This is a genomic window from Dysgonomonas sp. 521, assembly GCF_010501055.1.
GTDB lineage: Bacteria > Bacteroidota > Bacteroidia > Bacteroidales > Dysgonomonadaceae > Dysgonomonas.
The window spans coordinates 1-57,671 of sequence record NZ_QVMO01000003.1 but is presented as its reverse complement, the minus strand read 5'-3'; the positions used below and the strand labels follow the sequence as shown (position 1 = coordinate 57,671).

General features: G+C 41.5%; 56 protein-coding genes (1 of these 56 running past the window's edge). 21 read left to right on the top strand and 35 right to left on the bottom strand.

Annotated elements, in window-relative coordinates:
- The 3 genes in view from rimO to D0T84_RS02130 are tightly spaced (at most 16 nt apart) and all read left to right on the top strand, a layout consistent with a single transcriptional unit that may run on beyond the window.
- A protein-coding gene (gene rimO, locus D0T84_RS02140) for a 30S ribosomal protein S12 methylthiotransferase RimO (protein WP_163305445.1) crosses the window boundary here: on the top strand, nucleotides 1–500 show its 3' portion. The gene continues 796 nt to the left of window position 1, outside the view; the window shows 500 of its 1,296 coding nt (coding positions 797–1,296); its start codon lies beyond the left edge, outside the window; its stop codon occupies nucleotides 498–500.
- A gap of 16 nt (nucleotides 501–516) precedes the next feature.
- A complete protein-coding gene (locus tag D0T84_RS02135; protein ID WP_163305443.1) occupies nucleotides 517–807 on the top strand; it encodes an HU family DNA-binding protein in 291 nt (96 codons plus the stop codon).
- Nucleotides 800–2,143, top strand: coding sequence for an HU family DNA-binding protein (locus D0T84_RS02130; protein WP_163305440.1), 1,344 nt, complete (start codon nucleotides 800–802; stop codon nucleotides 2,141–2,143). Before D0T84_RS02135 ends, D0T84_RS02130 begins: the two co-directional genes overlap by 8 nt.
- Here the strand turns inward: D0T84_RS02130 and D0T84_RS02125 are convergent.
- The 15 genes from D0T84_RS02125 to trpB all read right to left on the bottom strand — a co-directional run bounded on the left by D0T84_RS02125 (nucleotide 2,138) and on the right by trpB (nucleotide 18,110).
- Nucleotides 2,138–2,944: a phosphorylcholine transferase LicD gene (locus D0T84_RS02125; RefSeq protein WP_163305438.1), complete on the bottom strand. Its 807-nt coding sequence runs from the start codon at nucleotides 2,942–2,944 to the stop codon at nucleotides 2,138–2,140. The genes D0T84_RS02130 and D0T84_RS02125 overlap by 6 nt on opposite strands.
- Nucleotides 2,941–3,945: a glycosyltransferase gene (locus D0T84_RS02120; RefSeq protein ID WP_163305436.1), complete on the bottom strand. Its 1,005-nt coding sequence runs from the start codon at nucleotides 3,943–3,945 to the stop codon at nucleotides 2,941–2,943. The genes D0T84_RS02125 and D0T84_RS02120 overlap by 4 nt, the downstream gene beginning before the upstream one ends.
- Before the next feature lie 314 nt (nucleotides 3,946–4,259).
- The gene (locus D0T84_RS02115) at nucleotides 4,260–5,138 is read right to left on the bottom strand and encodes an alpha-1,2-fucosyltransferase (protein WP_163305434.1); all 879 of its coding nucleotides are present in this window, start codon (nucleotides 5,136–5,138) and stop codon (nucleotides 4,260–4,262) included.
- Between the two features lie 312 nt (nucleotides 5,139–5,450).
- Nucleotides 5,451–7,094, bottom strand: a complete 1,644-nt coding sequence (locus D0T84_RS02110) for a phosphoethanolamine transferase (protein WP_163305432.1) — start codon at nucleotides 7,092–7,094, stop codon at nucleotides 5,451–5,453.
- Nucleotides 7,095–7,285: 191 nt separating this feature from the next.
- Entirely contained in the window at nucleotides 7,286–8,083 is a 798-nt protein-coding gene (gene trpA / locus D0T84_RS02105; protein WP_163305430.1) for a tryptophan synthase subunit alpha, read from the bottom strand.
- Nucleotides 8,076–8,699, bottom strand: a complete 624-nt coding sequence (locus D0T84_RS02100) for a phosphoribosylanthranilate isomerase (RefSeq protein ID WP_163305428.1) — start codon at nucleotides 8,697–8,699, stop codon at nucleotides 8,076–8,078. The genes trpA and D0T84_RS02100 overlap by 8 nt, the downstream gene beginning before the upstream one ends.
- Nucleotides 8,700–9,341: a hypothetical protein gene (locus D0T84_RS02095; RefSeq protein ID WP_163305427.1), complete on the bottom strand. Its 642-nt coding sequence runs from the start codon at nucleotides 9,339–9,341 to the stop codon at nucleotides 8,700–8,702.
- A complete protein-coding gene (gene trpC, locus D0T84_RS02090) occupies nucleotides 9,338–10,123 on the bottom strand; it encodes an indole-3-glycerol phosphate synthase TrpC (RefSeq protein WP_163305426.1) in 786 nt (261 codons plus the stop codon). Before trpC ends, D0T84_RS02095 begins: the two co-directional genes overlap by 4 nt.
- A 14-nt stretch (nucleotides 10,124–10,137) precedes the next feature.
- Complete coding sequence (locus D0T84_RS02085; RefSeq protein WP_163305425.1) at nucleotides 10,138–11,319, bottom strand: MFS transporter; 1,182 nt, start codon at nucleotides 11,317–11,319, stop codon at nucleotides 10,138–10,140.
- Between the two features lie 465 nt (nucleotides 11,320–11,784).
- The gene (gene trpD / locus D0T84_RS02080; RefSeq protein WP_163305424.1) at nucleotides 11,785–12,783 is read right to left on the bottom strand and encodes an anthranilate phosphoribosyltransferase; all 999 of its coding nucleotides are present in this window, start codon (nucleotides 12,781–12,783) and stop codon (nucleotides 11,785–11,787) included.
- A 106-nt stretch (nucleotides 12,784–12,889) separates the two neighbouring features.
- Nucleotides 12,890–14,254: a TrpB-like pyridoxal phosphate-dependent enzyme gene (locus D0T84_RS02075; RefSeq protein WP_370525399.1), complete on the bottom strand. Its 1,365-nt coding sequence runs from the start codon at nucleotides 14,252–14,254 to the stop codon at nucleotides 12,890–12,892.
- An 82-nt stretch (nucleotides 14,255–14,336) separates the two neighbouring features.
- On the bottom strand, nucleotides 14,337–15,011 hold the full coding sequence (locus D0T84_RS02070; RefSeq protein ID WP_163305422.1) for an aminodeoxychorismate/anthranilate synthase component II: 675 nt from the start codon (nucleotides 15,009–15,011) through the stop codon (nucleotides 14,337–14,339).
- Between the two features lie 40 nt (nucleotides 15,012–15,051).
- A complete protein-coding gene (locus D0T84_RS02065) occupies nucleotides 15,052–16,458 on the bottom strand; it encodes an anthranilate synthase component I family protein (RefSeq protein WP_163305421.1) in 1,407 nt (468 codons plus the stop codon).
- Nucleotides 16,459–16,506: 48 nt separating this feature from the next.
- Complete coding sequence (locus D0T84_RS02060) at nucleotides 16,507–16,857, bottom strand: four helix bundle protein (RefSeq protein ID WP_163305419.1); 351 nt, start codon at nucleotides 16,855–16,857, stop codon at nucleotides 16,507–16,509.
- Between the two features lie 68 nt (nucleotides 16,858–16,925).
- Nucleotides 16,926–18,110, bottom strand: coding sequence for a tryptophan synthase subunit beta (gene trpB / locus D0T84_RS02055; protein WP_163305417.1), 1,185 nt, complete (start codon nucleotides 18,108–18,110; stop codon nucleotides 16,926–16,928).
- 347 nt (nucleotides 18,111–18,457) lie between these two features.
- Between trpB and D0T84_RS02050 the strand changes: the two genes are divergently transcribed.
- Entirely contained in the window at nucleotides 18,458–19,450 is a 993-nt protein-coding gene (locus tag D0T84_RS02050; RefSeq protein WP_163305415.1) for a metallophosphoesterase family protein, read from the top strand.
- A 36-nt stretch (nucleotides 19,451–19,486) separates the two neighbouring features.
- Here the strand turns inward: D0T84_RS02050 and D0T84_RS02045 are convergent, their stop codons facing one another.
- From D0T84_RS02045 to D0T84_RS02035, 3 genes are read right to left on the bottom strand one after another with little or no spacing between them, the layout of a single operon-like run.
- Nucleotides 19,487–19,918: a thioesterase family protein gene (locus tag D0T84_RS02045; RefSeq protein WP_163305413.1), complete on the bottom strand. Its 432-nt coding sequence runs from the start codon at nucleotides 19,916–19,918 to the stop codon at nucleotides 19,487–19,489.
- A gap of 11 nt (nucleotides 19,919–19,929) precedes the next feature.
- Entirely contained in the window at nucleotides 19,930–20,223 is a 294-nt protein-coding gene (locus tag D0T84_RS02040; protein WP_163305411.1) for a DUF721 domain-containing protein, read from the bottom strand.
- Entirely contained in the window at nucleotides 20,220–21,326 is a 1,107-nt protein-coding gene (locus D0T84_RS02035) for a DNA replication/repair protein RecF (RefSeq protein ID WP_163305409.1), read from the bottom strand. Before D0T84_RS02035 ends, D0T84_RS02040 begins: the two co-directional genes overlap by 4 nt.
- 221 nt (nucleotides 21,327–21,547) lie before the next feature.
- On the opposite strand from D0T84_RS02035, the gene D0T84_RS22755 reads away from it, so the two are divergent.
- A complete protein-coding gene (locus D0T84_RS22755) occupies nucleotides 21,548–21,676 on the top strand; it encodes a hypothetical protein (RefSeq protein WP_255495130.1) in 129 nt (42 codons plus the stop codon).
- 551 nt (nucleotides 21,677–22,227) lie between these two features.
- On the opposite strand, the gene D0T84_RS02030 is transcribed toward D0T84_RS22755, so the two are convergent.
- Nucleotides 22,228–22,770 (bottom strand): phBC6A51 family helix-turn-helix protein, encoded by a 543-nt coding sequence (locus D0T84_RS02030; protein ID WP_163305407.1) that lies wholly within the window; start codon nucleotides 22,768–22,770, stop codon nucleotides 22,228–22,230.
- Nucleotides 22,771–22,855: 85 nt separating this feature from the next.
- On the opposite strand from D0T84_RS02030, the gene D0T84_RS02025 reads away from it, so the two are divergent.
- The 3 genes from D0T84_RS02025 (at nucleotide 22,856) to D0T84_RS02015 (ending at nucleotide 24,481) form a co-directional block, all read left to right on the top strand.
- Nucleotides 22,856–23,032, top strand: a complete 177-nt coding sequence (locus tag D0T84_RS02025) for a hypothetical protein (RefSeq protein ID WP_163305405.1) — start codon at nucleotides 22,856–22,858, stop codon at nucleotides 23,030–23,032.
- Between the two features lie 423 nt (nucleotides 23,033–23,455).
- On the top strand, nucleotides 23,456–23,782 hold the full coding sequence (locus D0T84_RS02020; RefSeq protein WP_163305403.1) for a hypothetical protein: 327 nt from the start codon (nucleotides 23,456–23,458) through the stop codon (nucleotides 23,780–23,782).
- Nucleotides 23,783–23,986: 204 nt separating this feature from the next.
- A complete protein-coding gene (locus D0T84_RS02015) occupies nucleotides 23,987–24,481 on the top strand; it encodes a hypothetical protein (RefSeq protein ID WP_163305401.1) in 495 nt (164 codons plus the stop codon).
- A 108-nt stretch (nucleotides 24,482–24,589) separates the two neighbouring features.
- Here the strand turns inward: D0T84_RS02015 and D0T84_RS02010 are convergent, their stop codons facing one another.
- Both D0T84_RS02010 and D0T84_RS02005 read right to left on the bottom strand, forming a co-directional pair.
- On the bottom strand, nucleotides 24,590–25,201 hold the full coding sequence (locus tag D0T84_RS02010; protein ID WP_163305400.1) for a polysaccharide deacetylase family protein: 612 nt from the start codon (nucleotides 25,199–25,201) through the stop codon (nucleotides 24,590–24,592).
- Between the two features lie 66 nt (nucleotides 25,202–25,267).
- Nucleotides 25,268–28,741: a DUF2723 domain-containing protein gene (locus D0T84_RS02005; protein ID WP_163305399.1), complete on the bottom strand. Its 3,474-nt coding sequence runs from the start codon at nucleotides 28,739–28,741 to the stop codon at nucleotides 25,268–25,270.
- Nucleotides 28,742–29,750: 1,009 nt separating this feature from the next.
- Here D0T84_RS02005 and D0T84_RS02000 point away from each other — a divergent pair.
- The 5 genes from D0T84_RS02000 (at nucleotide 29,751) to D0T84_RS01980 (ending at nucleotide 35,555) form a co-directional block, all read left to right on the top strand.
- On the top strand, nucleotides 29,751–30,314 hold the full coding sequence (locus tag D0T84_RS02000; RefSeq protein ID WP_163305398.1) for an RNA polymerase sigma factor: 564 nt from the start codon (nucleotides 29,751–29,753) through the stop codon (nucleotides 30,312–30,314).
- Nucleotides 30,289–31,626, top strand: coding sequence for a porin family protein (locus tag D0T84_RS01995; protein ID WP_255495129.1), 1,338 nt, complete (start codon nucleotides 30,289–30,291; stop codon nucleotides 31,624–31,626). The genes D0T84_RS02000 and D0T84_RS01995 overlap by 26 nt, the downstream gene beginning before the upstream one ends.
- Before the next feature lie 630 nt (nucleotides 31,627–32,256).
- Nucleotides 32,257–33,522, top strand: coding sequence for a carboxypeptidase-like regulatory domain-containing protein (locus D0T84_RS01990; RefSeq protein ID WP_163305396.1), 1,266 nt, complete (start codon nucleotides 32,257–32,259; stop codon nucleotides 33,520–33,522).
- A gap of 204 nt (nucleotides 33,523–33,726) precedes the next feature.
- Nucleotides 33,727–34,305: an ACP phosphodiesterase gene (locus D0T84_RS01985; RefSeq protein ID WP_163305395.1), complete on the top strand. Its 579-nt coding sequence runs from the start codon at nucleotides 33,727–33,729 to the stop codon at nucleotides 34,303–34,305.
- Between the two features lie 152 nt (nucleotides 34,306–34,457).
- Nucleotides 34,458–35,555 (top strand): glycosyltransferase, encoded by a 1,098-nt coding sequence (locus D0T84_RS01980; protein WP_163305394.1) that lies wholly within the window; start codon nucleotides 34,458–34,460, stop codon nucleotides 35,553–35,555.
- A gap of 100 nt (nucleotides 35,556–35,655) precedes the next feature.
- On the opposite strand, the gene D0T84_RS01975 is transcribed toward D0T84_RS01980, so the two are convergent.
- Both D0T84_RS01975 and D0T84_RS01970 read right to left on the bottom strand, forming a co-directional pair.
- Nucleotides 35,656–36,477, bottom strand: coding sequence for a hypothetical protein (locus tag D0T84_RS01975; RefSeq protein WP_163305392.1), 822 nt, complete (start codon nucleotides 36,475–36,477; stop codon nucleotides 35,656–35,658).
- 260 nt (nucleotides 36,478–36,737) lie between these two features.
- Entirely contained in the window at nucleotides 36,738–37,268 is a 531-nt protein-coding gene (locus tag D0T84_RS01970; protein WP_185155672.1) for a GNAT family N-acetyltransferase, read from the bottom strand.
- Between the two features lie 192 nt (nucleotides 37,269–37,460).
- On the opposite strand from D0T84_RS01970, the gene D0T84_RS01965 reads away from it, so the two are divergent.
- Nucleotides 37,461–37,994 carry a hypothetical protein gene (locus D0T84_RS01965; RefSeq protein ID WP_163305390.1) on the top strand — a complete coding sequence of 178 codons (534 nt, stop codon included), beginning with the start codon at nucleotides 37,461–37,463 and terminating at the stop codon, nucleotides 37,992–37,994.
- A gap of 180 nt (nucleotides 37,995–38,174) precedes the next feature.
- Here the strand turns inward: D0T84_RS01965 and D0T84_RS01960 are convergent, their stop codons facing one another.
- From D0T84_RS01960 to D0T84_RS01925, 8 genes are all read right to left on the bottom strand, one after another.
- Complete coding sequence (locus tag D0T84_RS01960; protein ID WP_163305388.1) at nucleotides 38,175–38,747, bottom strand: DUF4468 domain-containing protein; 573 nt, start codon at nucleotides 38,745–38,747, stop codon at nucleotides 38,175–38,177.
- 77 nt (nucleotides 38,748–38,824) lie between these two features.
- Nucleotides 38,825–39,973: a hypothetical protein gene (locus D0T84_RS01955; protein ID WP_163305386.1), complete on the bottom strand. Its 1,149-nt coding sequence runs from the start codon at nucleotides 39,971–39,973 to the stop codon at nucleotides 38,825–38,827.
- A gap of 4 nt (nucleotides 39,974–39,977) precedes the next feature.
- Nucleotides 39,978–40,961: a D-alanine--D-alanine ligase gene (locus D0T84_RS01950; RefSeq protein WP_163305384.1), complete on the bottom strand. Its 984-nt coding sequence runs from the start codon at nucleotides 40,959–40,961 to the stop codon at nucleotides 39,978–39,980.
- Between the two features lie 892 nt (nucleotides 40,962–41,853).
- Nucleotides 41,854–42,921: an RluA family pseudouridine synthase gene (locus tag D0T84_RS01945; protein WP_163305382.1), complete on the bottom strand. Its 1,068-nt coding sequence runs from the start codon at nucleotides 42,919–42,921 to the stop codon at nucleotides 41,854–41,856.
- On the bottom strand, nucleotides 42,921–43,553 hold the full coding sequence (locus tag D0T84_RS01940) for a PASTA domain-containing protein (RefSeq protein ID WP_163305380.1): 633 nt from the start codon (nucleotides 43,551–43,553) through the stop codon (nucleotides 42,921–42,923). Before D0T84_RS01940 ends, D0T84_RS01945 begins: the two co-directional genes overlap by 1 nt.
- 536 nt (nucleotides 43,554–44,089) lie before the next feature.
- On the bottom strand, nucleotides 44,090–44,554 hold the full coding sequence (locus tag D0T84_RS01935) for an Lrp/AsnC family transcriptional regulator (RefSeq protein WP_006799740.1): 465 nt from the start codon (nucleotides 44,552–44,554) through the stop codon (nucleotides 44,090–44,092).
- A gap of 121 nt (nucleotides 44,555–44,675) precedes the next feature.
- On the bottom strand, nucleotides 44,676–45,710 hold the full coding sequence (locus D0T84_RS22515; RefSeq protein WP_163305378.1) for an FKBP-type peptidyl-prolyl cis-trans isomerase: 1,035 nt from the start codon (nucleotides 45,708–45,710) through the stop codon (nucleotides 44,676–44,678).
- A gap of 15 nt (nucleotides 45,711–45,725) precedes the next feature.
- A complete protein-coding gene (locus D0T84_RS01925; protein WP_163305528.1) occupies nucleotides 45,726–46,313 on the bottom strand; it encodes an FKBP-type peptidyl-prolyl cis-trans isomerase in 588 nt (195 codons plus the stop codon).
- 175 nt (nucleotides 46,314–46,488) lie between these two features.
- On the opposite strand from D0T84_RS01925, the gene D0T84_RS01920 reads away from it, so the two are divergent.
- The 4 genes from D0T84_RS01920 to D0T84_RS22750 all read left to right on the top strand — a co-directional run bounded on the left by D0T84_RS01920 (nucleotide 46,489) and on the right by D0T84_RS22750 (nucleotide 50,201).
- Nucleotides 46,489–47,178: an NAD-dependent deacylase gene (locus tag D0T84_RS01920; RefSeq protein WP_163305376.1), complete on the top strand. Its 690-nt coding sequence runs from the start codon at nucleotides 46,489–46,491 to the stop codon at nucleotides 47,176–47,178.
- Nucleotides 47,179–47,190: 12 nt separating this feature from the next.
- A complete protein-coding gene (locus D0T84_RS01915) occupies nucleotides 47,191–48,264 on the top strand; it encodes a family 10 glycosylhydrolase (RefSeq protein WP_163305374.1) in 1,074 nt (357 codons plus the stop codon).
- Between the two features lie 871 nt (nucleotides 48,265–49,135).
- On the top strand, nucleotides 49,136–50,038 hold the full coding sequence (locus tag D0T84_RS01910) for a hypothetical protein (RefSeq protein WP_163305372.1): 903 nt from the start codon (nucleotides 49,136–49,138) through the stop codon (nucleotides 50,036–50,038).
- Between the two features lie 28 nt (nucleotides 50,039–50,066).
- On the top strand, nucleotides 50,067–50,201 hold the full coding sequence (locus D0T84_RS22750; protein ID WP_255495128.1) for a hypothetical protein: 135 nt from the start codon (nucleotides 50,067–50,069) through the stop codon (nucleotides 50,199–50,201).
- Nucleotides 50,202–50,246: 45 nt separating this feature from the next.
- On the opposite strand, the gene D0T84_RS01905 is transcribed toward D0T84_RS22750, so the two are convergent.
- The 3 genes from D0T84_RS01905 to D0T84_RS01895 all read right to left on the bottom strand — a co-directional run bounded on the left by D0T84_RS01905 (nucleotide 50,247) and on the right by D0T84_RS01895 (nucleotide 53,738).
- A complete protein-coding gene (locus tag D0T84_RS01905; RefSeq protein ID WP_163305370.1) occupies nucleotides 50,247–51,701 on the bottom strand; it encodes an aminoacyl-histidine dipeptidase in 1,455 nt (484 codons plus the stop codon).
- A 176-nt stretch (nucleotides 51,702–51,877) separates the two neighbouring features.
- On the bottom strand, nucleotides 51,878–52,633 hold the full coding sequence (locus D0T84_RS01900) for a porin family protein (RefSeq protein ID WP_163305368.1): 756 nt from the start codon (nucleotides 52,631–52,633) through the stop codon (nucleotides 51,878–51,880).
- 91 nt (nucleotides 52,634–52,724) lie between these two features.
- Nucleotides 52,725–53,738: a lysylphosphatidylglycerol synthase transmembrane domain-containing protein gene (locus D0T84_RS01895; RefSeq protein WP_163305366.1), complete on the bottom strand. Its 1,014-nt coding sequence runs from the start codon at nucleotides 53,736–53,738 to the stop codon at nucleotides 52,725–52,727.
- A gap of 107 nt (nucleotides 53,739–53,845) precedes the next feature.
- Between D0T84_RS01895 and rsmA the strand changes: the two genes are divergently transcribed.
- Together rsmA and corA are read left to right on the top strand one after the other, a co-directional pair.
- The gene (gene rsmA / locus D0T84_RS01890; protein WP_163305364.1) at nucleotides 53,846–54,643 is read left to right on the top strand and encodes a 16S rRNA (adenine(1518)-N(6)/adenine(1519)-N(6))-dimethyltransferase RsmA; all 798 of its coding nucleotides are present in this window, start codon (nucleotides 53,846–53,848) and stop codon (nucleotides 54,641–54,643) included.
- A 29-nt stretch (nucleotides 54,644–54,672) separates the two neighbouring features.
- Complete coding sequence (gene corA / locus D0T84_RS01885; protein ID WP_163305362.1) at nucleotides 54,673–55,617, top strand: magnesium/cobalt transporter CorA; 945 nt, start codon at nucleotides 54,673–54,675, stop codon at nucleotides 55,615–55,617.
- An 80-nt stretch (nucleotides 55,618–55,697) separates the two neighbouring features.
- Here the strand turns inward: corA and D0T84_RS01880 are convergent, their stop codons facing one another.
- Nucleotides 55,698–56,663, bottom strand: a complete 966-nt coding sequence (locus tag D0T84_RS01880; RefSeq protein ID WP_163305360.1) for a polyphosphate kinase 2 family protein — start codon at nucleotides 56,661–56,663, stop codon at nucleotides 55,698–55,700.
- Nucleotides 56,664–56,814: 151 nt separating this feature from the next.
- Here D0T84_RS01880 and D0T84_RS01875 point away from each other — a divergent pair.
- Nucleotides 56,815–57,671: IS5 family transposase (locus D0T84_RS01875; protein WP_221413108.1), on the top strand; the 857-nt coding region annotated here is incomplete at its 3' end.

Sequence of the window (57,671 nt, the reverse complement as noted above, 5' to 3'; positions counted from 1 at the left end):
GCAATATATCCAAAGATGAAACATATAACCTGATAAAGCGTATCAGGGAAGAAGTTCCCGGAATACATCTGCGTACTACGTTAATGGTCGGGCATCCCGGAGAGGCTAAAAAAGATTTTGAGGAACTGTTGCAGTTTGTCAGCGATATGCGTTTCGAAAGGATGGGGGCGTTCCCATATTCACACGAAGATGGCACTTACGCATACGAACATTACAAAGATAGTATCTCTGACGCCGTAAAACAGGAGCGTATGGACCAGCTGATGTCGGTGCAGGAAAAGATAGCTTTTGAAACAAATGCGGAGAAAGTGGACAGAACCCTAAAGGTTATTGTGGATAAAGAGGAAAGTGATTATTATATAGGGCGTACAGAGTACGATTCGCCCGAAGTAGACCCGGAAGTCTTGATAAAGAAAAATAAAATGCTTAATATTGGGGAGTTTTACAATGTTAAGATAACAGATACACAGTCTTTTGACCTGTATGGGGAAGTAATTTAACCTTAAAGTAAAAGCCATGACGAATCAGGAATTAATAGCAGCTTTAGCAAAACGTTTGGGTTGGACACAACGCCAGACTTCCGAAATGTTGGAGGCTACGATATCTATCATCAATTCGAATCTGGAAGAGAGTAACTCTGTTAATATCCAGGGGTTTGGACTCTTTGAAACAAAGAAGAAAGCCGAGCGTGTTTCAGTTAATCCTGTTTCGAAGCAGCGCTTTCTGGTCCCTCCTAAAATCTCATTGGCATTTCGTCCGGGTCAGACAATAAAAGAAAACCTCAAAAAACTTGAAATAAATGAATGAACGTCTTAGTCTACAGGATTTGATTGATCTTCTGGCTAAGAAGCAGGAGATTACAAAGAAAGATGCAGAAACTTTCCTCAGGGAACTAATTACTGTAATATCCGAGAATATTGAGAGTAATGAGCCTGTGAAAATAAAGGACTTCGGAACTTTCAAACTGGTAAAGGTCAATGCGCGCAGAAGCGTGGATGTCAATACCGGAGAGGCTATTGAAATAGCCGCGCATTATAAGCTTAGCTTCGTTCCGGACAAATCGCTAAAGGAAGCCATAAACCGTCCATTTGCCCATTTCGAGAGCGTGGTTCTGGAAGAAGGCGTTTCATTCGAAAATATTGCGAAAGCAGAAGAGGTGATTGTCGAAGCAGATGAGGAAGATGTATCTGTAGATGATGAATCGAATGAGGATGCAGCCGTCATTACCCCAGTAGTTTCTCTGGATATGCCAGAAGGCGCCGAATCTGTGTCTCGGGAAGAGATAACAGAGGATAGCAATATCGCAGCTGTTGAAGATACACCTGCTGTGCAAGAGGAGATACATGAGATTGAGGCTTCGGAAGAGGAGGTAGTAGAGGAAGAGATTACAGAATATATATCGGTTCCTGAATCTTCTACAGTGATTGACTACCAAGAGGATATACAACCAGAAGAAGATATCGTTGGTGCGGAAGAGGACGTTGTAACTACTCCGCAGCCATTAGCTGATATACCTGATGAGGGAGACCTTGAGTATGAGAGGAAAGTGGCGGAACGGAAAGAGGCGTTGAAAAGGAGAAGGCGGCTTATTTCGCTTGGCTTCTTTATTTTCCTTATACTGGCAGGCTTTTTGATTGGAGGACTCTATTTTCAGGAGATAGCCAAGTACTTGACAAATGGGCCTGATAACAATAGACCGGTTGCCGTTGTTGAAGGTAAGCAGGACATAAAGCCGAGTACGGATGTTATACCCGCAGATTCCTTGTCAGCAGTACAGGCTCAGGATTCTATTCCGGCATCCACTTCTCTGGGATCTCCGGTTCAGGAAAAGGATAAGCTCCCTGAACAGCCGAAAGCAGATGCAACGCCAACCCCTAATGTCAATACACCGTTGGCAACTGTAAAGATCGAGTCTGGCAGTACCCTGCGCAATATAGCATTGAAATACTATGGCCATAAGTCGTTCTGTATCTATATTTATGAAGAAAATAAGGCTAAGATAAAGAATATCAATAACATACCTCTGGGTACTAAACTTGTTGTCCCTGCACCTGCCAAATATGGCATAAATGCGCAGGATAGGAGTTCCATAGAAAAAGCCAAGGAAAAAGAGAGTAAACTTTACAGGGAAATGGGTCTATAAGTATTCCACTTTGAGGAAGTGGCTTGCCCTTTTCTCTTTTGGCGGGATAAGCGTATAGTCCCCATATTGCTTTTTCAGGTAAGTATCCGGTTCCTTAGGGGCGGAGAACTCTTTCCCTTCAAAAAACACTTTGCTTACAGGAAACATATAGGCTGCATTATGGTTCGTGGAGTTTCCTATACCATAGCTATGCAATATGTTATCCGGTTTTGTGATGGCGCAGAGGCCTCTGGCTGTATATTTTAGTACCCCTCCTATAGGGTATAGCAGCAACGATACCGTATATTCATAGAAATACTTTAGAGAGTGGAACGGCCGTCCTCTCTTTAGCCGTCTGAAAGCCCTTCCATAAAAGAAATCCACGATGTTTTTCATCCACCTGTAACTCCTTTCTTCGGGGAAGATGTCGATAAATACGCCCTTCTCCTTATATCCGGCCATATCTTCTTCCTCAGAGTGCACTATTGAGTGCCTGTCCCTTACCTTAGAGAATAATAGCCTGTAACTTTTCTCTTTGGGAGTTTGCAGGTAGAGGTCGTCAGGCAATTCTCCGGGAAGTATTTTGAGCAGTCTCTTATAATCCGGCAGAAGCAGTTCGATATCGATGTCATCATCCCAGGGAATAAAGCCGCCATGACGCATGGCCCCGAGTAACGTCCCCCCGCTTATCCAGTATGGGATATTGTGCCTGTCGCAAATGGCGGCCACAGTAGACAATATGTCCAGCATTTTCAACTGTAAAGTCCTTAATTCGGAACCATCGGGGTTATATATTTCTCTTAATTCTTCGGTGTCGGTCATTGTTTCTTTCTTAAAAAGAGGATTAGTTTTACCAGCCTCGTTAGTATATCGGGACTGTATTTGGCAAAAGCCGGGGACATGATTTTAGTATACTTCTTCTGAGAGATACAGAGTACGATCCAGCGAGCCCAGAGGAAAGCGATCAGCGCGGGTTGATTATAAACCTGCTTTATGCTGTTTTGTTTTACCAGCTTTGCAAACCAGGCGGATACTTCCTTAAACAAGTCAACAGACATATCCTGTTTATTCCCCAGGTTATACAATTGGAATGTTATTCTGTGATAATACAGTTCATCTTCTGTAGGTGTTATATCCAGCCTGCTCAGTTCATCCTTTATTATCTTATTTTTCAGTTCCTCCTGAGCATCGTTATGTATCACGGAAACATTGCTTTCGTGCCAACGGTACTGGAGCAACTCGGAACCGATATTGGCTATTTTCCCTTGTTTGGCTATTCTGCACCACAATTCATAATCTTCGGCATGCTTATATGCCTCATCGTACCTGTTTTGTTGCAGCACTTCGCGCCGGATCATCACAGAGGGATGGATAAACGGAGGGGAGAACATCAGGTTGATTTGCAAATAGTCATTATCCGCCAAATTGTGTATTTTCCCCGTCTTTTTCCCATTACCATCTATCACCGTAGCGCTTGTCCCACACATAAGGCATTCGGGGTGTGAGTCCATAAAAGCCACCTGATGCCCCAGCCTGTCTGCATAGCAGATGTCATCAGCGTCCATGCGCGCGATATACTGGCCTCCACAGTAGTCAATACCTTTGTTGAGGGTCTTTATCAGTTTCAGATTAACAGGATTCTTTATGTAATATATCCTTTCGTCTTCATGCTGGCGGATAATGGATTCGCTGTCGTCTGTCGAACCATCATTGATAAGTATAAGTTCCCAATCCCTGAAACGCTGGGATATAATACTGTCCAACGCCTGAGACAGGTATTGTCCCGCGTTATAGACTGGCATTAATATGGAAACTTTAGGCATAGAATATGTGCTTTTATATTAGAAACTGTTTAAATTTTATACGAATATTTTATAATACCTTTTTCTTCGTTCATTTTTAGTCTGTTTTCGGCTGTTTTTTCCTTTTTCTCAACTCAAATAGCCCGCTATTATCGTTTCGAGAAAGAAAAAAAGCATCTCTAAAACATCTCTAAAAATTTGAACGAATAAAATTTAAACAGTTTTTTAATCTATAAAAAGTGACAAAAGTGACACTTTTTTATTTGTTTTTGGTTGTTACTTTCTTTTCATTGCTCATATACAATAAGACAAATTTTCTTCAAAAAAACGCAGGCTCACAGCTTATATATCCACCCTTCGGGATAAAAATTATCAAGCAGCCTGTTTTTTTGATCATCGCTGAACCACCGTTCAGGAGCAACAACTATTTTAGCCGTATTATTGTTTAGCCATGCCGCCCACCAGCTAAAACTGCTGTTTGCAATGATATTGTGTTTGCACAGGCTCATCAGCTGCATATCTATATAGCTGTCTTGTCCTTTATTCCAGTCAATAAAGTTAACGGGATAATTCCCAAAATTAAGATTTTCTTTGATCCATTCGAAATCTTCGGAGAAAATAAAAAATTCGGGGTTTTCTATTCGTTCGCTTATATGGCTGATCGCATTCTCATAATAAGCCTTATCCAGAATAATGAAATTAGATTGGGTACTTTTATTCAGATAGTCGCCCCTGCGTATATGTACGGCTACAGACTGCCTGTCACTTATTTGATTTGCCGTTTCCAGATTTTTGTCCGACAAAGGGTTTTTAAATGAGAAATCTTTTCGCAGCTCTTCCTTTATATTTTTAAAATACTTTTCATTCTGAAAATATCCGGACATTATAATGTTTCCGTTCATTTTCTCAAAAGCTGATTGGTACAGAATTGCATAAGTATCTGTAAAAACGCCGCATTTCTGAAAAAATGCCCTGTGCTTTTGGATAAAAGGCCTGCCTTTTGTTACCAGTTTTGCTTTTATGGAAGATGATTGAGTCGTATTTTCGATGTTGAAAATGTTCAGTTCGTAAGGGCGGATAGTTGCTTGCGTTTTTTTACTGAAAGCGTATAAGTCGATGGAAACAGAGGTGTTTAGGCGCATTGCCAAAGATTTAGCGGCCGCATACTGAAACATCTGGTTTCCTAATCCTCCCGATAATAGCACTATAACCATTTACTACTGATTTGTTTTTTGCAAAGATATTGAGAAACTGTTTAAATTTTATACGAATTTTTTATTATACCTATTTCTTCGTTCATTTTTAGGCTGTTTTAGGTTGTTTTTTCCTTTCACTCAACTCAATTGTTAAATCGGCGGAGCCAAATAGCCCGCTATTATCGTTTCGAGGAAGAACCAACGGTCACAGGAGCGAAGCGTATGTAAAAAAAGCATCTCTAAAACATCTCTAAAAATTTGAACGAATAAAATTTAAACAGTTTCTGAAAAATTACTGTTAACTTCCTGCTAATAGCTATCTGCTAAGGACTAATACTTAAACTTAATATATTCCGGTTCTTCCTTTATACCGGAATATGGCGAGTAAGTCTGGTCGGCATGGCGTACATAGCGTCCGTCTGATATCGATTTGTCTATATGCTTTTGCGGGATAATGTAGCCCATCATTTCGGCTAGTATATATATTGTACTTGAGTTATTGATAAGCCTTGTACCCGGTTCAAGATATTTCCCCATCACTGTATCTATCTTGCTTTCATTCTTATTGATAGTGATAAACGGAATGTCGTATTGCGCAATGCCATTTTTCCACGGGCCGTGTCCTTTTCCCAATATTTCCCCATGATCGGAAAAGTGGAGGAATACGGCGGTTGAGTCTTGCTGCATTACATTATATATTTTGTGCAGTACCCTGTCGGTGTGGTGTATCGACCTGTCATAATCTGTTTGTAAAGACGACCCCAAACTCGGTATTGCTTCTGCGTCAGCTTTGTCATACCTGTCCGAATAGTTATTATGACTGCCGACAAGATGTATGACGAAGAATTGCTTTTGTCGCGGTTTATGTTCCTTTGTTAATATAGGTATCAGGTCGAAATCATCATTTGCCAGATAGCCCCCCTGTGTGAATACAGCTTTGTCAGTCCCCGCGGCCAGATACCCCAGATACGAATCCTGAATACCCGATGCGCCCTGATTAGATAACCAAAATGTCTCATATCCGGCATCGTGTGCAAGATTTACAAGGGTTTTCTCTTCATAGAACGGCTGCATATCTGTAGGAGAGGCAAATGATAAGGCCATGCGCAGCGCGTTGCGCGTGAAAGGAGCAGACGCTATACCGTCATAAAAACTCATCCGGGGAGGTACAACTTTAGCAAGGCTATCCAGAAAAGGCGTTGTCTGTACCGGATAGCCATACAGTGACAGATGCTTGCGGTAAGCGCTTTCGCCTATAACGAGATAAATTTTTTCAGGGGTCTGTATTGTATCGTCGTGCACAATTCCTTCGGGAAGCATCTTTTCGCTCTCCGAGAATTTACGTAGTTGCGACATTTCCTCCTGATAAGCCATAATGGTAGCTGTATTACCATAGAGGATGGGTGCGTACATATTCACTTTGTCTTGTCCTACGCGGATGGGGAACTCGATAAACAGGTTTTCTTCATATTCGTACACAATACGTTTGTAGCAAACGAACGGTAAAAACAGCAGCAGATAAACCAATAATCCGAAGACGGGCCATTTCAGGGAGAGTTTAACCTTTTTCAATTCTCTTTCGGAGAGATACAACAGCAGGATTGTGAATGCCAACCCGGCGATACTTCCTGCCAATGTGCTGCCTTTCAGCATACTCACGGCTTCGGCCATGTGCGTCTCAAATATGGATGCCATAATGTCCAGCGACACATCACTACCCAGCACAAATGCGAAATAAGCATTGAAGGTAAGTACAAATGCAAGGATGAAGGTAAATATAAATGTGTACCGGGTTTTGGCGAGAATAATCAGCAGGAAAAGGAACGACAGAACATGCAGAGCCATTGGTATGCTCGGCGCCATCTTGATAGGCAGGAAGGCGATCAGCCCGATGTATATCAGCGTCAATAAGGTAAATTTATACTGGTAGATAAACCGGCCAAACTGTTTTATATATCCTTTAAACTTTGACATTCTTGTAAATAAAGAGTTGTGTTGTAAGTCAGTGGGCAAAGATACAATCTTTGCATGCAATATTTATTCCCCTTTACTTTATTTTTCAAGCCATCGGATGAATTTTCCCAAACCCTGGAAGGGTGGGAAAAGAAAACCCCTGTTTTTAAACAGGCATCAACGCAAAAGGATTTATCCTTTTACCTTTCAACCTACGGAACTTGTTCCGTAGTATTTGAGTTACTCAATACTTCTTTTAGTGCCGTTACCGCATCTTTTGCGTTTCCTTTTTCCTTGAGCAGGGTAATAAACTTGCTGCCGATAATAGCTCCACTCGCATTCTCCTGTGCTGCGTCCAATGTCGCTTTATTGGATATGCCGAATCCTATCAGACGGGGATTGCGCAGGTTCATACCGTTTATTTTGCGGAAGTAGTCCTGTTTTTTGTCGTCAAAGCTGCTCTGTGCTCCGGTGGTGGCAGCCGAAGAAACCATATAGATAAAGCCATCGGTATGTTCGTCAATCAGTCGGATACGTTCGTCCGATGTTTCGGGAGTTATCAGCATAACTACTTTTATGCCATACTTATCAGCTATGGGTTTATATTCATTTATATAATCATCAAAAGGCAAATCAGGGATAATGGCACCATCTAGCCCAATCTCGACACATTTTTTGCAGAAGTTGTCAAACCCGTATTGCATGATTGGATTCAGATAACCCATCATAATCAGAGGGATGGTTACGTCTTTGCGTATATCTTTCAGCTGTTCGAGCAAAATCCTGAGAGTCATACCGTTGCGCAGGGCAATCGTTCCGCTGTCCTGAATAGTGGGGCCGTCTGCCATTGGGTCCGAAAAAGGAATGCCGATCTCTATCAGGTCGATGCCGTTTGCTTCCAGTTCGCGGATAACGTTGCAGGTATCATTCAGATTGGGGAATCCGGCAGTAAAATAAATGGAAAGTATATTCTTTTGCTTTTTTTCAAACAGTTGTTTTATTCTATTCATCTTTCAATCGTTTTATAAATTGTTGTAATAGTATTATATCCTTTCGTCCCGGTTCTGTTTCAAACCTGCTGTTTAGGTCTATCCCGAAGAACTGAGGATGTTTTATATTCTTTATCGTTTCCGCATCATCGACAGATATTCCTCCGCTTAATATAAATGGAGTATTGCCTTTATATTCATCCAATATATTCCAATCGAACTTCCTTCCTGAACCTCCATATTGAGGTGTCTTAGTGTCGAATAAAAAATAGCCGCATAAACCATCGTATGCTTTTGTCTTTTCAAAATCCGAACTTTCTGAAATACTGAAAGCCTTGATGACAGGCATTCTTTTATTCAGCTCTTTACAAAAATCAGGTGATTCATCTCCATGTAGCTGAATTAGGTCAAGACTGAACTTATCAGCCATCTGTATGATATAATCCATATCGGCATTCACAAACACGCCAACCCTTTTCCTTCCTCCTCGAAATAAATCGCGGATATCCTCAGGATTCAGTTTAGCCGCATAGCGGGGAGATTTTTCATAAAAAATCATCCCAGCAAAATCGACAGGAAGCTTATTTAATTCTTTTATATTATCGGGATATTTCATCCCACAGACTTTGATTTTCATCTATTTATTAAAATATAAGTCCTTCATTCTGTCATAATCCTTCAATTCTTCCAATACCCACTCATGCAGACGGGATTCTTCTATATTTTCATCAATGCTGCGAAATCCTGTCCGATAATGCAGACTTCTCCTGTCACCTTTTTTTTCAATATAATATCCTTTGGTAAGAAAAATGTAATCCTGCGACAAGCATTCTTTTACTTCCTCATCAGTGGCATTTTCCATTTCGGTTTTTATCAGATCTGCCAACTCATAGAAATTCAGTTTGTCAGCAACCTGTGCTCCGAATATTTTAACCCTTTTGCTTTTATCTATAATGGCTAGTTCCAATATTTGTTTGATAAAATCCCGGTCGATGGGTACGCCTTTGTATTTTAGCAAAGCAGAGCATGTTATATTAAATTTTTCATGAGCCTTACCTCTTTTCATAACATCCAGCATTCTGCTTTGTATACCAACAGAAACTGTAGCCAGCCAAAACAACTCATCCACAGCCGTATACCAGACACTCTGTTTCTTATGTAAAGCGCAACTAAAGATAAAATCAATATCCTCGTTCATACCTTCATAAGAAGAGTTTGCCTTGAAAGACTTATGTAGTTTCTTTGTTGTTTTTTCTATGTTATCTGCTGCGTATATCATATCAGTAATTGCTTTATAAAATCCTCCAAGGCTTTGCCCGGATTATTTGTCTTCATAAAGTTTTCCCCCATCAGGAATCCCTGGTATCCTGCTTGTTGAAGGTCGATAACTGTCTGAGGTTGCGAAATACCGCTTTCTGATATTTTTACAAAATCGGAGGGTATCTTATCTACTAAATCAAATGATATTTGGACATCGGTAACGAATGTACCCAGATTGCGGTTATTCACGCCTACAACGTCTACATTATCATTGATATGGCCAGACTCCCGTTCGTTATGTATTTCGAGCAGGACGTCAAGATTCAGTTCTTTTGCTTTTTGTGCCAGTTGCCTCGTTTCGGCTACAGTCAGCGCCGATGCTATAAGTAATATAGCACTGGCTCCCGATACTTTAGCCTGATAAAGCTGGTATTCATCTATGACGAAATCTTTTCGTAGCAGAGGTGTTTTTGTAAGGCTGCGGGCTAATTCCAGATCCGCCAGTTCACCCCCAAAGAAGTCCATATCGGTAAGTACAGATATAGCGCTGGCTCCATTCACTGAATAGAGAGGAATAACATCCTCAACACGGGCATCTTTAAATATCCAGTCGCGGGAAGGTGAGCGGCGCTTAAACTCGGCAATAATACCAGTTTTGGAATTTTTCAGAGCATCCCTGAAAGAAAGAGTTTTTGGCACATTCGTTATCTGTTTTTCTAATTCAGCAAGAGGGATGATACCTTTTTGCTTTTCTATTTCCAGCTTTTTGTTGGCAACGATTTTATCTAAGATGTTAGTCATATTCTGTTTGATATTTATTCTTTCCTAAACACTTTTATCATAGAAGCAAGTACTACTATGCAAATGCCGAACAATCCGATAAGCGCGTAAGAATACCGCAGATTAGTCGCACTGGCAATATAACCGATCAGTGGCGGCCCCATCAGGAATCCGAGGAAGCTCACGCTGGATACGATAGTAAGCGCAATACTTGTAGATATTCTAGTTCTTTGCCCGGCAATGCTATATATTGTAGGTACAATGCCGGCAGTGCCGAATCCAATAATCATAAAGGCGATAATAACCGTAATAAAATGAGGGAATGCCACCGCCGCAAACAATCCGGTTGCTATCAGAATTCCTCCCGCCTGCACAACACGCCGTCTTCCCCATTTTTGCGTTGCTTTGTCTATCAGGAACCGTCCCGATGCCATTGTTACCATATAGGCGGCCAATCCTATTGGTGCTAAATGCTTCGGTGTGCCTACCACATCTATCAGGTACAACCCGCTCCAGTCGGCCATTGCACCTTCGGCGGCCATTCCGCAGAATGCGACAATACCCAGCAGGAATAAAAATGTTTCAGGCTTGTTTTTCTTTTTAGCGGCAATATCTGTAGGGTCTTTTTCCTTTTTTACATCAGGCTGAAGATACTGTTTGTTTATAATGAGTGTGATAATAACCACTGACCCAATAATGCAAAAATGATAGATGGGCAAAAGATGTAGTGATGCCATTAACAATCCCACGGAAGCCCCAGCTAACCCGGCAAGGCTCCATCCGCCGTGAAAAGATGCCATAATGGGTTTGTTATAAGCTGCTTCCAGACTGACTGCCTGTGTATTGATGGATATATTACAGAAGTTACCAAAGAATCCGAATACAATCAGGCTTATAATCAGGGCATATTCTGTAGAGGATAATCCGATGAACAATAAAGCAATGACATAACCCAACAGGGCGAAGGGCAAAATCTTTTTGCTGCCGACTTTCGATATGACCAGCCCGGAGATTGTCATTCCGCATATCTGCCCGATAGGAATCATCAACAGTATGGTTCCCCATGCAGCATCGCCTAGTCCCAATGTGGTCTTGATATCGGGAATACGGCTTGCCCAACTCGAAAAACATATACCTGTGCAGAAGTACAGGCAAAAGATTGCCAGCCTGATACGGCTATTAGATGCCTTAGATAAATAAGTCTGTTCCAATGTCATAAATTAAAATAACGAAAATGCTGTGCCTAAAAAGAATAGAGTTTATATTCAATAAGATTATATATGGTTTATTCTCTGTGATTTAATTGCCTCCTGCTTTAGCTGGAGGATAATAGTCTAATCAGATAATGGCTTTAGCCAAAATGTTTTGACTAAAGTCGTTTTCTATCTGTATTATTATCCACGACTTGAAAGTCGTGGCAACTAAAACTCCTAAAAATATGCATCTTACTCTTTTATTGAATATAAACTCTAATAATTATTGAACTCATCTTGATTTTTTTACCACGGGGTAAAAAGAGTATTCAATTTCGCTTTAAAAGACAAGAAACTCCTTTTACTCTGTGGTAAAAAATAAAAAGTCGAGACGACTTTATTTTAACAAGACAAAAGTAAGCTAAAAAAATGCTAAGAACTATTGCTCCGAACCTGTAATAAAAATTTTCGCTAAAATTTAAACGGGCTCTATGTATTCAATTCCAGAAACTTCAAAAATGTCTCTTTCAGCCGTCCGCTTTCAATTGTTTCGCGTGCCTGTATTATGCTATCCTCGAATGACATAGCGGGATTGATGGTCTGAATAGCTGCCGCAGCATTTGCTATTACTGCATTCTTCTGAGCTTTGGAGGCTGTATTGCTGATTACGTTATCAAATATCTTTGAGGCATCTTCAGGCGTAGTTCCTCCGTCCAGTTCTATTTCGGTGCAGCGTTCTAATCCAACCTGTTCGGGACTGTATATCTTTTCTTCAAATTTATTAATTATTTTGAATTCGCTGGTTAAAGATATCTCATCGTATCCATCCAGACTGTGTACAATCGAATAATCTACGTCGGTCTGCTGATACATATAGAAATACAGACGAGCCATTTTCAGGTTGAAAACACCCAGAACAGTGCGTTTTGGCCTTATCGGATTTACCACAGGCCCCAGCATATTAAAGAATGTACGCACTCCTAATGCTTTACGGACAGGTGCAACCACTTTCAACGCATTGTTGAACAAGGGAGCATGCATATATGCAATATTGGTTTTATCCAAAGATTCTTCCAACTTGCTTACATCCGACGTGAACTTCACTCCATGTTGCTCCATCACATTGGATGCACCACTGACAGAGGTAGCCCCATAATTCCCATGTTTGGCTACTTTATAGCCCGATGCTGCTACTACAAAGCACGCCAGTGTAGAAATATTGAATGTATTTTTGTTATCTCCACCTGTTCCTACTATATCGATAGGGTTGTAGGCAGCAAGCGCGTCTACATTTGCCCGCAAATCGAGCAAGGCATCTGAGAATCCCAGAAACTCATCAACACTGATACTCCGCATCAGGAAAACACTGATAAATGCCGCTATCTCAGAATCGTTATATTCTCCGGCAGCCATTGTTGTCAGTATTTCTTTTGCTTCGTCACGGTTGAGGTGTTGATGTTCAAAAAGCCTGTTTAGTATTTGTTTCATAAGCAGCCCCTCCAACCTCCCCAGGGGGAGGCTTATGTGAGGGTATTTTAAATTATTCTATGTTTTAAATCTATATTAATGGTGACAAAAGTCCCCCTTCGGGGGATTAGGGTGCCAATTTCTCCAATGTTTCAGTTGTTTTGGCTATTTCTTCATCCGATAGTGCATGATTAGACAGTTCGCCATCGAAATAACGGTCATAAGCTGCCATATCTATAAGCCCATGCCCGGAGAGGTTGAACAGGATTGTTTTTTGCCTGCCTTCTTCTTTTGCCTTCAATGCTTCCTGGATAGCTGCATATATAGCATGTGATGATTCGGGCGCCGGAATTATACCTTCTGCCTTGGCGAATAGTAACGCTGCTTCGAATGTATCGAGTTGTTTCACATCTACGGCCTCAATATATCCGTCTTTTTTCAGTTGGCTGACAATGGTTCCCGCACCATGATAGCGAAGTCCTCCTGCATGAATATTTGCCGGTGCAAAATTGTGACCCAGCGTGTACATCGGAAGTAGTGGCGTATATCCGGCTTCGTCGCCGTAGTCGTACTCAAATTTACCTCGTGTTAGTTTAGGGCATGATGCCGGTTCTGCCGCAACGAGGCGCACATCTTTACCTTCGGTCAGCTTATGACGCAGGAACGGGAACGTAATACCCGAAAAATTGGAACCTCCGCCGAAGCAGCCGATTACTACATCCGGATATTCTCCGGCTATCTCCATCTGCTTCTCTGCTTCCAGCCCGATGATGGTTTGGTGAAGCGACACATGATTCAATACGCTGCCTAAGGTATATTTACAGTTTGGTGTATTCAGTGCCAGTTCTATAGCTTCCGAAATGGCTGTTCCGAGGCTTCCCTGATAGGTAGGATTATCTGTAATAATTTTACGTCCGGCTTTGGTACTCATACTTGGCGAAGCTATAACCTCTGCGCCGTATGTCTGCATGATAGAACGGCGGTAAGGTTTTTGATGATAGCTTATCTTTACCATATAAACCGCCAAATCCAAACCAAAGTGATTCGCCGCATATGATAAGGCTGCTCCCCATTGTCCTGCACCGGTTTCGGTGGTAATATTAGTTATCCCCTGCTCTTTACAGTAATACGCCTGTGCTATGGCCGAGTTCAGTTTGTGCGAGCCTACAGGGCTTACGCTTTCATTCTTGAAATAGATATGAGCAGGAGTGTCCAGCGCTTTTTCTAGCCCATAAGCCCGTACAAGTGGAGTAGGACGGTAATTTTTGTATAGTTCCCTTATCGGTTCAGGGATTTCTATCCAACGGTCGGTACTATTCAATTCTTGTTTGGCAAGCTCTGTTGCAAATATTGGCTCCAGATCGCTTACTTCCAATGGTTTCTTTGTCGCCGGATGAAGAGGGGGCAGCGGTTTGTTTTTCATATCCGCCACAATGTTATACCAGCTTCTTGGGATGTCGTTTTCGCTTAATAAAATTTTCTTGTTCATGATTTTTATATTTAGCTTGGCCCCCTCAATCCCCCGGAGGGGGACTTACAAAGAGGGTATTGGTTAATAATTGTTTTCTTTATATTCATGGCTTTGCTCTAAGCCTCCCCTTTGGGGAGGTTGGAGGGGTCGCTTTTAAAAAATTCTTTACGATTGTTTCTCCGGCAGGAGTTAAAACGGACTCAGGATGAAATTGAACTCCATGGATGTCATATTCCTTATGTCGCAAAGCCATTATCTGTCCGTTCCTATCTGTGGCTGTTACCTCAAGACAATCGGGTAAATTTTCTGTATCTACTATCCATGAATGATAGCGGCCTGCTTCCATGCAATTATCTAATCCATCGAAGATGTAATCCGTTTCGTTTATCATTATCTGTGTGGCTACACCGTGATAGACGTCTTCCAGATTTCTTAGTTTTGCACCGAAAGCTTCTCCTATTGCCTGATGTCCCAAGCATACACCCAGCATAGGTTTCTTTCCTGCATATTCTTTTATCAGAGGTAGGAGCAAACCCGCTTCGGAAGGGATACCCGGACCCGGTGAAAGGATTATTTTATCATATTTAGCGATATCTTCGAGTGCTATTTTGTCATTTCTATATACATCCACATCTGTATATCCGAGTTCTTTGACCAGATGCACCAGATTGTATGTGAAAGAGTCGTAATTGTCGAATATGAGGATCCGGCCCCTCCTTGCCTCCCCGGAGGGGAGGAATTGGCTCGCTAGATTTGTTGTATTTATTATTTTATTCATCTTCTTGTCGTTTAAGTCCCCTTCGGGGGATTTAGGGGGCTTAATTTCTTAATTCTTCTGCAAACTTAACGGCCTTAGTCAAAGCACCCAATTTGTTCTTTACTTCCATCACTTCAGTTTCGGGGTTAGATTTAGAGACAATACCTCCTCCGGCCTGATAATAAAGTGTATTATTGCGGCTGAGGAATGTACGGATGGTAATCGCCTGATTCAAGTCTCCGTTGAAACCAATATAGCCGATACACCCGCCATATACGCCACGCATTTGTTTCTCAATATCGCGTATCAATTGCATAGCCCTTACTTTGGGCGCTCCGGACAATGTGCCTGCCGGAAATGTATCCGCAAATACCGAAATATTATTATTTCCTTCATTTACAATGCCACTGACACGAGAAACCAGATGGATAACATGTGAATAAAATTGTATATTCTTATAAAATTCAACTTGTACATCGTGACAATTGCGGCTGAGGTCATTTCTGGCTAAATCGACAAGCATAACATGTTCGGCATTTTCTTTTTCGTCATTCAACAGGTTTTCGGACAGGATGCGGTCTTTTTCATCATCTCCTGTGCGGAAGTAAGTTCCAGCGATAGGGTCTATATATGCTTTCCCTTTTGTTATTTTACAGTGTGTTTCGGGCGATGAACCGAAAATACGGTAAGAACCAAAATCAAAATAGAATAGATAAGGGGAAGGATTTATAGAACGGAGCGAACGGTATACCTTGAAGTCGTCACCCGCAAATTTTTGTGTAAAGCAGCGGGACAGTACAATCTGAAATACATCTCCACGTTTGCAATGAGCGATTCCTTTTTTTATCATTTCCTGATGCTCATCATCCGTAATCATGGATTGTTCATTTCCGATAGCTTCGAAGTTATAAGATGCAATATTATTGTTTGTGAGAATTGCTTCAAGTTCAGGCGTTTTCTCTTGTGTACCGTCCACGATATTTTCAACTATGGTTAGCTCATTTTTCAGATGATTGATTACCAGAATGAAGCGGTATAATATATAATAGAACTCGGGAAGGTCGGCATTTTTTAGTTTTGTATTCACAGGGTCAACTGCTTCGAAGTAGCGTATAGCATCATAAGAAGTATAACCGAAGAAGCCATTTATATTTGTTTTATTCTCCCCCTGTACATTAAATTGCTTGATGAAACTATTAAATTTATCAGTCAATTTCTGATGACCTAAGAGTGTTTCCTGCCTGGTTGTATTATCGGGATAAGTAGTGGTTATCTCATCGTTTTCAACTTTAAATCTGGCGATAGGGCTTATTCCTATAAATGAATAACTATTCTCCCCTCCGTGATAATCCGAACTTTCGAGCAAAGCCGATTCGGGATATACATCCCTCACTTTTAGGTAGATGCCAACCGGAGTTTGAAGGTCGGCAAGAAGATTTTTTGTTTTTACTTGTATATTGTATTTCATCTTTTTAGCTGTTAGCTAATAGCTGTTGGCCATTAGCTTTTTTTATGATTAATTCTTTATCTGTCTGATAAAACTATGCAACATTTTTATAATCTCTTCAAGTAAGTATTCGAAATCGTCAAGATTCGAAGGCTTCCATTCCAATTTTCTTATGAGAATAGAATATGTTTGTAATTCGAAAGCTGAACCTAATGCAATTTGAAGAAAACGGCAATAATCTTTATCGCTATCTCGGCTACTTCCTTCTGCTATATTCGCAGGAATAGAAACCGAAGCTCTATTAATTTGGCTGATGATTCCGAATTTTTCTTCTTGTGGTAATTGCTTTGTTAGTAAATATGCCTGTTTTACTAAATCAACACTTTTTTGCCAAACAATTAATTGCTTATAATTCTTCATATCTTCAATATTTAGGTTGCTAACAGCTAACAGCTAACAGCTAACGGCTAACGGCTAACAGCTAATGGCTAACGGCTCTTATAATTAATATACGTCTCCATATCTTTATCTCCACGGCCGGAGAGGCAAAGTACAACCACATCATCAGCTTCGAACTTCTTTTTCTCCAACGCTCCCAAAGCATGTGCAGATTCAATAGCAGGGATAATCCCTTCCAGTTTTGTCAGTTCAAATGCGGCCTGCATTGCCTCATCATCAGTTACTGCAAGCACCTCTGAACGTCCTATTTGTGAAAGATGAGCATGCATTGGGCCGATACCCGGATAATCGAGCCCGGCAGAGATGGAATACGGCTCTTCTATTTGTCCGTCTTCCGATTGCATAATCAGGGTTTTGCAGCCATGTATAATACCCCGTCTGCCCAGATGGATGGTTGCAGCAGATTCTCCGGTATCTATTCCTTTACCGGCAGCTTCAGCCAACACGATCTTAGTCTGCGGTTCGTCTATAAAATGATAGATTGTTCCCGCAGCATTACTTCCTCCACCTACACAAGCAATAAGACAGTCAGGGGTTTCACGTCCTTCTTTTTCTTTCAGTTGTTTGCGAATTTCCTGGCTGATAACAGACTGTAGGCGAGCCACCATATCAGGATAGGGATGAGGACCTATAGTAGAACCAATCACGTAATATGTATCGGATGGATGGCTACACCAGTCGCGTATAGCTTCGTTGGTAGCATCTTTCAGCGTCATATTACCACTGGTTACCGGTACTACTGTCGCTCCCAGCATTTCCATTTTCTGTACATTGAGTTTTTGGCGGGCAACATCCGTAGCACCCATGTAAACAATGCATTCCATATTCATCAGGGCACAAACTGTAGCGGTTGCCACGCCATGCTGACCTGCACCTGTCTCTGCCAGAATACGGGTCTTTCCCATACGGCGTGCAATCAGTACTTGCCCCAGTGCATTGTTTATTTTATGCGAACCGGTATGGTTGAGGTCTTCACGTTTGAGGTATATTTTACATCCGTATTTCTCGGACAAACGATTTGCCAGATAGAGAGGTGAAGGCCGTCCTGCATAGTCTCTTAGCAAATCATTGTATTCTTTCTGAAAGCCGGGATCATTTATAATCCTGAGATATGAGTTTTTTAATGTCTCCACATTGTCGTATAGAATCTCGGGGATATATGCTCCTCCAAATTCTCCGTAAAAACCGTTTGTATCAACTGCAAACTTTTCCATTTTATATTTGTGTTTATTTTATTGTCATAAAAAAAGCCTATCGTGAGTTACGACAGGCTTTGTATTTTTGATATAAACTTTCTATTTATAAATACATACCAATTTGGCTCACGACTTTTTGAGTTGAGAGCGCCACCACCAAAATGTATTTGTTAATAGAAAATCCATTCTTCTTACTTTTTGTTTCTGCAAAGATATAAAAAAAATGAAAGTAACAAATATTCCTTGCGATTTTTTTATTTTGATTAATGATTGTCTTTTATTCAAACTATGATTGTCTGTGAGTTTAAAAGATTATACCTTTGTAATACTCTTGTTAGAACATAATTTATCTAAATACATAAAACATGCGTTACATTATTATTACATTATTTGCCCTGTTCTCTATCTCTATGATTGCCCAGAAAAAACCATTGCAATTTAATGCTGATGGCAAGTTCAAGATTATCCAGTTTACAGATGTTCATTATCAGAAAGAGAACCCCGAGTCTGCTGTAGCCATTAAGTTAATCAATGAAGTGCTTGATGCAGAACAGCCCGACCTTGTCGTTTTCACCGGGGACGTCATCTATGCCAAACCTGTAAAGGATGGCTTGGATGATGTGTTTAACCCTGTAATAGACAGGTTGATACCCTGGGCTTATGTCTTTGGTAACCATGATGATGAACATGGGATGAGCAGGCAGGAGCTAATGGACTTTGTTGTTCAGAAACCATATTGCCTGGCACAGGCCGGAGATAAATCGTTGAAAGGCATTGGTAACTATATACTTGAAGTAAAAGGCCTTGATGATAAGACAATGTCTGTACTATACTTTTTCGATTCGGGAGCCTATACTCCTATAAAAGGGCTTGGTACTTACGACTGGCTCTCTTTCAATCAGATAGAATGGTATAATAAGGAAAGCGCGGCCTATACAAAAGAGAATGGAGGCAACCCGCTCCCGGCTCTGGCTTTCTTCCATATACCTTTGGCCGAATATGCCCGGATGAAAGCTGAAAAGTATGACCAGCTGATAGGCAGCAAGGACGAAACCGAATGCAATGGTAAGCTGAATACAGGTATGTTTGCTGCCATGCGTGAGGCCGGGGATGTGATGGGTACCTTTGCAGGGCACGACCACGACAATGACTACATTGGCGACTACTATAACATATACCTTGCTTACGGCCGTTTCTCGGGAGGAAATACCGAATATAACAATCTGGGTAAGAATGGTTGCCGCGTAATCGAACTTCAGGAAGGACAGCGTACTTTCTCCACCTACATCAGGCTGCTAGGAGGCGAAAAGCTGTACCCGGTTACCTATCCCGACACATTCGCTAAAAAAGCGGAATAATATCATATATGTAAAGAGGCTGGTAAAGCGGTCTCTTTACAATTCCAGCCCTTCATATTCAGAGATGGCTTTGCGCCATACCTCAGGTATATGCATCGACGACTGCGTATCTGCATTATAAGTGACAAAAGTAGACTCGCAACGGCACTTTACTTCATCGTTCTTTATATTCCGTATCTGTTGCAGGAATACACCGCTTTTGTCTCCCAGTTTTATAACTTTGGTATCTACGGCAATGCTCTCCTTATAGTAAATGGGGGAGAAGAAGTCTACGCTTATATGAGCTACTACGATCAATCCCTCAGTCCAGCTTACGGTAGTGGGTTTGATTACATCAAAATAGTTGGTTTTTCCTAAGTCGAAAAAGCTGAAATAGATGTTATTATTAATATGTCCTAAGGCATCAATATCGTTGAACCGGATTTGAACCGGAAGTGTAGCTTTAAATGTCTCTGGTTTGATTTCCATTTATTTGTTTTTTATCTGAATATTATATCGTTCACGACAGGCATGCCTGCGTGTTCGTTCAATTTAGTAATTAGTCTGTCTTTTGCCATTATCAGCTCCGAACGTAATACGGATGAACTCAATGATACATACAGTACCCCATTTCTCAGGTAGATATTTGTTGTATAAGAGGCAATCATTGATCCCAGCAACTGAGACCAGCCTGTGACCGCCCTGCTTTCTGCAAACTTCCTTTTGAAGAACGGGTTCTCTTCAAAGAATTGCCTGAGCACCTCGCCTATGCTTTCCGTATTCCGCTTTCTCATAGCGCTTTATTCTTTACTGCGACTTCCCCTTTATCTACTTCGTAAAGGTGGTAACTGCTGTTGGTCTGGGAGAGAATATCGTCCAGATGCTCACGGTTGGTGTCGGTCACAAATATCTGTCCGAAGTCCTTATCCAGCACCAGTTTTATAATCTGCTCCACGCGGGCTGAATCCAGTTTGTCGAATATGTCGTCCAGTAGCAGCACCGGAGTGGTATCGGTCGCTTTGCGGAGGAAGTCGAACTGGGCGAATTTGAGGGCTACTACATAAGTTTTGTTCTGCCCCTGCGATCCTACCCGCTTTATCGAATATCCGTCCATTTGCATATCCAGATCATCTTTGTGGATTCCCACGGTGGTATATCCCAGTATTTTATCCCTTTCTCTCCGTTGTCTTAGCAATGAGGCAAAATCCTGATTGTCGAAATGCGATTCGTATTTCAGTTCCACTTTTTCGTTCGACAGGCAAATGAAATCATAGAATTTTTGGAACGTAGGGATAAACTTATCTATAAAGTCTTTCCTTTTCGTGTAAATGACTTTTCCTTCTTCGATCAGTTGTTCATCCCAAAGTTCGAGCAGGGTTTCGTCGATATGTGTATCCGTCTTGAGCAGTGCGTTGCGTTGCTGCAAAGCCTTGTTGTAACGGATAAGCGAATGCAGGTATTCTTTGTCGAACTGCGAAAGGAACAGGTCCATGAATTTGCGCCGTTCATCGCTGCCCCCGTTTATCAGTTCCGTATCGGAAGGCGAAACCATAACCAACGGCAACATGCCTATATGGTCTGAGAGGCGCTCATATTCTTTCTTGTTCCGTTTGAACTGCTTTTTCTGTTTACGCCTCAGGCTACAGAAAAATTCTTCCTGCTTGTCATTCAGTTGATACCATCCTTGTATAACGGCAAAGTCGGCTTCGTGCCGGATATTCTGGCTGTCTATCGGGTTACTGTGGCTCTTGCAGAAAGAGAGGTAATAGATAGCGTCCAGCAGGTTCGTTTTACCCATACCGTTACTTCCAAGGAAGCAATTGATTTTAGGAGACAAACTCAGTTCGGTTTGCTCGATATTCTTATAGTTAAGTATGGATAAACGTTCTAATATCATGCACGTAAAAATTATCAAGGTACAAAAATACGATTTTTTATGAGGCACAGAGATAGTTATGAGTTACAAGTTGTAAGCTACACGTTAAAAAGTGACAAAAGTGACGGTTATCATATCGTTTTCAATCGTTACTTTTTTTAGTAATGCGAATCAGTAGTTGATAAGTTAAATGTTCTTTTATTTTTTATTCTGCGCGCAATCACAGATTGCTTGCCTTACTTTTGGCCAAAGCTCCAAAAGTAAGCAAAAAAGCATTGCGCCCCGCTTCGCCGGCCAGCCGTTGGTGGGTCGCCGAGGGACAAAGCACTAGCCTTTTGCTTCCTTTTGGGCAATGCCAAAAGGAAGGATAAGCCCGGGAGGGCGCGGCAGTATGAGCCAATGCTAAAAAGTTTAAACCTTGATGGTTTTTGTGCAGAAAATTAAAGAACACATAATTTAAACAAAACGAAATACTGATTCACATTAGTAATAAGTAATCGAAAATATTTATTACGACATGACCGTAGGGGTAACCCTTGTGGTTACCCGTTTGTCGGGTAGGGATGCCCCTACCCCGGCTCTCCCCAAAAGGAGAGGGAGAAGCTAGGGGAGAGTCGCAAAGCAAAGACAGATGCCTTTTGATCCGTCAGGCATTCTTCCCTTTTGATAAAGGGAAGTACCCGAAGGGGGAAGGGTTAGAATGATAGTATATCTTTTTTGTCATGTACTATGGTAAAAACGACTAATGAATTGAAGTACCCGAAGGGGGAAGGGTTGGACAACTAATGTTGCAATAAATACTCTCGCTCTCCCGTTTTTTCGGATTTGCAATCCGAAAGTCTTTACTCTCAGGATTTGCAATCCGGTATTCATTCAGGGAAAATCTGGATTGCAAACCCTGATACTACGTGCAGGGGGAGTTTCAAATCCCCTGAGACGAGGGAAATCCTGTGTCAGGCACGGGACGACAGGGCTCTCCTTCTTGCCCAGGGTGCATCAGATTGTTTTGCAACAGGTTCAACTGTTCGGCAGTCTTTGTATCGCGTACAATGATTGTCAGGGCGGCAGGTTCTTCATTTACCCCGATTGACTTTGTATCACTTGGCGTAAGGGTCAGCCGTATGGCATGGGTATCGGGTGCGTATTCCTTTTCTTTTACCACCCGCGACTTTAGTACCAGTTTGTCGGGGTTATCCTTGTCGGGGATATATGTAGTCCGTACTTCCGTCAGGGTATAGCCTTCGAGTTTACGTCTGAGGGAGTTGCGGGCTATAATGCCCAATGTTTCGTTACGGCGCTCGATAGCTTTGTTTACTGCTTCTCTGAACTCCGGTTTCTTCTCTTTCCATTCATAGAATGATTTTCGTGTTATTCCCAGATGGTTACATATTTCGGTAACGGTGTATGTATCTTCTTCTATAAGCGATACTATTTTTTCGGTCAGTTCTTCGGTGTACTTAGCCATGTTTATAAGAATTATAAATTATGAGTTACAAATTGTATACATCTCCCCGGTAAGGGGCATATATACTAGATAAATTTGCGGGAAAATGATAAAAGTAGGAGGCGATTATGTAGGGGCAGACCTGTGTGTCTGCCCGGATAAAAGGGACGAACACATAGGTTCGCCCCTACATATCGCAAAACCATTTTACAACCTATCTTTCTTTTGGTTTTCTTATGGCGCAAGTTACACTTCGTTAAACTTGCGCCAAAGAGGGAATTGAAAATTAGTTAACTTTGTAATAATATAAAGGTGTGGGCATGTAAATCTCGTCTCTTTGGGTCTACCAGAGCCTCTAATTACGGGATAAAACATGTTCCACGTTCTTTTTTATATTCTGTCCTTCCTTACTTACTGTAAATACCCTGTAAAAGGATAAAAAACAAAGAACCTGTAATTTGGAATTAAAAAATATGTTAACTTTGTAATAACATAACGGCAAAGGGTTGCCGAAAATATTTACGTTATCTATAAATTTTGTCGCTGATATCCGAAAACTGGCAATTTTCAAATTCTTATAAGAACAGCACAAAACGATTATAGCTGACGCTTTAAAAGGCGTGGGCATGTCGTTGTTGTTCTTAGTTGGGTAGCCAGTCCCTCGGATGTCAACACGTATGTCCCACGTTCTTTTGTTTAATACCTTATGAAAACAAAACAAACACTTCGCATTTTATCCTTATCAATGGTAATTACGCTTGTATTGCTGCTGCTATGCCTTGTATCTCTGCTTTTTTATCCTGTGTTCGATATATTCATGTTGTCCTATACTGTTATCTTTATTTTACTTTTTGCCTTCCTTATACAACTGTTTTGGTGGGGATGGCTTGACGATAAGGAAAGTGACAGGCGACGTCAGGTGTTTCTAAGAAGGTGCGATGAACTGCAAAATCAACTTGAAAAAATGATATTAAGGAAAGCAATATGGCAGATGTATTTGGATTCTCTTTATTCGGAAAATAATAATAAGTAGGCAGAGGATAAACGGCGTTGTAGGGGCAGACCTGTGTGTCTGCCTGGATAAATGGGACGAACACACTGGTTCGCCCCTACGAGGTCTCCGTCCTTTCTTATTTGCAATCCCCTGCGGCGGCGGAATAACAGATTTTTGACATACATCTATAGCGTGGTTATATCAGATAATTGGAATATATTTGCCGGAGTAAATAGATTGAATATGGAAAAACTGGATACGAGCGGCGTAAAAATACTGAAGATATTTCACCTGATATTTTCTATGATGTGGGTTGTAGGGGTAATGGCTATGGCTGTGATTTCATTGCAGAAAGCACAGTCGGGGGACGAATTGTATATGATACTCCGCATATCACGGGTTATCGATGATACCTTGGTTATTCCGGGTGCGGTTAGTACCGTGATAACGGCGATAGTGTATGGCGTATTTACCAATTGGGGCTTTTTCAAGCATAAATGGATGATCGTAAAATGGGTGCTGTCCCTTCTGATTATTATAGCAGGTACATTCTATTTTAGCCCCTTGCTTGACAACAGCCTTGAGATAGCAAACACAACAAGGGATGCGGCCTTAAATAATCCGGAAGTCCTGAGAGGTTCGCGCATATCCGCCCTAGGCGCTTTGGTTCAGGGTGGCCTGCTCATATTCGCTATCGTAATATCGGTGGAAAAGCCCTGGAAAGCTAAGAGGAAGTAAAGGGTAACTTAACATTCTTCACAGTATTGCAAATATGAGGAAATGAAGAATATAAGCGTGGTCTTTCCTTAGCAGGGTAATATTATGATTTAACTCATAACTTATAACTTATAACTTCTTAAACGTATATCCCTGTTCTTTAAGCCACTCTATACTTTGAGGTAAGGCTTGTTTCATATTCTTTTCTGCCTTTATCGAATCATGGAAAACAATAATAGACCCGTCACGGGCGTATTTTTTTACGTTCTCAAACACTTTTTCGGGAGTCATCAGCTTACTGTAGTCGCGGGTTACCACATCCCACATAATGATTTTGTAATACCGCCTTAAGGTAAAAAACTGGGGTATGCGCATGTGTCCGTGTGGAGGTCGAAACAAATCCGAGTCGATATATTCCGATGCCAGCCGGGTATTTTCCAGATAGCGTTTCGAAAATTTCCTGATTCCCTGTACATGGTTGAACGTATGGTTTCCCACACGGTGCCCTCTGTCGAGTACCATTTTGTAAATGTCGGGATGCTTACGTACATTATCGCCCACACAGAAAAACGTGGCCTTAATGTCATACTTATCCAGCAAATCCAGTACCCAAGGGGTAATGTCGGGTATAGGGCCATCATCGAAAGTCAGATAGATAGTCTTTTCGCTTTTTACCGGTTTCCGCCAAAATGCTCCGGGAAAGAGCATCCTATATATTCTTGGGGGTTGTTCTATAAACATAACTAGAGGTCATAAACAAGCGGATTTTCATGAATGTACATGAAAATCCGTGTTTATTTATTTGTCTTAGTTGGATCTGTATTTTTGTAAAAGTCGCGGATTATATTTTTGCATCATGCCGCCAATACGTTCAGCCATAGCATGTTCTTCTTTTTCTGCTACAGTGTCATCTCCTGACAGGTAGAATCCTCTCATTGTGACACGCATCAGGTAATCGAGCGGATGCCTGTTTTCGCTGAAACTTACTCCATTGTTGAGGAACATGTCAGTCATCGACATCAGTTTTTCGAGCATGGTTTTGTATTTAGCCCTGTCGTAACGCTGATAGACGTCCAGTATCTGAATCTCCGTGTTCATATAGTCGCGTATATCCGAGCTGCATGAAATCATATCTATAGGCTTCATGCCGGAGTACCAGTTGAGTGAAGCATCGGCTCTGTACAATATTTCTTCTATTATTTTCTCAGCCTTTTCAGGGTGTCCCAGTTGGTAATATGCGTCGGCAAATAGGATAGATTCGCCACTGCGCGGTACTGTATTACCCGGGATTTTTGCTATACAGGCGTCAAGTGCCTGTAATGCTTTTTCGTCATCGCCTTTTTCGAGCAATGCCGAAATAAGGTCGCCAAACAAGATGCGGAAGGTACGTGCCATTCTCTGGTTGTTTTCGTCCAGATATACTTTCGGGTTCTCTATACCGCCCCATTTGTACTTGTTGACCATATTGTCGAACATCACATCGGTGTTTACACCCGTACTGTCCGGTGTTCCCGGTATAATGCGGCAAGTGATGCCTTCTTTTATCGATTTGTCAGCCAGTTTCAACGGTGGTTCGCCTATTGTCATCGCATAGTAGATACCACGTTTCCAGTCGTCCTTGTTGATATTGTTCAACATTTCCAGTATCATTATTTCCTGCCTGTATAAGCCGCCTTTATTGTCTCCCAGATTGAATACGAATTCACTCTTGGCACTTGGTGTGGCTCCCAGTTCTTCCCAGTTGATTTTCGAGTTGTCCACAGGCATCTTGAATATGCTGCTTGGTACGATTATACCCTTGTCGATACCGAATGGATTCTTTGGAGCATAATTGTCTTTTGTTTTCAATATATCCAGTACCTCGTCTACCATCATGGTATCTTTGTAAGCGGAGGTATCGTAATAATCATTGAAGTTGATCCGTCCCAGCCATACTCCGTCCTGCGAGCCTTTCAGTTCGCGGGTAAGCACGCTTTCAATGTCTTTACGGGATAATACGTAAGCCGATTGTCCTTTCGAGCCCTGATACCTGTCCTCATCCCAGTTGATAGGCAGAGGTGACGAATCGTAAGCCTGACGGCGCATTTGGTCTACATACCAGTCTGTTTGCAGGTAACTCAGGTTGCATACACGCACATCGGTACGGAATCCTTCTACTTCCTGCGCATACCACAACGGGAATGTATCGTTATCTCCCATAGAGAATAATATACTGTTAGGAGGGCAGCCACGCAGATAATTCATCCCGAAGTCGCGCATCGTATATCTGTCCGAACGGTCATGGTCGTCCCAGTTTTGTCCGGCCATCTGTATCGGGATGATAAGGCACAGTGCAGTAGCTATGCCAGCCGATACTGTGCTCGGAAGCCATTTGTTCAACATCTTCCATACGAATGCCACTCCAAAACCTATCCATATACAGAAGGCATAGAACGAGCCCGCATACGCGTAGTCACGTTCACGCGGTTCGAATGGCTGCTGATTGAGATAGATGATAATGGCAATACCTGTCATAAAGAACAACATAAACGTTACAAGGAACTGTTGTTCGCCCCTGCGTCCTCTGGTCAACTGGAATACAATACCCAGGATACCCAGAATCAGCGGTAGCATATAATATTTGTTATGCCCTTTGTTTTCTACGATATCGGGAGGCAGGTTGTCCTGTGGCCCACGGCCTAACAACTCGTCAACGAAGCCGATACCTGTGATCCAGTTACCGTTGCTCATATTGCCTACCGACTGAATGTCATTCTGGCGGCCGGAGAAATTCCACATAAAGTAGCGGAAATACATAAAGTCGAGCTGGTAACTAAAGAAGAATTTCAGATTTTCGAACATGGTAGGAGGCACAGACGTATCTTTTATGTCCGCCCATATCTGGTAACCCAGCACATGCCTGTCTTCGGTAGAGTACATGCGTGGCAGCAACATATTGTTTGTTGTACCGTATGTAGGGATAGTGCCTGTTACTACATATTCGTCTTTTTGATCAGGCGATTTCTTTACCACCTTATCGTATGTTTTCTTTTCGGTTTCGGGAGGAGCTATCCTGCCAGACGAAGCGTCACGCTTTTCTGTAGAAGCGTATGTTTTGCCGTAAAACAGAGGCCTGTCGCCATACTGTTCACGGTTGAGGTAACTTGCCAGCGTAAATACGTTTTCAGGAGAGTTCTGATCCATCGGCGTATTCGCTATAGAACGGATAGGAATCAGCGCGAAAGAAGAATATCCGACCAGTATAACCATCAGGCACAGTACTGTAGTATTCAGCAGGCGGGCGTTAATTCCTTTATAAATGAACAGGAACGCTGCGGCTGCGGCAATCAGGATTATCCATAGAAGCGTGTTTGAGCCGATAAATGTGACGCCACTCAGAGCCATTGTGATCAGTGTAGCTATCTTGGCTCTCTTGAGGCTTCCTTTTGGAGAAAGTGTTTCATACAGTGCCCATATGATGGAGATTACTGTGAATAAGATATAAGTAAGGGCGCCGGAATTATAAGAGAATCCGAGGCTGTTTACAAACAACATTTCGAACCATGCGCCTACTTTGGTAAAGCCCGGGATAATACCGTACATCAATATTACGATCAGTAATAATGAGCCAGCTAAAGCGAATAATGTACCTTTCACATCTATGTCCTTCGCTTTCTTGAAATAATAAACCAGTACAATGGCCGGAATACAAAGCAGGTTCAATAAGTGGACACCTATGGACAGCCCCATGGCGTATGCTATGATTACGAGCCACTTGTCGGCTCCGGGCTGGTCTGCGCGGTTTTCCCATTTCAGTATCAGCCAGAACACCAAAGCTGTGAACATGGATGAGTAGGCGTAAACTTCGCCTTCTACGGCAGAGAACCAGAATGTATCGGTAAATGTATATGTAAGGGCTCCTACCAGTCCGCTACCGATGATAGCGATTAGCTGGCCTGCTGTCATTTCTTTCTCTTTGTCGGTATATATGAGCTTTTTCACAAGGTGCGTAATAGTCCAGAAGAGGAACAATATGGTGAGGGCGCTTAATAGTGCCGACATGCTGTTTATCATTGCAGCTACCTGGCTTGGGTCGGAGGCAAACAGGGAGAAGAGTTTTCCTGTAAGCATGAAGAAAGGCGCTCCGGGCGGGTGTCCGACTTCCAGTTTGTAGGCCGAAGTAATAAATTCTCCACAATCCCAGAAACTGGCTGTAGGTTCAATAGTCATTAAGTAAACAATAGCAGCTATGGCAAAACTAAACCAGCCGAAGATATTGTTTATCAGATTGTATTTCTTCATAATGAACAGGTGTTGAATGATATACTGTAGGATTAAACAGTTCAATTACATTAGTCGTTTTTGGTGACTCGGCATAACTAAATTTATTAATTAAGTTCTGCCCTCGCTACTTAAAAACGTTGCTTTTTATATATTTGGGTGCAAAGATAGTTAAATCAACGGAAGTATTATTTTTTATCTGTTGGTTTTTAACTACTAAATTCAAAAACTTCTTAAAATGCAAACTATTTTCTACCAAGCGATAATGCCTAATGGCATTCAGCGCACTGTTTTGTTTCTACAAATTATCATCTGAAAATATTGCTTTGATTTTTACTGATTACTTATAAATGCGAATCAAGGGTTAAATGTGCTATTTTTTGTCCCTTTAGGGACTGAATGTTGGTAGAAAGAAGCTTTAACCGGTTAATTGCGTGCCGTCAGGTACGCAATATCTACAGAACAATTCACATTTTGTACCTGACGGCACAAAAAACGAATTTCATTCATGTTTCTACCAATATGATGTGCCTAACGGCACATTTAACCCTTGATTCACATTAATAATGTGAATCAGGAGTTGCTTAGGGTTGCAGTATACTATTATAAATCAATCTTCTGTTTTGTAGTCAGGGTTCTAAGTCCACGAAGTGGGCTAATATGGATAACTACGGGTAAAACCCGTGGCAAAAGCGGATAGGGAGAGGCCGTCTCCGTAGGAGGCGAATGGCATTTGTTTTTGCTATTTGCCTCCTATGGAGACATATTCTTCTGTCAGTTCCTGTCACGGGTTTTGTCCGTGGTTATCCACCTTCAGTCTCTTCGGGACAATAAGTTACTGTGTTTTTCAACCCTTGATTCGCATTATTATGAAGTAATTTCGACTTTTACTCGACCACAGAGTCAAACTCCATAGCTCCGAGGTTAAATAAAAAGTGGAGACAACTTCTCTGAAAAAATACTTATATTTATCGGGTGGTGCAACTTTTTAAATCCGATTTGCATCATACTAAATAGAGAGAAATCGCAAATGGACGAACTAGTACTAATTGCCGGATGTAAACGTGGCGAATCATGGGCTCGTAAAGAACTTTATGAGTTGCATGCTCCTGCCATGATGAGTGTTTGCATGCGGTATGTTAGCAACAAAGAAACAGCAAAAGATTTGTTGCAGGATGGATTTATAAAGGTATTTACAAAAATACATACCTATTCAGGCACAGGTTCGTTCAAGGGATGGATGCGCCGTGTTTTTGTGACAACGGCTCTGGAATATCTGCGTCGTAACGATGCTCTCAAGGTAAGCTCAAACATAGATGAATATGATGACGCTATGGAGAACGTGGAAGCTTCGGCGTTGGAGCAAATCTCTGCTGACGAACTGCTGGCTTGTATTGCTGAATTACCATACGGATACCGTACCGTTTTCAACCTTTTTGCTATAGAGGGATATTCACATAGCGAAATAGCCGGCATATTGAATATAAATGAAAGTACTTCCCGTTCCCAGTTTATAAGGGCTAGGAAGGCTTTACAAAAAAGTGTGGAATCTTTAATAATGCATGAAAATGCAGAAAGACAAAGAAAGATATAAAGATCAGCTTGACGATTTCAGTAAACTGCTGAAACAAAAGCTGGAAGATCACAGGATGTCTGTTGATGACGACTGCTGGGATGCCATAGAACAAGGACTGAAGCCAGCGAAAAAACGGCGCGTCATGTGGTGGGCTGTGAGTTCTGCCGCTGTAGCGGCTGTTTTGGCGCTTCTGTTGCTCTTGCCCTTCAAGGGGGGAGAACCGGATGCTACGGCAAATACAGATATAGTTGCAGATTCTATTCCGGCGTCTGCTATCAGGCTGGAGGATAAAACGCTGGCGGAAGTAGCGGAGCCTGCGAAAGAAAGTAAAAAAGAAGAAAGTAAAAGAAAGCAATATACAACCACTAAGAAATCTACCGGAAGCGTCCGGTTGGTTTCCCAACAAGTAAGTGGTGCAGTATCAGATAATAATGGTTCGTCCGGCACAACGAAAACCGTTGAAAATTCTCTGTTACAGATCGATACTGTACAACTTGCAGATGTAGGCAATTCGTTAGTAATTGCAGATCCTGATAAAGAATCTGGGCTACCGGTAGCAGATTCAGTCCCTTCTCAAGAGCAAAAAGGAATAAAAAAGAATTATGAACCAACTAAAATCCTTGTCGCGAAAAAGGAAAAGCAAGACAAATGGTTATTAGCAGCTTCTTTCTCGTCAGGAGGAAGTGCTTCACTCGGAGCGGGAGCTATGAAAGAATCCAATTATTTATTTAGTAGCTTCCAGCCTCCGGCCATGAATGATGCCGCTGAACATCTTCTGGCAAGTAAAGAAGCCGAAACATTTGCGGCTTACAACGATTTTACGAATGTAAGCCATTCGATGCCGTTATCCTTTGGGATTACTGTACGCAAAGATATAAACGACCGTATAGCGTTGGAAACAGGGCTGGTATATACTTATCTGTCTTCGAAATTCAATATGGACGGCTCATCATATCAAAACGCCAAACAGGAGCTACACTATCTGGGTGTCCCTGTCAACATGGTTGTGTATCTATGGAACAATCCGAGATGGAATATATACGCGTCTGCGGGCGCAATGGCAGAGAAGGGCTTAAGGCTGAACTATACACAGAGTGTACTCCAGCAGGGCGATGACAATCTGTCTAAATTCTCGGTGAAGGAGACCGTAAAAGGGTTGCAGTGGTCTTTGAACGCGTCTGTGGGGGTGACGTATAAATTTTACGATAAGTGGGGATTGTATTTCGAGCCCCGTTATTCTTATTTCTTCGACAATGATCAGCCATTTAGTATCCGTACCGACAACTCTCATGTATTCGGGCTTAGCGCGGGCCTCAGATTTGAATTTTGACGAAGGCTGCCTTTAATCCACGCAGGGATATGCTGATGATGCAGACTGAGATGAGTATACCGCTATGGTAACTCTTACAATAAAAAGAACCTGACAAATTGCAACAGGACAATAAATGCCAAATTGATTTGTAATGTGGCACCAGCGCTTTTAGTCACTGGTGCTTTTTTTGTTAAATGAATATCTGTATTTATACCTAATGCGTATCTTGTCTAACCCCTCCGCTTCGCTCGTCCCCCTTTATTAAAAGGGGACAATCGCTGGCTTTCCATCGTTTGCTAGGGATTTTAGCTAAGGATGAAAAAACAGAACTCTCCCCTCGTAGAAGGGGAGTACCACCGGAGGTAGGGAGGGGTTAGGTATTGAGACGGATAATCATATTCTGTTAATATCGGCACTATCCTTTTATATTTCAGTTTTTTTTCTTAACTTTTCGTTGTGATGTTGATGGAATAGTCTCTTGTAAACTGAACGTTTTAAGAGTCTGTTTAAATTTTATAGCAAATTCGCGAGAGCAGAATTAAGTTTGCTTGAACCAGGGGTCAACGCAGTTAATTATGCCATTGCGAGAAAACGACTAATGAAATTGACCGTTTATTTATATCAGATCAAAATTTAAAGAGTACGGCTATGAAAACGAACTGGTGTCAAATCGCAATCTTCGCCCTTCTCATATTCTTCCTCTTTCCTTTTACTCCTCTAAGGGCGCAAATGAATATTGACTATATCACTGTCAGTGGTGTGGTAAAGGACAAAAAAACAAAAAAGAAACTGGAGTATGTCAGTATATCTGTTCCGGGAACCAATGTAGGTACTATAACCAATGTGGATGGGGAGTTTTCTATTAAAATAAAAGACTCTTTGCAGACCAGAGGGATAGACCTGTCCCGTATAGGCTACCTGAATTACCACCTGTCGCTTTCGGGCAAGGATCAGCCGGATGTAACCGTTTACCTGACGGCGAATGATAAGGCACTCTCGGAGGTTGTTATAGAGCAGGCCGACGTTTACCAGATTGTAGAAAGCGCGATAAGCAAAATAGAAACAAACTATAGCGATAAGGCTAACCTGCTGACAGGCTTCTACAGGGAAACGGTGAAGAAGGGCAGGGGGTATATAAATATTACCGAAGCTATAATCAATATTTATAAAACACCTTATAAAGACGACATTGCAGGGGATAGGGTACAGATATACAAAGGTCGGAAACTCTTGAGCCCAAAAGTGAGCGATACGCTGATTGTGAAACTGATAGGAGGGCCAACACAGTCGGTTTCTCTCGATATAGTGAAAAGCAGGGATGCTGTCTTGTTCGATATGGAAACTATACGGCATTTTGCATATAAAGACGAAGGAACGATAATGATAGACGAGCGGCCTCATTATGTGATAGGTTTTACTCCCAGGGTAATATTGCCATACGCCTTGTACGAAGGCAGGTATTATATCGATAAGCAAAACCTGACGTTGTCGAGGACTGAGTTTAACCTCGATATGAGCGACCGCAACAAGGCTACGCAGGCCGTGTTGATAAAGAAACCTCCAAAACTGCATTTCAAGCCGGAAGAAGTATCGTTCGAAATTACTTATAAGCAACATAACGGGCGTAGTTACCTGAACTATATACGGAATGATATCCGCTTCAAATGCGACTGGAAGAAGAAGTTCTTCTTTTTCTCCACTAATTATGAGGTTGTATCCGAAATGGTAGTTACCGACAGGCAGGAAGAGGATGTGGCCGCCATCTCCCGTAAAGCGGCATTCAAGCAAAATCAGTCATTGTCGGATAAGGTCGGTAATTTTTCGGATGAATATTTCTGGGAAGATTATAATATTATAGAACCTACCGAATCGCTCGAATCGGCAGTGAATAAGTTGAAGAAGAAATACGAATAAGCTGTCGGATTGGGGTTTGAATCGTATCTGCCGGTAATACCGGCAGGGGCAGACCTATGTGTCTGCCTTAATAAATCGGGCGAACACACAGGTTCGCCCCTACGCAAGAAATGCTACATATGTTGTTCCGTAGTTAACGGATTTATACCGGCTTGTGGATAAATAAAATACAGTATCTTTGTGTCTCAGAAAAATAGAAAAAAGATGAACTTCCTGGCACATGCTTACCTTTCGTTTGGAGACCCTGAAATATTAGTAGGAAATATGATTGCCGATATGGTAAAGGGCAAGCAGATAGAAAATTTCCCCGAAAGCATACAGCATGGTATACACATACACCGGCAGATAGATGCCTTTACAGACAGTCATCCCGTTACCCTGCGTACAATGGATATCTTTAGGGCTTCGGTCGGAAAATATGCTGGCGCTTTCCTCGATGTTTCTTACGACCATTTTTTGGCTTTAGACGTCCAGAATGAACCGGCTGAAGGGTGGGAGGCGTTTGCCCGGAAGTGCTATTCCCAGATAGAAGACCATGCGAAGGTATTACCGTCTAAATTTTGCACGATGTTTATGTATATGAAGAAGGAAGACTGGTTCTATAATTATCGTTTCAACTGGCTTATAGAGCGAAGTTTCGAACGGTTGAAAAACCGGGCTAATTATCTGGATGATAACGCGCCTGTATTCGCCGATTTTGAAAATCATTATGATGAGATACAGGAGAGTTATGATGCGTTCTTTCCTGAGTTGAAAGAGTATGTACTAGGGCTGCTAAAATGAGAGCGTTGATTCTGTCAGATTTTTCGGCGCTTATTGATATATGAAATCGCGAATTAAAGTACTATATTTGTACTTTAATGCAAACTATAGGAGACGAGCATGTATATAAGATAAGGGCATGCTGCTTTAATCTGCAAATACGAAAATAAAATATGAAGATTCTTTTGATAGGTGAGTACAGCCGTGTACACCTCACTCTGGCTGAAAGTTTAAGAAGTATGGGACACGAAGTTGTAGTAGCTTCGGATGGCGACGGGTTTAAGAATTATCCCCGCGATATCGATTTGTCGCGTAAAAGTTCGGGACTGGTAGATACCTTTTCCAGCCTGATGTCTGTTCTCGGTAAGTTCAAGCACTTTAAAGGTTATGATGTTGTACAGCTTATAAACCCTTGTTTTACTACTCAGAATGTAAGAGTAAATAATTATCTGTATAAGAACCTGAAAAAGAATAACAAAAAGGTGTTTTTAGGCGCTTTTGGAGACGATTCGTATTGGGTAAGGGCTTGCTTGGGGAACGAAATATTTGATTATTCCGAGTTTTTTGTTGACGGAAAAGCTATCAATGTAGATTTTAACCAGCGGTTTATCGATAAGTGGATAGATACCCCATTAGAAGCGGCAAATAAGATGATGGCGGAGGCTTCGAATGGTATTGTAGCGTGCTTGTATGAATACTATGTAGCTTACGAGCCATTCTTCAAAGATAAAGTAAGATATATACCGCTACCTCTGAATACCTCCGAAATAGAATTTCAGCCTATCCCCGAAGAGCCTGAAAAAGTGAATTTCTTTATAGGGATAAACAAGGTAAGGGAAAAGTTTAAGGGTACGGATGTGATGGAACGCGCTTTGGCAAGGATTAAAGACAAATATCCAGATAAGGTAATCGTTACACGTGTAGAGTCGGTAAGCTATGATGTATATCAGCAACTGATGTCGCAGGCACATGTCGTGCTCGACCAGTTGTATTCCCACACCCCGGCGATGAATGCCTTGCTGGCTATGGCTCAGGGCAAAGTGCTGATAGGTGGGGGTGAACCTTATATTTACGATTTGTATGGCGAATATGACAACCGTCCTATTATAAATGTACATCCTACCGAAGACGATGTGTTCGATAAATTGGAATGGGTTGTACTGAACAAAAAGCAGATCCCCGAAATTTCACGCAAAAGCAGGGAATTTGTAGAAAAGAACCATGCCTATCTGACCGTCTCTAAAAAGTATCTCGATTTTTGGATGAAATAAAAGCCTGATTACTTTATCTATAACATAAGGCGAGGAAAATTCAATCACGAATTATCCTCGCCATCTTTATTTACTGACCTACTAAAAAACATTTACCGTTTTACCTATTTCTTGTGTTTCTTGCACTGTTAGATGCTAATTTGTAATTCCCTTTTTCAGTCGAACGGGTTGCTTTTGATTCTGTTTTGCTGCTTCTGCCAGATGAAGATCTTTCATTCATACTACCTTTGCTGTGTCTTTCAGAAGACGAACCCCTGCTTAAATTACTTTTATTGTTTCTGTCGGATTGTCTGTTTCCGTTATTATAATTTTGTTTGTTGTTATTCTTGTTACTGCTGCTGTTATAATTTTTATCGTTATTCCGGTGATTAGGGCGACTATTGTTATAGCTTTGATTATTCCGGTTGTTGTTTTTGTTTTGCTTCTGATTGTAATTATATCTGTTATTATTACTTTCCTTTACACGGTAGTTGTTGCTCTTATTACCAGAGTACCATGCCACTTTATTATTACGGCTGTCTCTGTAGCGGTGGTCACGGCTGTCGCGGATAACTATCTGGTTCCGGTGTCCTCTGTAGTGGCCATAGTCTCTGTAGTGTACACTGTTGTATCTCCAGGGATTAGCTACGTTTACCAGTACTACTTTATACATTCCGTAAAGGTCATAGCCGCGGTATGCGTAAGGCAGGTAACGTGCCGATATCCATCTGCCACGGTCGAGGTAATAGAATAAACCCAGATTTACGTTGAAGTAACAGTTGATGTCGGGCATATAATAGTAGTCTACATAGTCGTAACCTACCGGTCCCCATGCTGGCTGGTTTCCTATATTGATGCTGATATTTACACTCTGAGCTTCTGCTGTATTATAATATGATGTTACACCAAATAATAATGCGAATATTAATATATACTTTTTCATAACTTTAAGTATTAAATGTGAATACTTATTTTCATCTCTTTGTATCTTTGATATAATAACTCATGAAAGGATTAATCGGGAATATGCTGTTTAACTTTAATTAACGATACAGAGTTGATCTGTTTTTGCTTAATTTATTTGTATACAGGTTGTTATGTTTTGTGTAGGCTGGAGGAATTATTACTCTGAAAATAGAGTTTATACCGTTATTCGATATAAACTCTATTATTCAGACCGGCTAGATCACATTCGTTTATCATTTATATGTCGCCGAATTCCTTTGCGAATATTACAGTGCCGGTAATACCTTTTAGTCCGTCTTCGACCAATTCTAATCCCATAAACACGTTAGTAGGGACGTTGAAAGGAGCTTTGATACCCCATTTAGTTGTAGGTACGAAACCAAAGCGGGGATAATAGCTCTCGTGTCCCAATACAACTACTGACTTATAGCCTAACATTTTTGCCTTGTCCAGCCCCGAATATATAAGCTGACTGCCGATGCCTTGTTTCTGCATGTCGGGACTGACAGCCATTGGCGCTAGCGCAAGGCCGGATACGGTTATATTCCCCTCTACAATATTTATCTTTGTGAATAAGATATAACCTACCACCTTATTGTCGATGGTTGCTACTAAAGATAATTCAGGTATAAAGGCATCACTGGATCGTAATCTGTCTGTAAGGCGGGCTTCATCTTTTCTGCCAAATGCAGCGGAATTGAGGGCATAAACAGCAGGATAGTCGTTTGCTATTTCCTGCCTAATTTCAAATTCTTTGTTATTTATCATAGTAAGCAAAAGATTATCAGTCGTCTAAAGGTAGTGAATTAAAATAAAAGTGGGCGGGGTTTAGAACAAGTAATTGTTATCTTAAAATAAATTAATATATTTTTCTTTAAAAAAATGCTATTTTTGTGTCAGAAGCATTGACAAGACTCTCAAATACACAATCTTTGAATACGTATTTAAAATAATTGAGCTATGGAAAAGTTATTTCATATTCTATTTGCATTGGTTGTTGTATCTGCATTTTCATCTTGTGGAAGCGATGATGAGAAGGAACGTAAATATTTCAATGGAGACTGTAGACAAACCATTTCATTAGAATCAGGGGTCGCCGGAAATACAGTAATTACCTCTCCCGTTACTTCTAAACTGGATGACATGCTACAATATGCCACAGGCTATGGATACCCTGTCGTTTCGGGAGAATTCCACGAGAATGGGGAAAATACAGCCGTGAAAGTTATTGGTTTACCCGATGGTGTCGTACTGAAGAATTTTAGTATGGAAATCAACGGACTGAAAAAAGATTTTGGAAATATCGACATCACTTATGCCAACCTATATACAGGTAACGGTTCGTACTTCAAAAAGGTTTTCGAATCTATGGTCAATAGTAATAGGCGGGAGCTGAAAACCAGCGTAACATTCACTCCTACAGAACGGATAACATCTGACACAAAGGTGGAAATCGTTTTCTCGGGACGGTTTTCGTATTGGCAAAAGAAATAAGGCATCTCTCTATATAAAAGCAACTGCGCTAACAGTTGCAAAGAGCCTGTCATTGTGTGCCTGGCACGGAATCTCATGATAAAAGAATACTCATTATCAGCGGATTACGTGTCAGGCCTGCAATGACAATTATACTTTTTTTACTCCCGGAACAGCCCCCTTTTGTATAGTGAGCCTCCACTAGTCTCTGAACTGGTCTTCTAAATTAGCTGCCAATTCGTTAAAGAAATACAAAGTACTCTTACGTGTATTGGTTTTTAGTTCAATGAAACCGTCATTTGGACTCAGGGCATCTTTGGTTATAAAATCTTCTGCCATTATTGTAGTACGCGACAATAAACTGTTTTGACCGGATTCGTATACATAAGTGATATCCGTGATCTCCAATATGCATTTGTTCTGATAGAAGAGACCCTTTATGCGATAACGCATAGACATTCTTTCCCGTACTCCTTTCGAATTTGGCGGTAATAGCAACTCTATTCGCGATTTAGCTACAAATCTATGTTTCTTGTTTCTGTAACTTATAGTGGAAACGAAAGGATCTTTCCCGTAATGTGTTCCCGCCCACGATTTCAGTATTTTGTAGTTGTCGTCAATAGAGAGATGCGGTTTGATCGGAATTTCTTTTATGAAAGTTACTTTCCCCTCATATAAAGGGACTGTTTTAAACTTCTCCCCTTGTTTTACAATTTGAGCAAAGCTTGGGATAGAAAGAAGACTGCATATAATACAAATCAGAATTTTTTTCATAGATAAAGCTTGTTTAAGTTGTACAAATATAGGAATATTTCTTTTACAAAAACTTTTTTTTAATAATTGTGTGTATCTTACAATTGTGTAGCTGCCAGATAGTTTTTCAATGTATTAGAATACATTTCCAGCATTTTGTCCCATACAAAATCGTAATCGATATAATCCAGGTCTATTTTCTTTATTTGTTTGTCAAGATAATCTTTAAATTCATCCAGCTGTTGCGACGTGTATTTGTCACCGAAGCGTGTCTCTTTATAGAATAGGTCGTGAGCCATGTAGTTGCAAGGGAATATCTCATAATTGCGATGGATCTCATTATCTATTATCTTTGCGGCTATTTCAGGCTGGATACGCTTATCCGGCTCAGTTATCTTATCCAGTTCGGGATTGATGCAATTGCCGAAGCGGAACACCACATTCCCCTTTTTGCCCAGTATGCCTATTTCCATGTTCAACAGATCGTCCCGCTGGGTTTTCTTAAAGTCGGGGTTGTCACGTTTTTGCTGAAACTCTTTCGCTTTCAGGTAATCACATGGGTCATACTCGTATGATATGGATAATGGTATCAGGTTCAGTTCTTTAAGGCTTTCGATAAACGATTTGTCCTCCGGATACAATGCCAGCATCTTCAACAGGCTGTCCTGTGTGCGGTCATCCGAATTTTTAGCGCGACCTTCGCGTTGGGCTATCCATACCGACTCTTTTTTGTCCGATATGGCATAGTGTATATATTCCGACATGTGCTTAGAGGCGATCAGCCTTTCTTTGATAGATAGCCCGCGCCTCACGATGAAGCTTTTGTTGAGGCGTACCAGCTTGTCTATCCAAGGATGGATAAGCAGGTTGTCGCCGATGGCTATTTCCGTGGTGGCAAATCCTTTCTCGTGCCGGAGGATGTTCAACAGGCCCGCATCGAGTACTATATCCCTGTGGTTGGACAAGAACAGGTGCTCTACAGACCGGTCTATGGTTTCCCATTTGTCAAGGAGCATGCTTGTAGAAACACGCATACCCAAAGCCTTTATCACGGGATATATCATCCGCGACTGAAATTGCTCCTTATTCTCATATTGAGACATCTCGGCCGAAAATTCATCCCAGTCTATATCCGGCATAATATATTTTACAGCATGCTGAAATCCGGGATCAACTAATATGTCCTGTATGGCTTGTTTTACCTCGTGGTCGTAAAGAGGCGCTATATCATCAAATTTGTTACTCATGGTATCAATTTCCATTAAATTCGTTCTCTATAATCTCTGTTAAGACTTCAGTTATATTCAGTCCTGCAGCGGCTACCTGTTGAGGGATGAAACTAGTCTGTGTCATACCCGGAACGGTATTTACTTCCAACAAGTATGGTATATCTCCGCAAATAATGAAGTCGACCCGGATTATACCTTTGGCTCCTACCAAATCATATACTTTACGGGTCAGCCGTTGTATTTCATCTGTCATATCCTTTGCTATGCGCGCCGGGGTTATTTCTTCTACCTGACCTTCATATTTGGCGTTGTAGTCGAAAAAATCGTTTGAAGTGACAACTTCCGTCAAGGGAAAAACTACTTCTTTACCCTTTATCTTGTAGCAACCGCATGTAACTTCCCGGCCTTCGATAAAGCTTTCGATAATTACATCCGGCGTTTCGCCAAATGCATCATCTATCGCTTTTTGTATCTGGTCTATGGATTTTACTTTTGTTGTTGCAAAGCTCGAACCTCCCGTATTTGGTTTAACAAACATCGGTAAACCCAATTTGTTGGCAATGTCATTTATGCCATATTTTGAATCTTTATTCAAATATAAAGAATTAGCAACTGTTATCCCAAAGTTTTTAAGGAAATTATTGCATACAAACTTATTCATTGTTAAAGCCGAGGCCATCATTCCACATGTAGAATAAGGAATATCCAGCATATCGAAGTACGATTGCAAGTGCCCGTCCTCTCCGGGAGAGCCGTGTATGATGATAAAGGCAAAGTCGAACCGCACTTTTTCTTTTTGCTGCGGGCATAAGAAAGTGAAGTCGTTTTTATCCACGGGATATGTTTCGCCATCAATTTCCACAGTCCAGCCTTCTTTTACGATTTTTACTTTATAAATCTCGTACTTCCCTTTATCCAGAAAAGAATATACGCCGGCCATACTTTTGGCTGAAACAACGATTTCGGAGGAATATCCTCCCCATACTATCGCAATATTTCGTTTCATTTGCTAATGAATAGTTTTTTTATCAGTAAACAGTAAACATCTGTTACATCTTTCTGTTGTCAATATTTTTTGTCCTGTAAGTAATCAATAATAATTAAGAAACTGTTTAAATTTTATTCGTTCCAATTTTTAGAGATGTTTTAGAGATGTTTTTTTCTTCCTCGAAACGATAATAGCGGGCTATTTGAGTTGAGAGAAAGGAAAAAACAGCCAAAAACAGCCTAAAAATGAACGAAGAAAAAGGTATAATAAAATATTCGTATAAAATTTAAACAGTTACTAAAGCAATATTCTCTTTGTCATCCTGAGGAACGAAGGATCTCGTTTCTCAAAGGAGAAAGTGACAAGAGATACTTCCTGTTGTCAGCATAACAGGAACGAAAATAATGTTGCAATAAATATTTTCCATTACTTAATAATGCCAGGCAGGATTTGAAAAATGGCTTGAAAAGCCAAATTTTCATAACCGCGGGTCATCGACCTGCGGAAAAAGGATGAGCAATACCAGCTGTCTGAAAGACAGGACATACTGTGTGTCCTGCCGCTTCGGGCAGGGGGAGTGTAATTGCCCCTTGCTCCGTAAGCTACGCTGCGCTTGCATACGGATATGAAGATTCAGCCTTTCAGGCAGGTGTTGAGCTGCTTTCAACCCCTGATTCGCATTAATATCTAAAAATAATCTGGTCTTTCTCATCATCCCTAACGGAATGAGAGACAGGTGGAAAATTAAAAAAGTGACAAAAGTGACACTTTTTCTATCGTCTTTTATTGTTACCTTTTTTCGTCTGCAACACGCTTGTTGCTCCTTATAAGATAAATTTTTTTCCGGTACATACATCCTTACAGTATTTATCCACTCCTCACTCTTGGGGAGGTTGGGAGGGGTGCATTTCTACAACTCCCTGTGCGCTATATATCCGCGCCATTTTTCCAACAATAGGTTTATGTCATCCGGCAACGGGGCTTCAAACATCATTTCCTCTCCCGTACGCGGGTGAATAAAGCCTAATGTTTGGGCATGTAATGCCTGACGGGGACAAATGCTGAAACAGTTCTGAACAAACTGCTTATATTTAGCGAAGTTGGTCCCTTTCAGTATCTCATTTCCCCCATAGCGCTCATCATTGAACAACGTATGCCCTATATATTTCATGTGTACACGTATCTGATGAGTGCGTCCGGTTTCCAGCCTGCACTTGATAAAAGTGACATAGCCCAGGCGCTCCAAAATCTCGAAATGTGTAACAGCCGGCTTTCCGTAGTCCCCGTTGGGGAAAACGGTCATCAGCATACGGTCTTTGAGGCTGCGCCCGATATTACCTTCTATACGCCCTTTGTCTTCGTTGATAGTGCCCCATACGAGGGCTACATATTGGCGTTTGGTTGTTTTGTTAAAAAACTGTGCCGAAAGATGCGTTTTAGCATTGGCGTTTTTCGCTACTAGTATCAGTCCCGATGTATCTTTATCGATGCGGTGGACGATTCCCAGCCGCGGGTCTTTCGGGTCATATTCCGGCGAATCCTTCAATCTGTAAGCTATTGCGTTTACCATTGTACCCTGATAGTTGCCAAAGCCCGGATGCACTACCAGTCCCGGCGGTTTGTTAATTACCATCAGGTCTTCATCTTCATACACCACATCTAAAGGTATATTCTCCGGTACTATTTCCAGCTCTCGTGGCGGGCGGTTCATCACTACCGAGATCACATCGAGTGGCTTTATCTTATAATTGGATTTGACAGGCGTGTCGTTTACCAATATGCAGTTGGCTTCCGCAGCTTGTTGTATGCGGTTGCGCGATACCCCGACTATGTGCATGGCCAGGTATTTATCCACACGTATTTGTCCCTGACCCTTATCAGCTACAAAACGGTAATGTTCGAATAATTCGGAATTTTGTTCTTCAGCAAAGTCATCTTCCGAAAAATCGTCGATTTCGTCAAATGAGTTGTCTGTCATTATTCAAAAAAAGATTTATCAATATCAGGAGAATCCGTTGTTTGGCCAGAAATACTGTCATCCTCGTCACTACTGCTTTCGCCTCCCGCCCCAACGGTCATTGTCAGAGGAGAGCCCATCGGTATCTTTTGATTGGGTGTCAGTTGTTTTCCCTTATAGGAGACGGATATAACCAGTCCTTTATATGCAGCCGGTACTTCTTGTATGGTGATTTTGCTGAATCCCAATGAAATAAGCTGAGCCTCCGCCTGTCTGCGCGAATAGTCTTTAAGCTCAGGGATCGCTACCATTTGTGCGCCTTTGGCCTTTATAGTCAAAAATACGGTACGGCCTTTTTTTACTTTCGATAGTTCTTTCGGTATTTGCTCTATAATGGATCCCGGTGCGCCGTCGGACTGATAAACCGAATCGCTGACTTCGTATCTGAGATCGCTGGAAGCCAGGATGCCTGCGGCGTCTTGCACCTGCAATCCTTTGACGGTAGGAACCTCTATCGATTCGTTATGTTTTGTGTAAAAGTTAAGGAGAAGCAACACAATGAGTACACAGCCTACAAATGCTGCGACCATTAGCAGTATGTTCTTCACGTAGATATTTTTCAATAACCTTTGTATGATATTTTCTTTTTTCATGTATGGCTATTCTAATCGAATGAAGGTACAAAAATATTAAAAAATTAATGAATATCCGCTACTATACCTGAAATATTAGGTCTCTATAACTTTTTGGGACGTAAGAAACTGTTTAAATTTTATTCGTTCAAATTTTTAGAGATGTTTTAGAGATGTTTTTTTCTTTCTTGAAACGATAATAGCGGGCTATTTACATACGCTTCGCTCCTGTGACCGCTGGTTGAGTTGAGAGAAAGGAAAAAACAGCCGAAAACAGACTAAAAATGAACGAAGAAAAAGATATAATAAAATATTCGTATAAAATTTAAACAATTACTAATTACGTAAAATTGTCCCGAGGGGACTGAACTCGTCCTGTCGGATTTGCAAATACCTCGTCCTACCCGATTTGTAATCCGATAGTTTTTAACAGCGGATTTTAAATCCCCAACGAGAAATCGTCGGGTTAAACAACCGTTCCTTATCCGATAAAAGAAAAAGGATAGCATCCTTTCCGATGCTATCCTTTCCGTATAGAATGATATAATAAGCCTTGATTATTCAGATTTAGATATAGGTATCTGGCGTTTTACTCCCTGGCTTAACGAGATCATAGTTTCTGTAGCTACAACTCCCGGTATGTCCTGTATTTTATTGTTAAGCAAATCCATCAGATGCTCGTTGTCTCTGGCATATAGTTTGATAAGGATGGTGTATGGCCCTGTGGTAAAATGCGATTCTACTATTTCCGGTATTTTGTCCAGTTCGGGTATCACCGTTTTATACATGGAGCCTCTTTCCAGTTTTACCCCGATGTATGTACATGTGTTATATCCGAGAACCTTAGGGTTGACAAAGTAGCCGGAACCTACTATCACATCCATTTCTATCATACGTTGTACACGTTGGTGGATAGCAGCACGGGAAACACCACATTCGAGAGCGACATCTTTGAACGGAATTCTCGCGTTCTGGGATATAATCTCTAAAATCTTCTTATCAAGTTTATCAATCTTTTGCATAATATGAGCTTTTTATCGTTATTGCATCTCAAATATATGATATTTTTTGCAATAAATATGCTTTTTGCTCTATAATTTGCGAAACTTGTGCCAAATTATTATCTAAGCCTGTCTTTTTAACTTATTTTCCGGCAGGCTTCGGATTAACTTCTATTAGTTCCACTTCGAAAATAAGGGTAGAAAACGGTTTGATTTTCTCTCCGCTGCCACGCGAACCGTAAGCCAGGTCGTAAGGGATGTAAAGCATCCATTTAGAACCGGCAGGCATCAACTGTAATGCCTCTGTCCAGCCTTTGATCACACGGTTTACGTTGAATGTAGCAGGTTCTTTTCTTTCCACCGAGCTGTCGAATACAGTTCCATCGAGAAGAGTACCATGATAGTGTACTTTAACAACATCTGTAGCAGCCGGTTTAGGGCCGTTTCCTGCTTTGATGACTTTGTACTGCAATCCGTCAGGTAGTGTTACAACACCTTCTTTAGCCTTGTTTTCTGCAAGGAATTTTTCTCCTTCAGCAATTATTCCCGCGTTTTCTTTCTTCAACTCTTCTTCTTGTCTTGCCTGGGCTTTAGCCTGTATATCCTGCATTTTTGTATTAAATACAGTAGAAGGGTCGTTCACTTCGAATTTACCTTTCTTCATAGCAGTAGCCATAGCAGCAAGGAAAGCATCGGTATTCAGTTTTTCTTTCGAATTGTTACCGTAGATCTGTTGTATAAGCCCCGGCATCATTTGTTTTGAAATCTGTCCGCCAACCGATATACCGGCCATATAAGCCGATTTAGATTCCGGAGAGTTCAACGCATCTTTCAATCCGCTAAGGAATTCCGATATATTTCTATTATTAGCTTTGGTTACAGAGTCTATTTTTACTTTCAATTCTTTTTCCAACGCGGCTTTTTTCTGAGCGTCAGTTTCAGCGTTGATCTTGCCCATATAACTGGCTTTGACATTCATGGTGTCAGTGATCAGGCCTAGTTGTTGCTGAAGGTGCATAGACAAGCCTTGCTCATACAGGCTGGCCCCAAAAGCATAAGAAATAGTATCAAGATCTGTTTTCAAAGGAACGTTTGTAGAAACATTTCCACCACAAGATGTAAATAAAGCTCCGAAAGCTACAATAGCCGAAAGAGCAACAACTTGAATTTTTTTCATTTTTTTACTGGGTTATTATTTAACAATATCTAAAATTTCTACTTCGAATACCAATGCCGAATTCGGCTCGATCATCTGTCCCGCGCCGGCTTTTCCGTAAGCCAGGTTGGCAGGGATAAACAATTTCCACTTAGAGCCTACAGGCATCAGCTGAAGGGCTTCTACCCATCCCGGAATTACCTGGTTTACTCCAAATGTGGCAGGTTGCCCCCGTTCTATCGAACTGTCGAACACAGTACCGTCGATAAGCGTACCGTGGTAATGGCATTGTACCTGATCGGTAAGTGTAGGTATCGGGCCGTCTCCTTTTTTCAGTACTTCGTATTGCAGGCCGCTTGGAAGCGTTACCACTCCCGGTTTGTTTTTATTGATAGCCAGAAATTCTTCGCCGGCTTTCTGGTTGATTTCCAGTCTTTCGTCTTGTAGTTTGGTGAAATAGTCGTTCATAACCTGTTTAGCTTCGTCGTAGCTCATGTCGAGGGTGTTTTCGTTGATTACATCCTTCATCCCTTTCAGGAAAGATTCGAAATCCACGTTTTTGATACCTGAGCTAATGAAATTGTTCCCGATGCTTAAACCTAGAGCGTAACTAATTTTATCCATATATTCTTTTGTTTTTTTATCAGCCTTGTAAATCAAACCGATACCATCGGCAACGCTAAATCGGACTGATTGTTTTAATTTGCCAACAAAAGTAATTCTTTTCATGATACTTTAATAAAGTTTACCCCCGAAAAAAACTATATTTGTGTACGATACTTACATTTTTTAATAGTTTATGAAACATATTGTTGTTTTAACAGGTGCGGGGATGAGCGCAGAGAGTGGAATTGCCACTTTCAGGGATTCGGGAGGCTTATGGGAGCAATATGCCATTGAAGATGTAGCCACTCCCGAGGGGTACAGGCGCAACCCGCAGTTGGTATTGGATTTTTATAACGCAAGGCGCAAGGCGGCTTTCGATGCGAAACCAAACAAGGGGCATGTCGGCCTTGCTGAAATGGAAGCCGGTTATAAGGTTTCTGTCATAACCCAGAATGTGGACGACCTGCACGAACGTGCCGGCAGCACCAGTGTATTGCATCTTCACGGAGAATTGAGCAAAGTGCGTTCTACTGCCGATCCGTCACTGATATACACGCTCACTCGCGACAACTGGGAGATTAAACTGGGCGATAAGTGCGAAAAAGGCTCACAGCTCCGTCCGCACATTGTCTGGTTTGGCGAGGCTGTCCCGATGATAGAAAAGGCGGTGGAGATAGTGCATACCGCAGATATTCTGGTGGTAATAGGTACTTCGCTGAATGTGTATCCGGCAGCGGGCTTGCTGAATTACGTACGGTCGGGTACTCCGGTTTATCTGATCGACCCGAACGATGTCAGCGTGCATCAGCCGGATGTTTGTTTTATAAAGAAAGGCGCTTCGGAAGGGGTGGCCGAACTCCGTAATATTCTTAAATCTAAATAATCTATAAAAGCTATGCAAAGACATTTTAATATTTACTGGTTAGCCTTGTTGATACTGCCTTTTCTTTTTTCGAACTGTGTAAAAAATGCGGATTCGAAGCTGGCGGATACATCTTACAGACACTGGGTATGGATCAATCCGCAGGACAGCGATACGGAAGCTGAACTGGCAGCCCGGTATAAGAAATACCATGATGCGGGCATTGTTGGCATCTTCTTCGAAGCAGATAGTGAGAAGCATTATCGCGCGGCAAAGTCGCAGGGACTGGAAGCGCATCGCTGGATGTGGATCATGAACAGGAGCGACGCGTTGAAGGCTCATCCTGAATGGGCTGCCGTGAGCAGGAGCGGGGTGTCGTGCGCGGAGAAACCGCCCTATGTCGATTATTATCGCTGGATGTGCCCTTCGCGGCCCGAGGTAGCTGAATTTCTGGCAAAGGATGTGGAGAATACACTCTCGAAAGATTATGTGGATGGTATTCACATGGATTATGTTCGCTATAGTGATGTGATATTGGCTGTAAACCTGTGGAGTACATACGGCATTGTGCAAACTCAGGAATTGCCGGAATATGATTTCTGCTATTGTGATATATGTAAGGCTAAGTTTAAAGAAAAATACCATAAGGATATAGACAGTATACAATATCCGCAGGAAAACCTGTCATGGAAATCGTTCAGGTATGACGCAGTGACCGATATTGTGAACCAGATAGGCAAAGTAGCCAAAGCCCATGATAAACCTCTTACGGCTGCCGTTTTCCCTACTCCTGATGTGGCAAAGCGACTGGTTAGGCAGGATTGGACTAACTGGCCTCTGGATGCTGTTTACCCAATGATTTACCACGGTTTCTACAAAGAAGATGTGCCCTGGATAGGGGATGCCGTTAAGCAGGGAATGCGGGGGATAGACGGGCGTTTCCCTCTGTATGCAGGTTTATTCCTTCCCGATTTCAAAAATAATGAAGAACTTGATGCCGGAATTAAATATGCCTTGGAGAACGGTGCGTCAGGCGTGTCCATTTTTGGAGATGTTACGGATGAGGTTTTGGCAATATTGAGTAAGTACAATAAAAAGTCCATGTAAATACCGTATTTGTAGGAAAGTGTGTCAAAAGCCTGTCATTTCGTGCCTGATACGGATCCGTTAAGTAATTAAGAATGAATGATTTAAAAATAATGGTTGATCTTGAAATTTTTAAATCTTAAAATCTTATTTATGAGGGGATTGCGGGTCAAGCCAGCAATGACAATTACTTTTTTTTGACTTTTAACACACCCTCGATACCGGCTATCTTTTTTACACTTTTTTATTCTTTACATTTTATTACTTCTGGATTTGCCAAAACCCATTTTACCGCTAACTCCTCTAATTTTTCTATAGATTGCTCGTCAACAGCTCCGCCACTAAGTTGCTTTTTCGCATTAGTAGCAGTGTCTATATCTTCTTTTGAGAGTGGAATTCCGTCAGAAAAATATTTTATTAATAGAGTTTATATTCAATAAAAGAGTAAGATGCATATTTTTAGGAGTTTTAGTTGCCACGACTTTCAAGTCGTGGATAATAATACAGATAGAAAACGACTTTAGTCAAAACATTTTGGCTAAAGCCATTATCTGATTAGACTATTATCCTCCTGCTAAAGCAGGAGGCAATTAAATCACAGAGAATAAACCATATATAATCTTATTGAATATAAACTCTAATAATTATAACATTTTACTAAAATCTTTAAGTACTAAGTACAGAATATAAACTAATTCGTGTTCTGTACTTACTATGAAATATTACAATAATTTCTTTTTAGTCCTTATGCTCCCGTGTTAATTAATAACGTTAAAAATGTACGTTTAACACAATAATATTATATTTGTATATACCTTTGTAAGATGAATGCCTAGATGCCCGGATAGCCAACAAGCTATACAAAATACTATTAACCAAACTGTTCATGATAATGAAAAAACTATTATTTATGCTTTTCGCAACTACCTTGTTGCTGGTTTCGTGTGATGATAATAATCCGATAGATGATAACAAAAAGTACAAAGTAACATTTAAGGTGTCTCTTTCTGATACTGAGTTCGGAGTCGAATCTGGTACTAAGTGGCCTGTGGGTAACTACTGCCAGTATGTTATCTATAAAGAGAATGGAGATGTGTATACGACAAAAGTAATGGAGGCCGGAACTCTGGATGCCGATAATATCCGTATAGTTGAAGAGATCCCTTACGGCAACTACCATATTGCCGTGATATCGGCTAAGAAAACAGCAAATGGCAACCTTGCTTTCGAACCCTCTAAGTACGATACCGACTACTGCAACGGAAACCATTGGGCTGCAAAAGGCAGGGACAACCGGAATATTTATTTTGAAACATTAAGTTTCAATTTCGACCAACAGGTGTCGGCAGATATTGCCGATCTGCAGCTTAAACCGGCTTGGTCTTATGTTTCGGTAAGAGTGAAGGACGCAGATGTATGCACGCTGCCCGAAGGTACCACACATGTACAATGTGTCATAAATCCATACTATTATGGCTTTAGTATAAAAGACAAAAAGCCTGTTTCCTATTATGAGCAGTCAGCTACCCTGACTAATACCGGTTTTCTTGTCTCAGTTGGAGAATTCAGGGAAGATAAAGCGATATTGGATATTGTAGCGTCTAAATCTCAGGACGCAGTTTTTAAACTGGTATTTATAAAACACAGCCAGACCGAGTCGGCAACCATACTGGGAGAGAAGGTTATATATACCGGAAATATCGAAAACGGAGAATATATTACATTGGCCGGTAACCTGGGGGATGATGGAGAGCCAGTCCAGTTTGAAGTTAATCCGGGCGAAGTATTACACTGAATAAGTTTTGTATAAAAAACCACAGTACATGACAAAAATTATTCAAACACGATTTGGAGACGATGTAGGGGCAGTGGCTTGTCCCTGCCCGCTTGTCATCGTTTACGGGCACCCACAAGGGGATGCCCCTACAGCAGGATATAAAGTTTTGTCATGTACTTAGATAAAAAACAGAAAACGGCTGGGATTCCAGCCGTCTTTTTATTTATCATTTAATCCTTTCCAGGGTTTTTACCAGATAGTCGTAGAATTTGCCTACTGTATCTATTTCTACAAACTCGTCTGGAGAGTGGGCGTTCAGGATAGTAGGGCCGAAGGATACGATGTCCAGTCCCGGAGTGCTGCCCAGAATGATACCACATTCCAGTCCGGCATGCACAACTACTACATGCGCCTCTTCTTTATACATTTCCTTATATAGCTTAGCCATCATATTCAACGTATCCGATTGCGCGTTTGGCTGCCATCCCGGATACCCGTTTTCGATAGACACTTTGGCCCCTGCAAGAGCAAATACGCTTTCGAGGCTTGAGCAAATCTCGTCTTTTCGGGTTTCAGACGAACTGCGAGCAAGCATTTTTGCAGATATACGTCCGGGTTCGGACTTTACAGATGCCAGATTCGTAGAAGTTTCTACTATTCCTTCAAAGTCGGTCAGCATGCTGATGACACCGTTTTGGCAACCGATAACGGCATTGATAAGGCTATCCTGTATCTCTTCCGGGATAAGTGTTTTCGGTAAATCTGCTTTAGCAGCTTTGAATGAAAGGTTCGTTTCCACAGCCTTATATTCTTCCTTAAATATCTTCTCGTATTTCTTTACCAGTTTCTGGAAGTCTTTTTCATCTTCCTCCGGTAAAGTAACCACAGCGACAGCTTCGCGAGGGATAGCATTACGCAACGAACCTCCGTCTATTGCCGACAGGCGTACTTCGTAGTTGCTAACGGCTTCTTTGAGGAAATAGAACATCAGCTTATTGGCATTGGCCCTTCCCATGTGTATTTCTGTACCCGAATGCCCGCCTCTGAGTCCGGAGAGGGATACCTTGTAAGCGATGTCTCCTTTTGGCACTTCCGCGTCTTTAAATTCCCAGTCGGCATTTACATCGGCGCCTCCGGCACAACCTACGCAAAGTTCGCCTATCTCCTCCGTATCCAGATTCAACAGTACATTACCCGAAAGGAATCCTTTCTTCAGGCCTGTGGCTCCAACCATCCCTACTTCTTCGTCTACTGTGAACAGTACTTCTAGTTTTCCGTGTTTCAGGTTCTTGTCTTCCAGTACAGCCATCATGGCGGCAGCACCTATTCCGTTGTCAGCACCCAAAGTTGTAGATTTGGCTTTTACCTTATCGCCGTCTATCTGTGTTTCTATCGGGTCTTTCGTAAAATCATGTTTTACATTGGAATTCTTTTGAGGAACCATATCCAGATGCGATTGCAGTATCACTACCGGAGCATTTTCCATACCTTTGGTTGCAGGCTTAGTGATAAGCACATTGCCTGTTTTATCTTGTTTTACCTCTAATCCGAGGGATTTACCGAAATCGATAACGAACTTTGTTACTTCCTCCATCTGTCCTGTAGGACGGGGAATTTGCGTCAAATCGTAGAAATGTTTCCACAATTGTGTCGGTTTTAGTTTAAGTATCTCTTTTGACATAAAAATTATGTTTTAAAAATTTACGAATAGTAACAAAGATAGGAATTTGTATATTAAAATAACTGACGAACGGTATATTTTTAGATTATTTCCGAATATTTACCTGACAATCTGATTCCGGTATTTCCGGCATAAGTAGCGTTTTGTTATACTTGCGCTAAATGAGGGTTGATTCATCATTCTTCTTTTAGGCGTTTCAGCTCTGTTTCTTTTGCATGTAATTCTTGCCTCAGCCGGTTTATTTCCTCATTCCTTGTGTCTATTACATCTCCGGGATCGTACATGTGGGGGAAGTCTATACCGCTGCGATTATAGGTAATCTTATAGGTAATACCTAGTAACAGGTTGGCGGAATAGTCATTCTTATAATTGTTTACCCGTCCGTTGAATCCGTTTGGGTACAGGTTTCCGTTCGTTTCTATATTGAGGCTTATGCGTTCACTTACTTTCCAGTCTGCCTGAAAACCGATGCGGGGTACTATGTTGTTGGTGTGCGGCTGCTCGTGTGCTTTATCGGAAAAGCTATGCACGTAGCCGATTCCTCCTATAAAGAAAAGATTGAATTTTCTGGAAGGGACATAGTACCTGAATATATTTGTCAGGCTGAATAAAGCATCTATTCCGGTATGCAGGTATTTTGCGGAATAATGGCTGTCCGGTAATCGCTTTTTGTTTTGCCAGCCCGATACCTGTAGCCGCACTCCGAGTATGGGCGAGAAATGTTTTCCGGCCGAAATACTTATATGTGGCGATATCCCTTCAAAAAACGGAAGACTACGACTACCTGCAATATATGAACCTCCGGTCTGTAATTGCAGGAATAAATTGTCTGACAGGGCTGTTTCGCCTATAAACTTCCTGTATTGGGCACAGATATTATTGGTAGAGAATAATATTATAAGTATGGTAAGTGTAAGTTTGATGTTTTTCATATCTGTGTTGTTTATGTCTTTGCATAATCAGAAATTGCCTAACTAAAAATCTAATCAGGCAATCCTTATTCTTCCGAAACATCCTGTCCGCTTATTCCTTCTTCCTTTTCAAAGCTAACATCGCTATTCCGAATAATCCGCAAAGGATAACCCATATAGACTGTACGGCAAATACACCTGTGGCGAACGCGGTAGCGTGCAGCTTATCCACTCCATACAGGCTCAGGGACGCTATAACGGCTATTTGCCACGGGCCTAATCCACCGTTGGACGGGACGCCCATACTGATACTACTCAAGGCGAAAGCGATTAGCCCGGCTGTTATTCCTAAATCATCCGTAAAGTCGAAGGCAAAGAATGTGATGTAGAAATAGCAAAAGTAAGAGCCCCATATTCCTATAGTGTACAGGAAGAGGCGTCCTTTGGTTTTCATTTGCCAGATAGCTTTCATGTCTTTGGCCATACCTGACAGGAAACCTTTGATTTTTCGTACAATAAAGTTCTCTTTGAAGTATTTGAAGACAATGTATGTAGTAACTATCGCTGTCCCGATGGCAAAATACAGGAGCGGGGATTTTAAGATAGCTATTATAGTATCAAATGTGCCTTGGTTCTGTTCCAGTTGCGACATGAAGAATTGCATATTGCACAAGAACGCGATCAGGGAAATAGCCGCTACTGTAATCGTATCGAATATACGGTCAAGAATCATCGTGCCGAACAATTTGGTAAAAGGTACTTTGTCCTCTTTAGCTATTATACCGCATCTCCATATCTCGCCTGCGCGTGGTAGAGCGAAGTTTACGGCATAGCCGCCATATATGGCGTAATTAAGATTCGATATTTTGGGGGAATACCCCAACGGAGTAATAAACAGCGACCAGCGGTATCCCCGGATGGTATTGCCCAGAAGCCCGAAGAGGAGCGAGAATAGCAGTATTCCCCAATTGGCGTCTTTGAGTACTTCCCAGAGTTCTTTAGGATCTATTTTGCTGATCAGGTAATATACTATCGCGATGCCTAAAGCCAATGGCAATACGACTTTTATTAAATTGTTTATTAATGAACTTTTTTTCGGTGTTGCAACTTCTTGTGTTTCTTCCATCCTCTATCGTAATGTCATAATTTTGGAATAAAGGTCAATCAGTAAGACCTGTTTTCGGTAATAAAGTACTACCTTTGCCGCTGCAAATATAATCATAATTATAAAGTATGGCAGCAGTTAAGCCAAAGAAATTCTTAGGGCAGCACTTTCTGAAAGATCTGGATATTGCACGCCGGATAGCCGATACACTGGATGATTTTCCGGATGTACCGGTAATAGAGGTTGGCCCGGGGATGGGAGTGTTGACCCAATTTCTTATAGAAAAAGGGAAAGACCTGACTGTTGTAGAGCTTGACAGGGATTCGGTACCTTACCTTAACGAACATTATCCGGCGCTGCGCGGACATGTTGTAGAAGCCGACTTCCTCACACTTGATTTATCTGCTATCTGTGCTTCTCAGTTTTGCGTAATAGGGAACTATCCTTATAACATTTCGTCACAAATCTTCTTTAAGGTACTGAAATATAAAGACAGTGTGCCATGCTGCTCCGGTATGCTCCAAAAAGAGGTAGCAGAACGCATTGCCGCAAAGCCGGGAGGTAAGACATACGGCATACTGAGCGTATTGTTACAGGCATGGTACGATATAGAATACCTCTTTACGGTGAGCGAGAAGGTATTTGACCCGCCGCCAAGAGTGAAATCGGCGGTGGTAAAACTTGTCCGTAACGGCAGGACGCAATTGAGTTGCGATGAGAAACTCTTTAAGACTGTAGTGAAAACAGGCTTTAACCAAAGACGTAAAACACTGAGAAACTCTATAAAACCATTGTTAGGCAAAGAGTGTGAAGCATATAGGGATCCTATCTTCGATGAACGACCCGAGCGGCTCTCGGTTGCAGATTTTGAAAGGCTGACTAATATCGTGTCGGAATTTCTGCCCGGGAGGAAGAGTGATAAGTAATACAGTACGAACACTTAAAGTAAGAGCTCATGTCAGAAGTTAAGCTATTCTATCATAAAGACAATGTTATACGAATGAGCCGTAGCATTGAATTTTTGAAAACTACACCTATAAAGAACTTCCTCTGGATTGACCTTAACAATGTAGATGAAGAAATAGAGAGTGAACTGGAGGACTACCTGAAAATCTATATTCAGGAAGAGGAAGAAATGGTTGAAATCGAGATGTCGTCCCGGTATATGGAAACGGCGGATTCCTTGGTTGTCAACTCAAACTTCCTGCTCGGAAACTACGAGCGCGAGCCAGTTTCGTTTATCCTCAAAAACAATATACTTATCACAGTCCGTAGCGAAGACCTGTCTTCTTTCCACGAAACGATAAAGAAGATATCCGCAAATCCCAAGATGTATCCAACTGGCTATCATGTACTTGTGGCTATACTGGAAACGCGGGTAGAACTGGATGCCGATATGATTGAGCGGATGACACAGCAGATCACAACCCTGAGTAACAGCATCAGTATAAAAGAAGCTGATGAGGAATTGCTGATGGAAATCAAAGACCTGCAGGAAAAAACGATGATGCTCCGTGAGAATATTATCGACAAGCAGCGTGTTGTATCAAGCATGCTTAAGAGCGAGCTGATTTCGAGAGAATTACACGGCAGAATTACAATCCTGGTAAAAGATATAAACTCCCTGCTGGAACATATACGTTTCAGTTTCGACCGCCTCGACTACTTACAGGATACTTTCCTCGGATTTGTAAATATCGAACAGAATAAGATTATAAAGATGTTTACCGTAATTTCGGTAATATTTATGCCACCTACGCTGATCGCCAGTATTTACGGTATGAATTTTGGCGATATGCCGGAGCTGAAATGGAAATATGGCTATGCCTTTTCTATCGGACTGATGGTAGCGGCAGTAGGGATTATCCTGTTCTATTTTAAGCGGAAGAAGTGGCTGTGAGGAAGTTATGAGTTATAAGTTATGAATTTGAATAGTCAGAATAACCCGTTATTCATAACTTATAACTCATCATTCATCATTCATTTCTTCTTTCCTTTACCCGGTTTCTTATCCTTTGATTTTTTCTCCTTTTTCTCTTTTGCATCCGTACCCGTCTTATCTTCTCTTGACGCTGTCAGTACCTTTCTGGCGTTTTCCAAATCCATTTTGGCTACTTCGGTAAGTTCCGGATAGTGCAGGTTCAGTTTTTCCATCCTGTCGCAAATAATCTGTCCTACAGCATAGCGCATAAACCATTTATTGTCGGCAGGTATCACATACCAGGGCGCTTCGTCGGTAGAGGTATGGGTAAGCATATCGGAGTAGGCCTGCATATAGTCGTCCCAATAGGCACGCTCTTTAAGGTCGGATGCTGAGAATTTCCAGTTTTTCGATTCGTCATCCAGTCTGGCAAGGAAGCGTTTTTCCTGTTCGTCGTGCGATACATTAAGGAAGAATTTAAGGATAATCGTCCCGTTTTCAGTCAGGTGCTTCTCCATATCGTTTATCTGCCTGTAACGTTTTTTCCAGAATTTATCGTCTACATCTTCTACTTTGGTCACATCAGGCAGTTTCCCGTTCAATACGATGGCCGGATGCACTTTAGCCACAAGTACGTCCTCATAGTGCGACCTGTTGAAGATACCGATGCGTCCGCGTTCCGGCAGGCTTTTGTAGATACGCCACATATAGTCGTGGTCGAGTTCTTCCGATGATGGCTGTTTGAAAGAGAAGACCTGGCATCCCTGAGGGTTGATACCCGACATCACATGCTTGATTGTCCCGTCCTTTCCCGCAGCATCCATTGCTTGGAATATAATCAGGATGGAGTACTTATCATGCGCGTAAAGCTTATCCTGTAACTTTGCCAGTTTCTCAATGTTCTCGTCTAGCAGTTTTTCGCCATCCGGCTTGGTCAAACCAGCTGTAAAGTCCGTTGAAAACTCGGAGACACTATGTTTCTCCCCGGGTTTTGCCGTCATTTTTTTTAGAACTTCTTTTCTCATAATTAGTCGCTCCTTAAAAAGTATATAATAAGTTATTTACCAACAAATTATCTCTTAAATTATTTGCTTAATATTGCAGAATTTCGTATCTTGAAGTCCTAAAAGCTTGCAAAAAATGATAGGAAAATCACCGGATCAAAGTCAGGGCGACTTGTTTCGACCACTCCTGACAGACTTCATAGATATGAATCATGAGTTGGTTCAGTTGGCACAAAAAATGGATTGGGGTTCATTGGAATCGGAACTTGGCGTGTTTTACAGTAAAGTTGGTCAACCCTCGATTCCGATTCGGATGATGGTCGGATGCCTGTTGCTTAAACAGCTCTACAATTACGGGGATGAGACTTTGGCAAAAGCCTGGGTGATGAATCCCTACATGCAGTATTTCTGTGGGGAAGCTTATTTTCAGTATCGCTTTCCATTTGACCCAAGCGACTTCGTTCATTTTCGCCATCGCATAGGAGAGGAAGGGATAAATGCTATTTTTAGACAAAGCGTCCTGATTCATGGTAAACAGGCAACAGAAAAAACAGTAGCCTCAGATACTACCGTCCAGGGCAACAATACCACCTTCCCTACAGATGCCAAACTTTACAAAAAGATTATTGACAACTGCGTTCAGATCGCCAGGCGGCATAAGTTGAATATTCGTCAAAGCTATAAACGTGTAAGCAAGCAACTTTTGCGAGACACCTACAATAGCAAACACCCCAGGCGAAAGAAAAACGCGGCCAAAGCCCGCCGCAAACTTCACACCATAGCCGGGCGTATGTTACGGGAATTGGAACGCATTCTTCCCGACTTCGAACGCATGATTTACCAGCATCAACTCTCTATCTATCATCAGGTCCTCGCTCAGAAAAAGACAGATAAACATAAAATTTACAGTTTACACAAGCCTTACACAGACTGTATCGCCAAAGGTAAAGCTCACAAGCCCTACGAATTTGGCAACAAGGTAGGCTTTCTGATGTGCTTCAACTCCCTGGTGATTACCTCTATCCGCAC

Excerpts from the sequence above, each read along its gene's own strand:
- D0T84_RS02025 (WP_163305405.1), top strand. The coding sequence starts at position 22,856 with ATGATAAAAGTAGGAGGCGATTATGTAGGGGCAGACCTGTGTGTCTGC.
- D0T84_RS01880 (WP_163305360.1), bottom strand. The coding sequence starts at position 56,663 with ATGAGAAAAGAAGTTCTAAAAAAAATGACGGCAAAACCCGGGGAGAAA.
- D0T84_RS02085 (WP_163305425.1), bottom strand. The coding sequence starts at position 11,319 with ATGACATTGGAACAGACTTATTTATCTAAGGCATCTAATAGCCGTATC.
- trpC (WP_163305426.1), bottom strand. The coding sequence starts at position 10,123 with ATGACTAACATCTTAGATAAAATCGTTGCCAACAAAAAGCTGGAAATA.
- corA (WP_163305362.1), top strand. The coding sequence starts at position 54,673 with ATGTCAGAAGTTAAGCTATTCTATCATAAAGACAATGTTATACGAATG.
- D0T84_RS01960 (WP_163305388.1), bottom strand. The coding sequence starts at position 38,747 with ATGAAAAAAATTCTGATTTGTATTATATGCAGTCTTCTTTCTATCCCA.
- D0T84_RS01965 (WP_163305390.1), top strand. The coding sequence starts at position 37,461 with ATGGAAAAGTTATTTCATATTCTATTTGCATTGGTTGTTGTATCTGCA.
- D0T84_RS02000 (WP_163305398.1), top strand. The coding sequence starts at position 29,751 with ATGGACGAACTAGTACTAATTGCCGGATGTAAACGTGGCGAATCATGG.
- D0T84_RS02010 (WP_163305400.1), bottom strand. The coding sequence starts at position 25,201 with ATGTTTATAGAACAACCCCCAAGAATATATAGGATGCTCTTTCCCGGA.
- D0T84_RS02045 (WP_163305413.1), bottom strand. The coding sequence starts at position 19,918 with ATGGAAATCAAACCAGAGACATTTAAAGCTACACTTCCGGTTCAAATC.
- D0T84_RS02125 (WP_163305438.1), bottom strand. The coding sequence starts at position 2,944 with ATGACCGACACCGAAGAATTAAGAGAAATATATAACCCCGATGGTTCC.
- D0T84_RS22750 (WP_255495128.1), top strand. The coding sequence starts at position 50,067 with ATGACAAAAATTATTCAAACACGATTTGGAGACGATGTAGGGGCAGTG.
- D0T84_RS01900 (WP_163305368.1), bottom strand. The coding sequence starts at position 52,633 with ATGAAAAACATCAAACTTACACTTACCATACTTATAATATTATTCTCT.
- D0T84_RS02110 (WP_163305432.1), bottom strand. The coding sequence starts at position 7,094 with ATGTCAAAGTTTAAAGGATATATAAAACAGTTTGGCCGGTTTATCTAC.
- D0T84_RS02120 (WP_163305436.1), bottom strand. The coding sequence starts at position 3,945 with ATGCCTAAAGTTTCCATATTAATGCCAGTCTATAACGCGGGACAATAC.
- D0T84_RS02015 (WP_163305401.1), top strand. The coding sequence starts at position 23,987 with ATGGAAAAACTGGATACGAGCGGCGTAAAAATACTGAAGATATTTCAC.
- D0T84_RS02040 (WP_163305411.1), bottom strand. The coding sequence starts at position 20,223 with ATGAGAAAGCGGAATACGGAAAGCATAGGCGAGGTGCTCAGGCAATTC.
- D0T84_RS01970 (WP_185155672.1), bottom strand. The coding sequence starts at position 37,268 with ATGATAAATAACAAAGAATTTGAAATTAGGCAGGAAATAGCAAACGAC.
- D0T84_RS02050 (WP_163305415.1), top strand. The coding sequence starts at position 18,458 with ATGCGTTACATTATTATTACATTATTTGCCCTGTTCTCTATCTCTATG.
- D0T84_RS01905 (WP_163305370.1), bottom strand. The coding sequence starts at position 51,701 with ATGTCAAAAGAGATACTTAAACTAAAACCGACACAATTGTGGAAACAT.
- D0T84_RS01980 (WP_163305394.1), top strand. The coding sequence starts at position 34,458 with ATGAAGATTCTTTTGATAGGTGAGTACAGCCGTGTACACCTCACTCTG.
- D0T84_RS02130 (WP_163305440.1), top strand. The coding sequence starts at position 800 with ATGAATGAACGTCTTAGTCTACAGGATTTGATTGATCTTCTGGCTAAG.
- D0T84_RS01995 (WP_255495129.1), top strand. The coding sequence starts at position 30,289 with ATGCAGAAAGACAAAGAAAGATATAAAGATCAGCTTGACGATTTCAGT.
- D0T84_RS02065 (WP_163305421.1), bottom strand. The coding sequence starts at position 16,458 with ATGAAATACAATATACAAGTAAAAACAAAAAATCTTCTTGCCGACCTT.
- rsmA (WP_163305364.1), top strand. The coding sequence starts at position 53,846 with ATGGCAGCAGTTAAGCCAAAGAAATTCTTAGGGCAGCACTTTCTGAAA.
- D0T84_RS22515 (WP_163305378.1), bottom strand. The coding sequence starts at position 45,710 with ATGAAAAAAATTCAAGTTGTTGCTCTTTCGGCTATTGTAGCTTTCGGA.
- D0T84_RS01920 (WP_163305376.1), top strand. The coding sequence starts at position 46,489 with ATGAAACATATTGTTGTTTTAACAGGTGCGGGGATGAGCGCAGAGAGT.
- trpA (WP_163305430.1), bottom strand. The coding sequence starts at position 8,083 with ATGAATAGAATAAAACAACTGTTTGAAAAAAAGCAAAAGAATATACTT.
- D0T84_RS02100 (WP_163305428.1), bottom strand. The coding sequence starts at position 8,699 with ATGAAAATCAAAGTCTGTGGGATGAAATATCCCGATAATATAAAAGAA.
- D0T84_RS01975 (WP_163305392.1), bottom strand. The coding sequence starts at position 36,477 with ATGAAAAAGTATATATTAATATTCGCATTATTATTTGGTGTAACATCA.
- D0T84_RS02020 (WP_163305403.1), top strand. The coding sequence starts at position 23,456 with ATGAAAACAAAACAAACACTTCGCATTTTATCCTTATCAATGGTAATT.
- D0T84_RS02070 (WP_163305422.1), bottom strand. The coding sequence starts at position 15,011 with ATGAATAAAATAATAAATACAACAAATCTAGCGAGCCAATTCCTCCCC.
- D0T84_RS01895 (WP_163305366.1), bottom strand. The coding sequence starts at position 53,738 with ATGGAAGAAACACAAGAAGTTGCAACACCGAAAAAAAGTTCATTAATA.
- D0T84_RS02135 (WP_163305443.1), top strand. The coding sequence starts at position 517 with ATGACGAATCAGGAATTAATAGCAGCTTTAGCAAAACGTTTGGGTTGG.
- D0T84_RS01945 (WP_163305382.1), bottom strand. The coding sequence starts at position 42,921 with ATGACAGACAACTCATTTGACGAAATCGACGATTTTTCGGAAGATGAC.
- D0T84_RS01940 (WP_163305380.1), bottom strand. The coding sequence starts at position 43,553 with ATGAAAAAAGAAAATATCATACAAAGGTTATTGAAAAATATCTACGTG.
- trpD (WP_163305424.1), bottom strand. The coding sequence starts at position 12,783 with ATGAAACAAATACTAAACAGGCTTTTTGAACATCAACACCTCAACCGT.
- D0T84_RS01955 (WP_163305386.1), bottom strand. The coding sequence starts at position 39,973 with ATGAGTAACAAATTTGATGATATAGCGCCTCTTTACGACCACGAGGTA.
- D0T84_RS02060 (WP_163305419.1), bottom strand. The coding sequence starts at position 16,857 with ATGAAGAATTATAAGCAATTAATTGTTTGGCAAAAAAGTGTTGATTTA.
- D0T84_RS02115 (WP_163305434.1), bottom strand. The coding sequence starts at position 5,138 with ATGGTTATAGTGCTATTATCGGGAGGATTAGGAAACCAGATGTTTCAG.
- D0T84_RS02035 (WP_163305409.1), bottom strand. The coding sequence starts at position 21,326 with ATGATATTAGAACGTTTATCCATACTTAACTATAAGAATATCGAGCAA.
- D0T84_RS02005 (WP_163305399.1), bottom strand. The coding sequence starts at position 28,741 with ATGAAGAAATACAATCTGATAAACAATATCTTCGGCTGGTTTAGTTTT.
- D0T84_RS01950 (WP_163305384.1), bottom strand. The coding sequence starts at position 40,961 with ATGAAACGAAATATTGCGATAGTATGGGGAGGATATTCCTCCGAAATC.
- D0T84_RS01925 (WP_163305528.1), bottom strand. The coding sequence starts at position 46,313 with ATGGATAAAATTAGTTACGCTCTAGGTTTAAGCATCGGGAACAATTTC.
- D0T84_RS02030 (WP_163305407.1), bottom strand. The coding sequence starts at position 22,770 with ATGGCTAAGTACACCGAAGAACTGACCGAAAAAATAGTATCGCTTATA.
- D0T84_RS02095 (WP_163305427.1), bottom strand. The coding sequence starts at position 9,341 with ATGATATACGCAGCAGATAACATAGAAAAAACAACAAAGAAACTACAT.
- trpB (WP_163305417.1), bottom strand. The coding sequence starts at position 18,110 with ATGGAAAAGTTTGCAGTTGATACAAACGGTTTTTACGGAGAATTTGGA.
- D0T84_RS01990 (WP_163305396.1), top strand. The coding sequence starts at position 32,257 with ATGAAAACGAACTGGTGTCAAATCGCAATCTTCGCCCTTCTCATATTC.
- D0T84_RS01985 (WP_163305395.1), top strand. The coding sequence starts at position 33,727 with ATGAACTTCCTGGCACATGCTTACCTTTCGTTTGGAGACCCTGAAATA.
- D0T84_RS01935 (WP_006799740.1), bottom strand. The coding sequence starts at position 44,554 with ATGCAAAAGATTGATAAACTTGATAAGAAGATTTTAGAGATTATATCC.
- D0T84_RS01915 (WP_163305374.1), top strand. The coding sequence starts at position 47,191 with ATGCAAAGACATTTTAATATTTACTGGTTAGCCTTGTTGATACTGCCT.
- D0T84_RS01910 (WP_163305372.1), top strand. The coding sequence starts at position 49,136 with ATGAAAAAACTATTATTTATGCTTTTCGCAACTACCTTGTTGCTGGTT.